This window comes from Tessaracoccus terricola (assembly GCF_054776555.1).
The window spans coordinates 564668-620878 of the sequence record NZ_BAAHBS010000005.1; the positions used below are offsets into that span (position 1 = coordinate 564668).

General features: G+C 70.0%; 53 protein-coding genes and 1 riboswitch (2 of these 54 only partly in view). Of the genes, 33 read left to right on the top strand and 20 right to left on the bottom strand.

Features of this window, described 5'->3' with window-relative positions; genetic code table 11:
* The 3 genes from ACYU7G_RS12505 to cysK all read right to left on the bottom strand — a co-directional run.
* Window positions 1-117, bottom strand: partial view of a hypothetical protein gene (locus ACYU7G_RS12505; protein WP_461108292.1) — the beginning only. 1851 nt of this gene lie to the left of the window's left edge; only the first 117 of its 1968 coding nucleotides appear in the window; its start codon is at window positions 115-117; its stop codon lies off the left edge, out of view.
* Between the two features lie 103 nt (window positions 118-220).
* Window positions 221-350: riboswitch (cobalamin riboswitch) on the bottom strand.
* Window positions 351-472: 122 nt separating this feature from the next.
* The gene (gene cysE, locus ACYU7G_RS12510) at window positions 473-991 is read right to left on the bottom strand and encodes a serine O-acetyltransferase (protein WP_461109583.1); all 519 of its coding nucleotides are present in this window, start codon (window positions 989-991) and stop codon (window positions 473-475) included.
* 38 nt (window positions 992-1029) lie between these two features.
* Window positions 1030-1956, bottom strand: coding sequence for a cysteine synthase A (gene cysK, locus ACYU7G_RS12515; protein ID WP_461108294.1), 927 nt, complete (start codon window positions 1954-1956; stop codon window positions 1030-1032).
* 96 nt (window positions 1957-2052) lie between these two features.
* Here cysK and guaA point away from each other — a divergent pair, with 96 nt between their 5' ends.
* Complete coding sequence (gene guaA / locus ACYU7G_RS12520) at window positions 2053-3606, top strand: glutamine-hydrolyzing GMP synthase (protein WP_461108296.1); 1554 nt, start codon at window positions 2053-2055, stop codon at window positions 3604-3606.
* 45 nt (window positions 3607-3651) lie between these two features.
* Here the strand turns inward: guaA and ACYU7G_RS12525 are convergent, their stop codons facing one another.
* The 3 genes from ACYU7G_RS12525 to ACYU7G_RS12535 are packed head-to-tail and all read right to left on the bottom strand — an operon-like array spanning window position 3652 to window position 5377.
* Window positions 3652-3948, bottom strand: coding sequence for a PspC domain-containing protein (locus ACYU7G_RS12525; protein WP_461108298.1), 297 nt, complete (start codon window positions 3946-3948; stop codon window positions 3652-3654).
* A gap of 32 nt (window positions 3949-3980) precedes the next feature.
* A complete protein-coding gene (locus tag ACYU7G_RS12530) occupies window positions 3981-4181 on the bottom strand; it encodes a hypothetical protein (RefSeq protein ID WP_461108300.1) in 201 nt (66 codons plus the stop codon).
* Window positions 4178-5377, bottom strand: a complete 1200-nt coding sequence (locus tag ACYU7G_RS12535; protein ID WP_461108302.1) for a PspC domain-containing protein — start codon at window positions 5375-5377, stop codon at window positions 4178-4180. Before ACYU7G_RS12535 ends, ACYU7G_RS12530 begins: the two co-directional genes overlap by 4 nt.
* Before the next feature lie 141 nt (window positions 5378-5518).
* Between ACYU7G_RS12535 and ACYU7G_RS12540 the strand changes: the two genes are divergently transcribed.
* Window positions 5519-6790 (top strand): ATP-binding protein, encoded by a 1272-nt coding sequence (locus tag ACYU7G_RS12540; RefSeq protein ID WP_461108304.1) that lies wholly within the window; start codon window positions 5519-5521, stop codon window positions 6788-6790.
* Window positions 6787-7470 carry a response regulator gene (locus ACYU7G_RS12545; RefSeq protein WP_461108306.1) on the top strand — a complete coding sequence of 228 codons (684 nt, stop codon included), beginning with the start codon at window positions 6787-6789 and terminating at the stop codon, window positions 7468-7470. The genes ACYU7G_RS12540 and ACYU7G_RS12545 overlap by 4 nt, the downstream gene beginning before the upstream one ends.
* Before the next feature lie 76 nt (window positions 7471-7546).
* Here the strand turns inward: ACYU7G_RS12545 and ACYU7G_RS12550 are convergent, their stop codons facing one another.
* Entirely contained in the window at window positions 7547-7816 is a 270-nt protein-coding gene (locus ACYU7G_RS12550; RefSeq protein WP_461108308.1) for a GlsB/YeaQ/YmgE family stress response membrane protein, read from the bottom strand.
* A 125-nt stretch (window positions 7817-7941) separates the two neighbouring features.
* Between ACYU7G_RS12550 and ACYU7G_RS12555 the strand changes: the two genes are divergently transcribed.
* Window positions 7942-8283: a hypothetical protein gene (locus ACYU7G_RS12555; protein ID WP_461108310.1), complete on the top strand. Its 342-nt coding sequence runs from the start codon at window positions 7942-7944 to the stop codon at window positions 8281-8283.
* Here the strand turns inward: ACYU7G_RS12555 and ACYU7G_RS12560 are convergent, their stop codons facing one another.
* Entirely contained in the window at window positions 8284-9516 is a 1233-nt protein-coding gene (locus ACYU7G_RS12560; protein ID WP_461108312.1) for a phospholipase D-like domain-containing protein, read from the bottom strand.
* 42 nt (window positions 9517-9558) lie between these two features.
* On the opposite strand from ACYU7G_RS12560, the gene pcrA reads away from it, so the two are divergent.
* Window positions 9559-11979, top strand: a complete 2421-nt coding sequence (gene pcrA / locus ACYU7G_RS12565; protein WP_461108314.1) for a DNA helicase PcrA — start codon at window positions 9559-9561, stop codon at window positions 11977-11979.
* A 59-nt stretch (window positions 11980-12038) separates the two neighbouring features.
* Here the strand turns inward: pcrA and ACYU7G_RS12570 are convergent, their stop codons facing one another.
* Window positions 12039-12986, bottom strand: a complete 948-nt coding sequence (locus tag ACYU7G_RS12570) for a M23 family metallopeptidase (RefSeq protein WP_461108316.1) — start codon at window positions 12984-12986, stop codon at window positions 12039-12041.
* 288 nt (window positions 12987-13274) lie between these two features.
* On the opposite strand from ACYU7G_RS12570, the gene sucC reads away from it, so the two are divergent.
* Window positions 13275-14450 carry an ADP-forming succinate--CoA ligase subunit beta gene (gene sucC, locus ACYU7G_RS12575; RefSeq protein WP_461108318.1) on the top strand — a complete coding sequence of 392 codons (1176 nt, stop codon included), beginning with the start codon at window positions 13275-13277 and terminating at the stop codon, window positions 14448-14450.
* A 4-nt stretch (window positions 14451-14454) separates the two neighbouring features.
* Window positions 14455-15354, top strand: a complete 900-nt coding sequence (sucD, locus tag ACYU7G_RS12580) for a succinate--CoA ligase subunit alpha (RefSeq protein ID WP_461108320.1) — start codon at window positions 14455-14457, stop codon at window positions 15352-15354.
* Window positions 15355-15537: 183 nt separating this feature from the next.
* On the opposite strand, the gene ACYU7G_RS12585 is transcribed toward sucD, so the two are convergent.
* A complete protein-coding gene (locus ACYU7G_RS12585) occupies window positions 15538-17376 on the bottom strand; it encodes a hypothetical protein (protein ID WP_461108322.1) in 1839 nt (612 codons plus the stop codon).
* Window positions 17377-17474: 98 nt separating this feature from the next.
* On the opposite strand from ACYU7G_RS12585, the gene ACYU7G_RS12590 reads away from it, so the two are divergent.
* The 17 genes from ACYU7G_RS12590 (at window position 17475) to ACYU7G_RS12670 (ending at window position 36353) form a co-directional block, all read left to right on the top strand.
* Complete coding sequence (locus ACYU7G_RS12590; protein WP_461108324.1) at window positions 17475-18719, top strand: cell division protein PerM; 1245 nt, start codon at window positions 17475-17477, stop codon at window positions 18717-18719.
* 1 nt (window position 18720) lies between these two features.
* Window positions 18721-19311, top strand: coding sequence for a phosphoribosylglycinamide formyltransferase (purN, locus tag ACYU7G_RS12595; RefSeq protein ID WP_461108326.1), 591 nt, complete (start codon window positions 18721-18723; stop codon window positions 19309-19311).
* An 18-nt stretch (window positions 19312-19329) separates the two neighbouring features.
* Window positions 19330-20886, top strand: a complete 1557-nt coding sequence (gene purH / locus ACYU7G_RS12600) for a bifunctional phosphoribosylaminoimidazolecarboxamide formyltransferase/IMP cyclohydrolase (protein WP_461108328.1) — start codon at window positions 19330-19332, stop codon at window positions 20884-20886.
* An 11-nt stretch (window positions 20887-20897) separates the two neighbouring features.
* A complete protein-coding gene (locus ACYU7G_RS12605) occupies window positions 20898-21758 on the top strand; it encodes a bifunctional methylenetetrahydrofolate dehydrogenase/methenyltetrahydrofolate cyclohydrolase (RefSeq protein ID WP_461108330.1) in 861 nt (286 codons plus the stop codon).
* Entirely contained in the window at window positions 21742-22035 is a 294-nt protein-coding gene (locus ACYU7G_RS12610) for a DUF3017 domain-containing protein (RefSeq protein ID WP_461108332.1), read from the top strand. The genes ACYU7G_RS12605 and ACYU7G_RS12610 overlap by 17 nt, the downstream gene beginning before the upstream one ends.
* 59 nt (window positions 22036-22094) lie before the next feature.
* Window positions 22095-23084: a malate dehydrogenase gene (locus ACYU7G_RS12615; protein WP_461108334.1), complete on the top strand. Its 990-nt coding sequence runs from the start codon at window positions 22095-22097 to the stop codon at window positions 23082-23084.
* Between the two features lie 83 nt (window positions 23085-23167).
* The gene (gene purU / locus ACYU7G_RS12620) at window positions 23168-24007 is read left to right on the top strand and encodes a formyltetrahydrofolate deformylase (protein WP_461108336.1); all 840 of its coding nucleotides are present in this window, start codon (window positions 23168-23170) and stop codon (window positions 24005-24007) included.
* Window positions 24008-24026: 19 nt separating this feature from the next.
* Window positions 24027-25364, top strand: coding sequence for a hemolysin family protein (locus ACYU7G_RS12625; protein WP_461108338.1), 1338 nt, complete (start codon window positions 24027-24029; stop codon window positions 25362-25364).
* Complete coding sequence (locus ACYU7G_RS12630) at window positions 25357-26565, top strand: phosphotransferase (protein WP_461108340.1); 1209 nt, start codon at window positions 25357-25359, stop codon at window positions 26563-26565. Before ACYU7G_RS12625 ends, ACYU7G_RS12630 begins: the two co-directional genes overlap by 8 nt.
* Before the next feature lie 94 nt (window positions 26566-26659).
* On the top strand, window positions 26660-27811 hold the full coding sequence (locus tag ACYU7G_RS12635; RefSeq protein WP_461108342.1) for a BMP family lipoprotein: 1152 nt from the start codon (window positions 26660-26662) through the stop codon (window positions 27809-27811).
* Between the two features lie 114 nt (window positions 27812-27925).
* Window positions 27926-29467, top strand: coding sequence for an ABC transporter ATP-binding protein (locus ACYU7G_RS12640; protein WP_461108344.1), 1542 nt, complete (start codon window positions 27926-27928; stop codon window positions 29465-29467).
* On the top strand, window positions 29460-30683 hold the full coding sequence (locus tag ACYU7G_RS12645; RefSeq protein WP_461108346.1) for an ABC transporter permease: 1224 nt from the start codon (window positions 29460-29462) through the stop codon (window positions 30681-30683). Before ACYU7G_RS12640 ends, ACYU7G_RS12645 begins: the two co-directional genes overlap by 8 nt.
* Window positions 30680-31975: an ABC transporter permease gene (locus ACYU7G_RS12650; protein WP_461108348.1), complete on the top strand. Its 1296-nt coding sequence runs from the start codon at window positions 30680-30682 to the stop codon at window positions 31973-31975. Before ACYU7G_RS12645 ends, ACYU7G_RS12650 begins: the two co-directional genes overlap by 4 nt.
* A gap of 13 nt (window positions 31976-31988) precedes the next feature.
* The gene (locus ACYU7G_RS12655) at window positions 31989-32381 is read left to right on the top strand and encodes a cytidine deaminase (protein ID WP_461108350.1); all 393 of its coding nucleotides are present in this window, start codon (window positions 31989-31991) and stop codon (window positions 32379-32381) included.
* Window positions 32382-32411: 30 nt separating this feature from the next.
* Window positions 32412-34373: a hypothetical protein gene (locus ACYU7G_RS12660; RefSeq protein ID WP_461108352.1), complete on the top strand. Its 1962-nt coding sequence runs from the start codon at window positions 32412-32414 to the stop codon at window positions 34371-34373.
* Window positions 34360-35448, top strand: a complete 1089-nt coding sequence (locus ACYU7G_RS12665; protein WP_461108354.1) for an adenosine deaminase — start codon at window positions 34360-34362, stop codon at window positions 35446-35448. Before ACYU7G_RS12660 ends, ACYU7G_RS12665 begins: the two co-directional genes overlap by 14 nt.
* Window positions 35445-36353: an RNase H family protein gene (locus ACYU7G_RS12670; protein ID WP_461108356.1), complete on the top strand. Its 909-nt coding sequence runs from the start codon at window positions 35445-35447 to the stop codon at window positions 36351-36353. The genes ACYU7G_RS12665 and ACYU7G_RS12670 overlap by 4 nt, the downstream gene beginning before the upstream one ends.
* On the opposite strand, the gene ACYU7G_RS12675 is transcribed toward ACYU7G_RS12670, so the two are convergent.
* Entirely contained in the window at window positions 36337-36735 is a 399-nt protein-coding gene (locus tag ACYU7G_RS12675; protein WP_461108358.1) for an ACT domain-containing protein, read from the bottom strand. The two genes, ACYU7G_RS12670 and ACYU7G_RS12675, sit on opposite strands and share 17 nt — an antisense overlap.
* A 67-nt stretch (window positions 36736-36802) precedes the next feature.
* On the opposite strand from ACYU7G_RS12675, the gene ACYU7G_RS12680 reads away from it, so the two are divergent.
* The 4 genes from ACYU7G_RS12680 (at window position 36803) to metG (ending at window position 41085) form a co-directional block, all read left to right on the top strand.
* Window positions 36803-37666: an ATP-binding cassette domain-containing protein gene (locus ACYU7G_RS12680; RefSeq protein ID WP_461108360.1), complete on the top strand. Its 864-nt coding sequence runs from the start codon at window positions 36803-36805 to the stop codon at window positions 37664-37666.
* Window positions 37667-37785: 119 nt separating this feature from the next.
* Complete coding sequence (locus ACYU7G_RS12685) at window positions 37786-38364, top strand: hypothetical protein (protein WP_461108362.1); 579 nt, start codon at window positions 37786-37788, stop codon at window positions 38362-38364.
* Window positions 38365-38449: 85 nt separating this feature from the next.
* A complete protein-coding gene (locus ACYU7G_RS12690; protein WP_461108364.1) occupies window positions 38450-39019 on the top strand; it encodes an NADPH-dependent FMN reductase in 570 nt (189 codons plus the stop codon).
* Between the two features lie 272 nt (window positions 39020-39291).
* Window positions 39292-41085 carry a methionine--tRNA ligase gene (gene metG, locus ACYU7G_RS12695; protein WP_461108366.1) on the top strand — a complete coding sequence of 598 codons (1794 nt, stop codon included), beginning with the start codon at window positions 39292-39294 and terminating at the stop codon, window positions 41083-41085.
* A 9-nt stretch (window positions 41086-41094) separates the two neighbouring features.
* On the opposite strand, the gene ACYU7G_RS12700 is transcribed toward metG, so the two are convergent.
* From ACYU7G_RS12700 to ACYU7G_RS12715, 4 genes are all read right to left on the bottom strand, one after another.
* Window positions 41095-41559: a VOC family protein gene (locus ACYU7G_RS12700; protein WP_461108368.1), complete on the bottom strand. Its 465-nt coding sequence runs from the start codon at window positions 41557-41559 to the stop codon at window positions 41095-41097.
* Between the two features lie 181 nt (window positions 41560-41740).
* Complete coding sequence (locus tag ACYU7G_RS12705; protein WP_461108370.1) at window positions 41741-43573, bottom strand: DUF2207 domain-containing protein; 1833 nt, start codon at window positions 43571-43573, stop codon at window positions 41741-41743.
* Between the two features lie 39 nt (window positions 43574-43612).
* Window positions 43613-45262: a phospho-sugar mutase gene (locus tag ACYU7G_RS12710; protein ID WP_461108372.1), complete on the bottom strand. Its 1650-nt coding sequence runs from the start codon at window positions 45260-45262 to the stop codon at window positions 43613-43615.
* Between the two features lie 12 nt (window positions 45263-45274).
* Entirely contained in the window at window positions 45275-46093 is an 819-nt protein-coding gene (locus ACYU7G_RS12715; protein WP_461108374.1) for a purine-nucleoside phosphorylase, read from the bottom strand.
* A gap of 53 nt (window positions 46094-46146) precedes the next feature.
* Here ACYU7G_RS12715 and ACYU7G_RS12720 point away from each other — a divergent pair, with 53 nt between their 5' ends.
* Window positions 46147-47553 (top strand): NAD(P)H-quinone dehydrogenase, encoded by a 1407-nt coding sequence (locus ACYU7G_RS12720; RefSeq protein WP_461108376.1) that lies wholly within the window; start codon window positions 46147-46149, stop codon window positions 47551-47553.
* On the opposite strand, the gene ACYU7G_RS12725 is transcribed toward ACYU7G_RS12720, so the two are convergent.
* Both ACYU7G_RS12725 and ACYU7G_RS12730 read right to left on the bottom strand, forming a co-directional pair.
* Window positions 47550-48368 carry a hypothetical protein gene (locus ACYU7G_RS12725; protein WP_461108378.1) on the bottom strand — a complete coding sequence of 273 codons (819 nt, stop codon included), beginning with the start codon at window positions 48366-48368 and terminating at the stop codon, window positions 47550-47552. The genes ACYU7G_RS12720 and ACYU7G_RS12725 overlap by 4 nt on opposite strands.
* 71 nt (window positions 48369-48439) lie before the next feature.
* The gene (locus tag ACYU7G_RS12730) at window positions 48440-50203 is read right to left on the bottom strand and encodes an acetyl/propionyl/methylcrotonyl-CoA carboxylase subunit alpha (protein ID WP_461108380.1); all 1764 of its coding nucleotides are present in this window, start codon (window positions 50201-50203) and stop codon (window positions 48440-48442) included.
* A 45-nt stretch (window positions 50204-50248) separates the two neighbouring features.
* Between ACYU7G_RS12730 and ACYU7G_RS12735 the strand changes: the two genes are divergently transcribed.
* The gene (locus tag ACYU7G_RS12735) at window positions 50249-50731 is read left to right on the top strand and encodes an NUDIX hydrolase (RefSeq protein WP_461108382.1); all 483 of its coding nucleotides are present in this window, start codon (window positions 50249-50251) and stop codon (window positions 50729-50731) included.
* A gap of 19 nt (window positions 50732-50750) precedes the next feature.
* Window positions 50751-51170 carry a hypothetical protein gene (locus tag ACYU7G_RS12740; protein WP_461108384.1) on the top strand — a complete coding sequence of 140 codons (420 nt, stop codon included), beginning with the start codon at window positions 50751-50753 and terminating at the stop codon, window positions 51168-51170.
* Here ACYU7G_RS12740 and ACYU7G_RS12745 read toward each other — a convergent pair.
* A complete protein-coding gene (locus ACYU7G_RS12745; protein ID WP_461108386.1) occupies window positions 51078-52142 on the bottom strand; it encodes a DivIVA domain-containing protein in 1065 nt (354 codons plus the stop codon). The two genes, ACYU7G_RS12740 and ACYU7G_RS12745, sit on opposite strands and share 93 nt — an antisense overlap.
* Before the next feature lie 2 nt (window positions 52143-52144).
* On the bottom strand, window positions 52145-53611 hold the full coding sequence (locus tag ACYU7G_RS12750; RefSeq protein ID WP_461108388.1) for a coiled-coil domain-containing protein: 1467 nt from the start codon (window positions 53609-53611) through the stop codon (window positions 52145-52147).
* Here ACYU7G_RS12750 and cobT point away from each other — a divergent pair.
* Window positions 53610-55301 carry a nicotinate-nucleotide--dimethylbenzimidazole phosphoribosyltransferase gene (gene cobT / locus ACYU7G_RS12755; RefSeq protein ID WP_461108390.1) on the top strand — a complete coding sequence of 564 codons (1692 nt, stop codon included), beginning with the start codon at window positions 53610-53612 and terminating at the stop codon, window positions 55299-55301. The genes ACYU7G_RS12750 and cobT overlap by 2 nt on opposite strands.
* Window positions 55301-56074, top strand: coding sequence for an adenosylcobinamide-GDP ribazoletransferase (gene cobS / locus ACYU7G_RS12760; protein WP_461108392.1), 774 nt, complete (start codon window positions 55301-55303; stop codon window positions 56072-56074). Before cobT ends, cobS begins: the two co-directional genes overlap by 1 nt.
* Here cobS and ACYU7G_RS12765 read toward each other — a convergent pair.
* A protein-coding gene (locus ACYU7G_RS12765; RefSeq protein WP_461108393.1) for a 2'-5' RNA ligase family protein crosses the window boundary here: on the bottom strand, window positions 56043-56211 show its final stretch. The gene runs 518 nt beyond the window's last position; the window shows 169 of its 687 coding nt (coding positions 519-687); the start codon falls outside the window, past its right edge; it ends in the stop codon at window positions 56043-56045. The two genes, cobS and ACYU7G_RS12765, sit on opposite strands and share 32 nt — an antisense overlap.

A 56211-nucleotide genomic window follows, 5' to 3' on the forward strand; every position in this document is an offset into this window, starting at 1 on the left:
GACGCTCTCCTCGACGGGGGTGGGCTCGTCGGCGCGCGCTGTTCCCAGCGCTAGCGCAGAGGTGACCGCCAGTACGAGAGCCACCAGGGCGGCGACCAGGGGTTTCCGGAAGGACACGTGAAGGGCCTTTCGCGATGGAGGCCCACGTGTGGGGATCAGGGCAGCGGTGAGAGTGAAACCAGGAACTGCCTGTGACCCTCCCGCAGACCTCGACGGGAGTTTTGAACGGTCTGTCGCGGCAGGCGATCCGGCTTCGGGGTCGGAACCCCTTCACGGTTGCGGGACAGCACTGGATTCGAACCAGTTTCTCCTGCGCAGCGGACGTGGGAACCATAGCACCCCCGAAACTGGACCACGCAAGGGGGCGGTTGTTACCGGATGGGCTCCCACAACGGGCGTGAGGTGGGACGTCGAGGGCCCGGTCCGAATCGGACCGGGCCCCGCTGTTGGTGTTGTTGGTCGGTGTGGCGCCTCAGGCGATGACGTCGCCGTCATGCAGCTGGCTGGGAACCCCGACGACGACGCCGCCGGGCTTCACGTCCTTGACCACAAGGGCGTTGGCGCCGATCTTGGCGTCGTCGCCGACGTGGATGTTGCCGATGATCTTGGCCCCGGCTCCCAGCAGCACGCGGTCGCCGATGGTGGGGTGCCGCTTGAAGCGGCCCCGCGCCCGGCCACCGAGGGTCACCTGGTGGTACATCAGCACGTCGTCACCGAGGACGGCGGTCTCACCGATCACGACACCCATGCCGTGGTCGATGAAGAACCGCCGCCCGATGACAGCACCCGGGTGGATCTCGATCCCGGTCAACGTGCGGGCGATCTGGCTGATGATCCGCGCCAGCGGCTGGAGTGCCGTCGAACGGCTCCACAGCGCGTGCGCGATGCGGTGTATCCAGATGGCGTGCACCCCGGGGTACGCCACAGCCACCTCGAACTTGCTGCGGGCGGCCGGGTCCTCACGCATGGCTGCGTCGAGGTCCTCCGACATCCTGGCGGTGACAAGCTTGAGGCGGCTGAGGAACGTCACTAGTCGAGGAGTCCTTCGAAGAGAATGGTGGACAGGTAGCGATCGCCGGAGTCGGGCAGGACGACGACGATGTTCTTGCCGGCGTTCTCGGGACGGCTGGCGACCTCGGCAGCTGCGGCCAGCGCGGCCCCGGACGAGATGCCCACGAACAGGCCCTCCTCCTTGGCGGAACGACGCGAGAAGTCTAGCGCCTGGTCGATGTTGCGGGGCAGCACCTCGTCGATGATGGAACGGTCCAGGATCTCGGGGATGAAGTTGGCGCCCAGCCCCTGGATCTTGTGCGGGCCGGCCGGGTTGCCGGACAGGATGGCCGACTCCTCGGGCTCGACCGCCACGATCTTGACCTCGGGCTTGCGCTCCTTGAGGACCTGGCCGACACCGGAGATGGTGCCGCCGGTGCCGATGCCGGCGACGACGATGTCGACGTTGCCGTCGGTGTCGTTCCAGATCTCCTCGGCGGTGGTGCGGCGGTGGATGTCGACGTTGGCGGGGTTGGCGAACTGGCTGGCGACGATGCCGCCGCGCTCCTGGGCAACCTCGGCGGCCTTCTCCACGGCGCCCTTCATGCCCAGGGGGCCGGGGGTGAGGATGAGCTCGGCGCCGAACGCGCGCAGCACGGCGCGGCGCTCCTTGGACATGGTCTCGGGCATCACGAGGACGACCTTGTAGCCCTTGGCCGCGCCGACCATCGCGAGCGCGATGCCGGTGTTGCCGCTGGTGCCTTCGACGATGGTGCCGCCGGGCTGCAGTGCGCCGGCCTTCTCCGCAGCTTCCACGATGGCCACGCCGATGCGGTCCTTCACGGAGCTTGCAGGGTTGTAGAACTCGAGCTTCGCCACGACGTTCGCGTTGTCGCCGGCGAGATGGTTGATCTTAACGAGGGGAGTGCGGCCAATGAGGGCCGTGGCATCGGAGTAGATGGTCATGACCGCAAAACATAGTGCGTCCCTGAATTATTCCGAGATTCGCTTCCATCTTCGATGAATTTCTGGGCCCCGCCCGCAACCCCTAGAATCACTGGCATGATCCCCACCCATGACCTGGTCCTCGTCGTCGACTACGGGGCCCAGTACGCGCAGCTGATCGCGCGCCGCGTCCGCGAGGCATCCGTCTTCTCCGAGATCGTGGACTCCAGCGTCTCCACCGAGGAGATCCTCGCCCGCAAGCCCTCGGCAATCATCCTGTCCGGCGGGCCGGCGTCGGTCTACGCGGAGGGTGCCCCCCAGCTGGACCCGGCGCTGCTGGAGGCCGGGGTGCCGGTGCTGGGCATCTGCTACGGCTTCCAGTCCATGGCCAAGGCCCTCGGCGGCACCGTCGCCAAGACCGGGCAGCGCGAGTACGGCCGCACGTCACTGTCCATCCAGGACAACGGTTGCTTGCTCGCCAGCCTGCCCAACACCCTCAACGTGTGGATGAGCCACGGGGACTCCGTGTCCCGCGCGCCCGAGGGTTTCGAGGTCCTGGCGCGCACCGCCGGTGCGCCCGTGGCCGCCTTCGAGGACCGGGAGCGCAAGCTCGCCGGGGTGCAGTGGCACCCGGAGGTGATCCACTCGCAGTGGGGCCAGCAGGTGCTGGAGCGCTTCCTGTTCGACCTGGCCGGCCTGCGGGCGGACTGGACCTCGGCCAACATCGTGGCCGAGTCCATCGAGCAGATCCGGGCCACCGTCGGCGACCGCCGCGTGCTGTGCGCGCTCTCGGGTGGCGTGGACTCGGCCGTCGCGGCGGCGCTTGTGCAGGAGGCCATCGGCTCCCAGCTCACCTGCGTCTTCGTGGACCACGGCCTGCTGCGCGAGGGCGAGGCCGAGCAGGTGAAGGAGGACTTCGTCCACGTCACCGGCGTGGACCTGGTGGTGGCCGACGAGAAGGACCGCTTCCTCGGCGCGCTCGCCGGAGTGACCGACCCGGAGGAGAAGCGAAAGATCATCGGGCGCGAGTTCATCCGCACCTTCGAGGCCACGGCGGCCCAGCTGGCCGGTGAGCGGGGGATCGACTTCCTCGTCCAGGGCACGCTCTACCCCGACGTCGTCGAGTCCGGCGGCGGCTCCGGCACCGCCAACATCAAGAGCCACCACAACGTCGGCGGCCTGCCCGACGACCTGCAGTTCACCCTGATCGAGCCACTGCGGACCATGTTCAAGGACGAGGTCCGCGCGGTGGGCACCCAGCTCGGCCTGCCCGAGGCGATGGTGTGGCGTCACCCGTTCCCCGGCCCGGGGCTCGGCATCCGCATCATCGGCGAGGTGACCGCCGAGCGTCTGGAGATCCTGCGCCAGGCCGATGCGATCGCCAGGCACGAGCTCAGCGCGGCCCGCCTGGACCGCGACATCTGGCAGTTCCCCGTGGTGCTGCTGGCCGACGTCCGCTCCGTCGGGGTGCAGGGCGACGGCCGCACCTACGGCCACCCGATCGTGCTGCGGCCGGTGGTCTCCGACGACGCCATGACCGCGGACTGGGCCAAGCTGCCCTACGAGGTGCTGGAGAAGATCTCCACGCGCATCACCAACGAGTGCTCCGAGGTGAACCGCGTGGTGGTGGACATCACCAGCAAGCCCCCGGGCACCATCGAGTGGGAGTGATCCCACCCGGCAGGTCCGAGGGCTTGCGGTGAGCGGCGGAGGCTACTAGATGTCGTAGCCGCCGCCGTTCTTGTTCTGCTTGTTCTCCTTGTACCAGCGCTGCGCCTTGGAGATGCCCTCCTCGGCGATGGTGCCACCGGCGGGGCGGGGCATGATGATCCACAGCAGGACGTAGAGGGCGATGCCACCTCCCCAGAACACGGAGATGGCCGCGAACGCGATGCGCACGATGGTCACGTCGATTCCCAGCTTGGCGGACAGGCCGCTGGCCACGCCGGCGATCCACTTGCCTTCGTCAACTCGTTGGAGCTTCATGCTCGGGTCCCTTCTGTCGAGGTTCATTGTCTTCCTTCTTCCTGGGTGGGGTGGTCGGTTCAGCGGCGGTCGTCGCGTCTGGGCAGGGCAACCGCCAGACCGATGGCGCCGGAGGCCAGCAGCACGAGTGCGAACCACATGGATGCCGGGCGGATCAGGGTGTGGCCCCAGGCGACGAGTCCGCACAGGATGGCGAACCCGACCAGGGTGAGGCCGGTCACGAGCGTGGCGACGTCGATGCGACGGGGTGTCTTGTTCATGCCAGGTACTCCACGACGACGTTGCTCATCGCTGCGTTGAGCACCAGCGTCGCGCTGCTGCGCGGGCGTTCCGCATCGGGATCCCGGGACTCGGGGCCGACGATCTGGACCTGCGACATCTCGGCGCTCTGCGTGAACCGGATGGGTTCGGCGGGCAGGATGATCCGGACGTTGGACAGGTTCGCCTCGACGGTGATGGTGGCGTCGTCGTCGATGGTCAGGGAGGACAGGTCCACCACGGCGTTGCCGTCAGCGATGAATTCGTAGGTGAGGTCCTGCTCGCCGGCCTCGGCGGCCACCAACTCGACGGGCTCCGAACGCTCGGTCACCATCCAGCTGGCGGTGGCGCCGACGCCGAGGGCGAGCACCAGCAGCACCACCGGCAGGCGTCGGGAGCGCACCAGCAGGGCGTGGCCCAGCATCGTGACACCCGCCACGCCGGTGCCGAGGACGCATGCCCACAGCCAGGTGGGGGACAGGCCGAGGACGAACGCCGTCGCGGCGGCGCCCCCGCTCAGGAGGACGACGAGGCTGGCGCCCAGCCAGGAGACGGGCGTCTGGGTCTGGGATGGTGCCGCCTGCGGCTCCTGTTCCTGCTCGGTGCCGGGACCGTAGAGGTCGACGACGGGCAGCGGGTCGGCTGGGCCGGTACGGACGGTGGCGTAGCCGGCCAGGCGCGCGCGCCACTCCTCGATGCTCGCGGCGGTCGACGGCGGGGGAGGAGCCGATGTGCCCTGGCCGGGTGCCGCCGCGTGCGGAGCCTGTGGGCCCCAGTGCCGCGCGGTGCCGGTGCGGACCGCGCGTCGGCGCATCAGCAGGAAGACGCCCACGACCACGACGGCGGGGAAGAGCCACACGTTGCCCTGGGCCGCGGAGCCGATCACGACGACGAGGCTGGAGATGAGGATCACGAGGCCCTGGGTGCTCCGCGACCAGCGCTCGAACGCCGGCACGAAGCGTCGGATGGGGGCCACCCCGCCCTCACGCGGAGTCAGGAGCGTGCCCCAGGCGTAGAGCACCAGCCCGAGGCCGGCCGCGAAGGTCAGCGCCGCCACTGCGAGCCTGACCAACAGGGGATCGATTCCCACGCGTGCCGCGACGGCCCGGCACAGCCCGCTGGTCAGCGTGGTGCCGTTGGGGCGCTGGAGACCCACCAGGCGGTGGTCCAGCGTGCCGAGGTCGACGACGGAGTTCATGGTTACCAGTCTGGGGCACGCAGGCGGCCGGAACCATCGGGACCGACCCTGAGCCGTACCCTGATCTCTGCTGCGAACAGCCCTGAACTGCGCCCGGCGCACTGTCTTTGCGCGCGTGCGCGTGCCACTGTGGGGACTGCCATGGAAACACAGACCCCTGCCCGCCTGCCTGCGCCGCGAACCCCGGTACTGCGCCGGGACCCGTCCCGCAAGGCCATCGCGGGCGTCGCCGCCGGTCTGGCGGCCCACCTGGGCGTCCGCACCGGGTGGGTGCGGGCGGCCTTCATCCTGCTCGCGGTCATCGACGGCATCGGCGTGCTGCTGTACGCACTGATGTGGCTCCTCGTGCCCTCCGGGACAGTCGTGGCGGAGGCTGCCGGGCTAGAGACCGCCACCCGCCGCGGGATGCGGCCGGAGCGGCACCAGCGCCAGTCCACCCCGATCGACGTCGGTCTGGTGATGTCCATCGGTTTCGTCATCGCCGGTATCGGTTGGATGCTCGTCAGCGGCGGGCTGTTCATCCCGGCCGGCTACTTCTGGCCGCTGCTGCTCGCCGGCATCGGGGTGGTGATCCTGTGGCTGCAGGCCGACCGCGCGAGCTTCGCCGGCGGCGGCGCCGCCGAGGGCAACCTCTGGCGTCGGCTCACCCGCGGCTCGGGGACGGCCAGCATCGCCCGGCTGGTGGGCGGCCTCCTCCTCGTGGGCCTGGGCAGCAGCTGGATCCTGGCCTCCCAGATCGGCCTGTCGGAGCTGCCGACGGTGCTCGGCGCCGCCGCGGCCCTCGTCGGCGGCCTGCTGATCGTCGCCGCACCCTGGCTGCACCGGATGCGGCAGCGGGTCCGGATCGAGGAGCAGAAGCGCATGCGCGCCGAGGCCCGCTCGGACATGGCCGCCCACCTGCACGACTCCGTGCTGCAAACCCTCGCCCTGATCCAGCGCCAGGCCGACGACTCGGCCACCGTCGCGTCGCTGGCCCGCAGACAGGAGCGGGAACTGCGGACCTGGCTCTACGGCGAGCCGACCCGCTCCGAGACGCTGAAGGGCTCGCTGGAGAAGATCCGCGTCGACGCCGAGGAACTGTTCCCGGAGATCGCCGTCGAGGTGGTCTGCGTCGGGGACACCGATGTCGACGACGTACTGGAGCCGCTCGTCCACGCCACCCGAGAGGCCGTCACCAACGCGGGCAAGCACTCGGGCGCGGCCCGCATCGACGTGTACGCGGAGGTGGAGCCGGACCGGGTGGAGGTGTTCGTACGCGACCGTGGCAAGGGATTCGATCCGGAGACCATTGGCCCGGACCGGCAGGGCGTGAAAGAATCGATCCGTGCCCGCATGGAACGCAGCGGGGGCAGCGCCCGGATCCGGACTGCCCCGGGCGAGGGCACAGAGGTCAAACTGGAGATGATTCGATGAGCAACGAGCCGCAGGAGGCCGAGGCCCAGCCCATCCCCCTGAGTGAGCTGCGGGTGGTCCTCGTGGATGACCACGCCATGTTCCGCGCCGGGGTCCGGCACGAGATCGGCGGCCTGTGCCAGATCGTCGGCGAGGGCGAGGACGTCGCCACGGCAGTCAAGGCCATCGTGGAGTCCAAGCCCGACGTCGTCCTCCTCGACGTCCACCTGCCCGGTGGGGGCGGTGCCGAAGTCATCAAGCAGGTGTCCAAGACCGAGCCCGACGTGAAGTTCCTCGCGCTGTCGGTCTCCGACGCCGCCGAGGACGTGATCGGTGTCATCCGCGCCGGCGCGCGTGGCTACGTCACCAAGTCCATCTCGTCGGAGGAACTCGTCGAGGGGATGCAGCGCGTCGCCTCCGGGGACGCGGTGTTCTCGCCGCGGCTGGCCGGCTTCGTGCTGGACGCCTTCTCCGGCGCCGTGGACATCTCCTCCATCGACGAGGAACTGGACCGGCTCAGCGCCCGGGAACGGGAGGTGCTCAAGCTGATCGCGCGCGGCTACTCATACAAGGAGGTGGCCCGCGAACTGTTCATCTCCATCAAGACGGTGGAGACCCACGTCTCGAGCGTGCTGCGCAAGCTGCAGCTCAGCAACCGCCATCAACTCACCAAGTGGGCCACGGACCGCCATCTGGTCTGAGCCGCCGCCCGCGGACAAAGGAAGAGGCCCCCGACTTCGGGGGCCTCTTCTTTTTGGTTGAAGGGTTTGGGACTTGTCAGACGGTGTCCTTGCGCTTCGTCACGAAGCCGTAGATGACCAGGACCAGGATCGCGCCCACGATTGAGAACAGCAGGCCCTCGATCGAGAAGATCTCGTCGTAGCTGACGTTGAACAACAGGCCACCGAGGAAGCCTCCGAGGAGGGCGCCCACGATGCCCAGGATCATGGTGGCGAGCCAGCCGCCACCCTGCTTGCCGGGGAGGATCGCCTTGGCGATGGCTCCACCGATGAGACCGATTACGATGTATCCGATGATTGTTCCCATGTGTTCAGCATGCACCCCCGGGGGGCCAGTTCGCGATAGGTGATCGGCGTGGCGCGCCCCTGAATCGTCCCGGAGCCCACCCCTGTATTCGCCTGCAACAGCCCTTGCCGGGTAGCCTCACGGCCATGGAGATCGTCTCGAACCTGTTCCTGTTCCTTCACCTCGTGGGCTTCGCAGCCCTGTTCGGAGGGGCGTTCGTGCAGCTGAAGGGGCCCGACCGCAAGATCAACGCCGCCATGTTCCACGGCGCCCTCACCCAGCTGGTGACCGGGCTGGTCCTCGTCGGTCTGGCGGAGATGGGCGACGGCGAACCCAACCACATGAAGATCGGCATCAAGAGCCTCGTGCTGGTCGTCATCCTCGTGCTCGTGCTGGTGAACAAGAAGAAGGACAAGCTCGCCGACGGCACGTACTGGGGCATCTTCGCGCTCACCCTGCTGAACGCGGGCATCGCCGTCTTCTGGTGATCAGAACAGGGGCCGCAGCGGGCTGAGCAGCTGCTCGGTCGCCTTCTTGCCGAGCGATCGGCGGCGCCAGACGTCGAGCGTGATCTCGACGGTGTTCGACTCATCGACGGCGAAAACGTGCTCCATGTGGGCAGCGACGTCCTCGTCGATGATCTCGAGGTTCACCTCGTAGTTGCCCAGCAGGCTCAACCTGTCCAGGTTCGCAGTGCCGATGGTTGCCCAGGAGCCGTCTATGACGGCGGTCTTCGAGTGCACCATTGCGCCCTGGTACAGGAAGAGCCTGATGCCGGAGGAGAGCAGGTCGGTGTAGAACCCGCGCGAGAGCCAGTCAGCCACCACGTGGTTGGACTTGGCCGGCACGATGATGCGCACGTCCACGCCACGCTTCACGGCCTGGCGCAGCGCGGCCACCAGGTCGTCGTCGGGAATCAGGTAGGCGTGGGTGAGCCAGATGCGGTCCTGCGCCCTGTCGATGGCCTCGAGGTACATGTTGCGGATCGGGTAGACCGAGATGCGCGGGGTGTTGCGGTGCAACACCAGCGGCGTCTGCCAACTGCGCGCCATGTCGTTGGGCAGTTCCGGCTGCTTGCCGCGACGGTTGTGGTCGTTCCAGAAGTCCACGAACGCGTTCTCGAGCTCCGCCACGTCGGGACCGACGACGCGGGCGTGCGTGTCGCGCCACCCCGTCGCGTACAGCTTGCCGATGTTGTAGCCGCCGATGAAACCCACCTTGCGGTCCACCACGAGCAGCTTGCGATGGTCACGGCCCCACTGCTTCGGACTCCATGGCCTCGGGAATGCCGGGTGGCGCAGGACGCGGATGTTGGGTGGCAGCCGGAAGAAGGAGCGCGGGACAACCAGGTTCGCAAACTCGTCCCAGATGACGTTGACCTGGACGCCGCGGTCGGCCGCCTCGACCAGCGCCTGCTTGAACTCCTGCCCGGTGGAGTCACCCTTCCAGATGTAGGTCTCGAAGTGGATCACCGACTCGGCCCCGTTGATGGCCGCCAGCATGTCGGCGTACAGGTCCTCGCCGTAGGTGTAGACCGTGACCTCGTTGTCACCCACCGGGACCGGTTCGGGCGAGGTGTGGGGGAAGCGGCGCAGCTTGCGGTACTTCTTCCGCAGGGACTCGTAGGCGGTCAGCCCGATCATTGCGGAGAGTTGGGCCAGGAACAGTGACACGGCCACCCAAGGCAGCACCCGTCTGAGTGTTGTCAGTGCACGGCGCATGGAGCCAGCCTAGTGGAGGGGCGGGTAGGCTGGGCGGTCGACATGAGTGACTCCCTTTTTCCCGACCTCTTCGCCGTCTTCCAGCCGGACGCGCCCGCGAAACCCAAGCCCGAGCCGCGCGCCGAGGGCACCGCTGCGCCCAAGGGCAAGCGGATCGACGAGGAGGAGTTGCTCGCCGGTCTGAACCCGCCGCAGCGGCAGGCCGTGCTGCACGCCGGCTCCCCGGTGCTGGTGGTTGCGGGTGCCGGTTCCGGCAAGACCAGGGTGCTCACCCGTCGCATCGCACACCTCGTCAGCCAGCGGGGTGTCCACCCGGGATCGATCCTGGCCATCACGTTCACGAACAAGGCGGCCGCGGAGATGCGGCACCGGGTGATGGACCTCGTCGGGAACCGCGCGAAGTTGATGTGGGTGTCCACGTTCCACTCGGCCTGCGTGCGCATCCTGCGCACCGACATCGACCGTTTCGGGATCTCGAAGAGCTTCTCCATCTACGACGACACCGACGCCAAGCGGCTGATGTCGCTGGTGCTGCGGGACCTGGAGTTGGACCCGAAGCAGTACCCGGTGCGCGGCGTCATGAACGCCGTCAGCAACTACAAGAACGAACTGGTGGACTTCGAGACCGCCCTGGCGGAGGCCGCCGGGCCGAAGGCCCGCAAGCAGGCCGAGGCCTACCGGGAGTACCAGACCCGGCTGGCGGCGGCCAACGCCCTGGACTTCGACGACCTCATCCAGACCACCGTCAGCCTGTTCAAGGCCTTCCCAGACGTGCGGGAGAAGTACCGTCGCCGGTTCCGCCACGTGCTCGTCGACGAGTACCAGGACACCAACCACGCCCAGTACGAACTGGTGCGGCAGCTGTGCGGCGAGGAGACCGAGAGCCCCGTCGAGGGAACACCCGTGGTGGAGCCCGCGGAACTGATGGTGGTGGGTGACTCGGACCAGTCCATCTACGCGTTCCGCGGCGCCACCATCCGCAACATCCTGGACTTCGAGAGCGACTTTCCCGGCGCCACGACCGTGGTCCTGGACCAGAACTACCGCTCCACCCAGAACGTCCTCACGGCCGCCAACGCCGTCATCTCCCGCAACCAGGGCAGGCGCGAGAAGAGCCTGTGGTCCGAGCTGGGGGAGGGTGACCTCATCGTCGGTTACGTCGCCGACACCGAGCACGACGAGGCCCAGTTCGTCGCCACGGAGATCGACAAGCTGTCCGACGCGGGGCAGTCCCGCTACGGCGACACGGCCGTGTTCTACCGCACCAACTCGCAGTCGCGCGCGCTGGAGGAGGTCTTCATCCGCGTGGGCATGCCGTACAAGGTGGTGGGTGGCGTCCGCTTCTACGAGCGCAAGGAGATCCGCGACGCCATCGCCTACCTGCGCGCCATCGTGAACCCCGCCGACGACGTGTCCGTGCGCCGGATCCTGAACGTGCCCAAGCGTGGCATCGGTGACCGGGCCGAGGCGGCGATCTCGGCGCTCGCGACGGCGGAGCAGTTGACCTTCTTCGACGCCCTGCAGCGTTCCGACGAGGCGCCGGCGCTGGCCACCCGGTCGGCGAAGCAGATCCAGGGCTTCGTGGACGTGATGAACATGCACCGCGCGAAGGTCGCGGCCGGGGTGCCGGCGGACGAGGTGCTCACCTCCATCCTGATGGAGTCCGGCTACGTGCCCGAACTGCGGGCCTCCACGGACCCGCAGGATGAGACCCGCCTGGAGAACCTCGACGAGTTGGTCAGCGTGGCCGCGGAGTTCGTGGCCGCGGCCAACACCGTCGACCTCGACGAGGCCGAGACCTCGGCGCTGGTGGCGGGGATGCCGGAGCCCGACGACTCCCTCGCCGCCTTCCTGGAGCGGATCGCGCTGGTTGCCGACTCGGACCAGGTGCCCGACGCGGACGACGAACAGGGCGTGGTCACGCTGATGACACTCCACACCGCGAAGGGGTTGGAGTTCGACACCGTCTTCCTCACCGGCATGGAGGAGGGCATCTTCCCGCACCAGCGCGCCTTCTCCGACAACGACGAACTGGAGGAGGAGCGTCGCCTGGCCTACGTCGGCATCACGCGCGCGCGCAAGCGGCTCCACCTGTCCCGTTCGGCCGTGCGGACCGTGTTCGGTTCCCCGCAGTACGCGCCGGAGTCCCGCTTCATCAAGGAGATCCCGGCCCACGTCCTGGACTGGCGCCGCACCGGCGACGCCGTCACCAACTGGGCGGCGTCGTCGGCCACCCGCAACCGCCAGACCGCCACCGCGATGCAGAGCTTCGGCTCCGGCGCCGCCCCGGTGAAGAAGATCGCCTCGGTGGAGGTGGGGGACCGGGTGATGCACTCGATGTTCGGGATGGGCACCGTGGTGGGCGTCGACGGCTTCGGGGACAAGACCAAGGCCGACGTCGACTTCGGCTCTGCCGGCAAGAAGCGCCTCAGCCTGGCCCACGCCCCGATGGAGAAGCTCTAGGAGCAAGAAGAACCCCGGCCTGGTGGGCCGGGGTTCTTCTTTGCTGGTTGGGAGCCGGGTCAGCCGACGCCGAGGCTGCGCAGGAAGCTCATGGGGTTGGACGCACTGTACACGTCTCCGGGGGTGACGCCCGCCTTGTAGTATTCGAAGTGCAGGTGGGCGCCGAAGGAGCGGCCCGTGGTGCCGACGTAGCCGATCAGCTGGCCCGCCTTGACGGCCTCGCCGGGGCTGACGACCCGCTTGGACATGTGGGCGTAGAGGGTGGAGCCGCCGTTGCTGTGCTGGATGACGACGTTGATGCCTGCCCAGCCGCCCGAGGTGGGGGAGAGCACGATGCCGGAGGCGGCCGCGTAGATGGGGGTGCCGACGGGGGCCGGGAAGTCCTGGCCGGTGTGGTAGCGGGACCAGGAGCCGCGCTGGCCGAAGCTGGCGCCGACGCGGTAGTTGGACTTGACCGGCATCGAACCGCCCTCCGAGGTGGCTGCGACGAGGTCGGCGTCGGAGAGGACCAGGTCCGGGTTCATGCCGACGGCGGCCTTGCGAGCCTCCTCCAGGCGACGCTGGGCCTCCTCGGCCTCCTTCTTCAGCTTGTCGGCCTGGGCGGCGACGAGCTCCATGTCCGCGTCCATCTCGGCGTCACGCTGCTTGCGGGCCTCGTCGGTCATGACCTGCTGCGCGCCCTCGACGGAGTCCTCGAGGATCTCCTCGCGGGCCTTGGCGGCCTCGCCGGCGACGGCGTCGGTGAGACCTGAGCGGACGGCGTTGCGGGAGGCATCCTGGGTGCGGTCCGCGAAGCCCTGGGCAGCGGCTGCTGCGGCGGCCTCGGGGATGGCGACCTCGACGGTCAGGTTCTCCGAGGAGAGGTCCTCGGAGGCGCCGCGCTGGGAGAATGCGAATCCGAACAGTGAGCCCGCGGCGAGCACGCCCGCGAGGGTGGCGCCGACGACGCCGCGGCCGAGGCGGGAGGCGCGACGACGGCGCGCTGCCTTCGGGGCGTCCTCAAGCACTACCTCTACGTCGTCATGGTTTTCTGGGGTGGTTCCAACGGGGTCGACCGCTGCTGCCCGGCGAGGGTTTCGGGTGGTCTTCCTCGTGTTCAAAGCATCTCCAGGTCACTGTTCTCGGGGTGCGTCCGGAGAAACCTTAGCAATTCTCAGGATTTTCTCAAACTCGTGTCCGGAATGCGGAGGAGGCCTGCTTCTGGGTTGGTCACGCAGTTGGGACCAAGGCGCCGGCGAGCGCTAGTGTGTCCAGCGTACAGAATCGTCAACGCGTTCGCACGGATTGGAGTCAAGGTGGATCTCCTCGAGTTCCAGGCCAGGGACCTCTTCGAGTCATTCGGAGTACCTGTCCTGCCAGGCCTCGTGGCAAACACGCCACGGGAAGCACGAGAAGCCTACGAGAGGCTGGGGACCCAGGTCGCCGTCGTCAAGGCACAGGTTCGCGTCGGTGGACGCGGCAAGGCGGGTGGCGTGAAGCTGGCCCGCAGCGCCGATGAGGTGGAACAGGTGGCCTCCGAGATCCTCGGGCTGGACATCAAGGGCCACGTCGTCGAGCAGGTCATGCTCAGCCCCGGGGCGGACATCGCGGAGGAGTACTACTTCTCCATCCTCCTGGACCGGGCCAACGGCTCCTACCTCGCCATGTGCAGCACCGAGGGCGGCATGGACATCGAGCAGCTGGCGGTGGAGCGCCCCGATGATCTCGTCAAGCTCCCCCTCCACCCGGTGACGGGCGTCACCGAGGAGGTCGCCAAGGAGATCGTCACCAAGGCCGGCTTCCGCGAGGAGGACCAGGCCGCCGTCGGCGTCGTGCTGGAGAAGCTCTGGGTCGCCTTCCGCAACTCCGACGCGACGCTCGTCGAGGTCAACCCGCTGGTCAAGACCGGCTCCGGCCAGATCCTCGCCCTCGACGGCAAGGTCACCCTGGACGGCAACGCCTCGTTCCGCCACCCGGGCTGGGAGACCTACGAGGCCTCCTCCGGTGACGTGGACCTGGAGCGCCAGGCCAAGGAGCTCGACCTCAACTACGTCAAGCTCGACGGCTCCGTCGGCATCATCGGCAACGGCGCGGGTCTCGTGATGAGCACCCTCGACGTCGTGGCCGGCGCAGGCAAGGACCTGCCGGGCGCGCCCAAGCCCGCCAACTTCCTCGACATCGGCGGAGGCGCCTCGTCGACGGTCATGGCCAACGGGCTGCGCATCATCATGAGCGACCCGCAGGTCAAGAGCGTGTTCGTCAACGTCTTCGGCGGCATCACCGCCTGCAACGACGTCGCCAACGGCATCGTCACCGCGCTCGAGGTGCTGGGTGACGAGGCCAAGCTGCCGATCGTCGTCCGGCTGGACGGCAACGCCGTCGAGGTGGGCAAGGCCATCCTCGAGGAGGCGAACCACCCGCTGATCACGGTGGAGTCGACGATGGACGGCGCCGCCAGCGCCGCCGCCAAGCTTGCGAGCGAGAGGAACTGACACCATGGCCATCTTCATCAACGAGTCCTCCCGTGTGATCGTGCAGGGCATGACCGGCCGTGAGGGCCGTAAGCACACCCAGCGCATGATCATGTCCGGCGCCCGCATCGTCGGTGGCGTCACCCCCGGCAAGGGCGGCGAGTCCGTCGTGTTCGAGGAGGACCCGGTACCCGTTTTCGGGTCCGTCGGCGAGGCGATCGAGGCCACCCAGGCCAACGTCTCGGTGGTCTTCGTGCCGCCGAAGTTCGCCAAGGCCGCCGTCCTCGAGGCCGTCGAGGCCGGCATCGAGCTGTGCGTCGTCATCACCGAGGGCATCCCGGTGCGCGACTCGCTCGAGTTCCACGAGGCCGCCAAGTCCTCCAAGACCCGCATCATCGGCCCGAACTGCCCCGGCCTGATCTCGCCCGGCAAGTCCAACGTCGGCATCATCCCCGCGCACATCGCGGGCGCCGGCCGCATCGGCCTGGTGTCGAAGTCCGGCACGCTGACCTACCAGATGATGTACGAACTGCGTGACCACGGCTTCTCCACCGCCGTCGGCATCGGTGGCGACCCGGTCATCGGCACCTCCCACATCGACTGCCTGCAGGCGTTCGAGGAGGACCCGGAGACCGACGTCATCGTCATGATCGGTGAGATCGGCGGCGACGCCGAGGAGCGGGCCGCGGCCTACATCAAGGAGAACATCACCAAGCCGGTCATCGGCTACGTGGCGGGCTTCACGGCTCCCGCCGGCAAGACGATGGGCCACGCAGGCGCCATCATCACCGGCAGCCAGGGCACCGCAGCCGCGAAGAAGGAGGCCCTCGAGGCCGCCGGGGTGCGCGTCGGCGAGACCCCCAGCCAGACCGCTGAACTGGCGCGCGGCGTGATCGCCGAACTGCGCCACAAGCAGTCCGCCTGAGCGGAGCGCTGAACCAAGACCGCTGGGCGGTCGGTCCCCGGACCGGCCGCCCAGCGGTTTTTCGTGCGCCGACCCGACACGCCGAGGGAAATCGTCGCAAGGGGCACCCGCGCCCCTTCCGCCGATTCTCCGCGGCGAGTCGGGTCAGGGTGGGGCAGAGCGGCGGTGCGACGCCGTCGGCGGCTACTGGCTGAGGCGCTGGCTGGCGCGGAGGACCACGGCGGCGAACTGCTCGTCGGTGAAGCGGAAGTCCTCGGTGACGGTGGTCAGCAGGTAGCCGACGCGCTGTCCGGTGATTGTCACGGACAGCTGGTAGAGCACAGAGGTGTCGTCCGAGGTGGCCTGCTGCACCAGGAAGCTGCGGGCCGACAGGGACGCGTTGTCCGCGCCGACACCGGAGATGCCGGGCAGTTCGGTGACGGTGGCGGTCAGGACGCGGTCCTTGCAGGAGGCGATGTTGTTGCCGAGCTTGGTGACGAACTGGCTGGCCGCCTCGGGTGTGTCGAACTCGAAGACCATCTCGTCCATGCCGAAGCCGGTGGGGGCGGCTGCGTCCTGCGTGAGCAGGTAGGTGCGCTGCTGCCGGCTGCTGGGGCCGGGCTCGGTGGCCAGCGGCAGGTTCTCGCAGTTCATGCCCTGGCTGGTCAGCTCACCGGGCTCGTTGGCCGTCCACGCGCCGGTGCCGGCATTGATGCGCGGCAGGTCCGCGGTCAGGAGCCAGCCCTCGGGCGGCGAGGGCGGGGGCACCGTCTCCCCGAAGGAGGTGGTGCTGGGGCAGGCGCCGTCGGTGCGAGTGCACAGGTCCGCCACCGAGCGCTCGATCCCGGCGCTCAGCTGCTGCGCCGGCACCGGGGTGCCGTCGCGGGTGATGTCCACGATGGTCAGGGCCCGGCCGTTGCGCAGCAGCAGCACCGTGTGGAACTGCATGGGGGCGTTCTCGTAGGCGATCGTGAGCTGCTGGGACTCGTCCGCGAGCCCGTAGACGGCCGTCGAGCCGATGATGAGGGCCGGCACCTCGTCGCAGGCCGCGAGGTTGGCCACCCGTTGGGCCTGCACCTGGGCGGCGGCCTCGACCGTTGCGTAGACGTCGATCTGGTGCATCGCGGCCAGCATGTCGTCGTCGGAGGTGCCCAAGGTGCGCTGGAAGGTCTGGACCGGGTTGACGTCGTCGCGTTCGCTGCTGAGGCAGGCCGCGTTGGCGGTGGCCTCGGAGGTCTCCTCGGCGGTGTTGATCTCCACCCAGGAGGCGTCCGGGACCACGAGTTCGGCGTCGGCCACGGTCATCAGGTTCTCGACGGAGGCCTCGGGTTCCGGGGAGGGGGACTCGGACGGGGATGCGGTGTCCGACGTCAGGGTGGGGGTGGGGGAGTCGGTCGGTGTGGTGCTGCGGCGCACCAGGTAGGCACCCAGGAGGATCACGAGCGCGGCCACCAGCGCGCCGACCACCCAGACGAGCAGCGTGCGCCGGTGGTGCTCGAACCAGCTGCCGGAGCCCCCATCGGAGCCGCCGGAGCCCCCGGACCCGCCGCCGTCAGCGGGGCCGTCGAAGGTGCCCGAACCGCCCGCACCGACGGAGGCGGCCGGGGCCGGGATCATCTCGTCCTCTGGCGGGGTGATGGAGCTGACCGCGGAGCGGCGGGGCGTGGGGGTGGGCTCGCTCAGGGAGGCCGGGGTCAGGCCGCTGATGCGACGCCCCTCGGTGGGGGCGTCGAGGTCCTCGTAGTCACGGGCCGGCAGCACCGGGGCGGAGGCCGGCAGGTTGGCGCTGGCGCTGCCCGGGCGCGCGAAGGGGTTGACCGGGATGGACCGGAAGATGGGGGAGGGGGACTCGGCAGCCGAACCCACGTCGACGCCGTCCACCGGCTCGGTGGGCGAGTCGGGAGTGTCGACTTCGGCAGGTGTGCCGCGTCGGGCCGGGCTGGCGCCCGGTGCCGGTGTATCGTCGAGCGCGTTCGGTTCCTCGAAGTCCTCCGGCTCGGATGCGGCGGCCCGCCTGGGTCGGTTGCTCCCGTTCTCGGACACGTTGCACCTCCAACTTTTCGGACCTGGGACCTGCGTTCGTTGGAACAGCGTACCCGGTGGACCGGGGGACGGTCGTTATCGGATTGGGAGGAGAACGCGTGGCGGAACGCACTTCGCGGCATCGCACCATCGCGGTGGACGTGGACGAGCCGACCGGCACAGTGACCGGCCGGGAGCTCAGTTGGCCGTGGTGGCTGGTGGCCGTGGTCGGCGCGATCGCCGTGGTTGCCGCCGGATGGCTGCTGATGGCAGGTGCGTCGCTGCTGGGTTGGGTGAACGCCTCCGACGCCGGCGTCAGCTCCGCCCTGCAACTCGCCACCCAGGTGCTCCTGCTCGCCTTCGGGGCCCCTGTGACGATCGGGGGCCAACTCGTGACCCTCACTCCGCTGACCCTGACCCTCGCGCTGGTCCTGCTGGGCCAGCCCGTGGCCGCCATCGCCGCGCGCCAACTGGCGCAGGCCCAGGCCACCCCGGACGACACCGGCCAGCTCTGGGTGGACGGCCAGGCACTCGTGTTCAAGGTGGCCGGAACGTTCGCGCTGGTCCAGGCCGGCACCCTGCTGCTCGTTGGGATGGCGGTCGACGACGGCGCCCACGCCTGGCGGGCCGCGCTGGGTGCCCTGGTGGTCGGTGCGCTCGCCGGCGTCTGGGGCGCCAGCCGAGCCATCGGCCACGACCCGCGCCGCAACTGGCCGGGCTGGCTGCGCGCCGTGCCTTCGGCGATGGGCACGGCGCTGCTGGTCTGCCTCGCAGGGGGAGCGGTGGTCCTCGGCAGCACGCTGTTCCTCCACCAGGACCGCGTCGCGGCCATCCATGACGCCCTGCAGCCGGACCTCGCAGGCACCATCCTGCTGGTCCTGCTCCAGTTGCTGTACCTGCCGAACCTGGTGCTCTGGGGCGTGGCGTGGGCGCTGGGCGGCGGGATCACGCTGGGGGACGGGTCCCTGCTGAACCTGAACGTGACCGACGTCGGCTTCCTGCCTGCCATCCCGGTGCTGGGGGCCATCCCGGAACCCGGGCTCGCCCCCGAGACCACGTTCCTGTGGCTGCTCGTCGGCGTCCTCGCCGGCATCCTGGCCGCCGTGCTGGTGGTCGCCCGCCGACCGCGGGCCCGCTTCGACGAGACCGCCGCCGCCGGCGGCCTGTCCGGAGTGGCTGCAGGGCTGCTCGTGGTGGTGCTGTGCTCGATCTCCTCGGGAGGCCTCGGCGCCTCGCGCCTGTCCCATCTGGGACCGGAGGTGCTGGACCTGCTGGTGGTCGCGCCCAGCGTGCTCGGCCTCTCCGGCCTGCTGGCCGGGTTGGTGCTTGGACTGGTCAGGCAGCCGAGGAAGCCCTCTGCGTAGGATGACGCCCGTGAAGCGTGTCGTTGTGCTGTTGTCCGGGTCGGGAACCCTCTTCCAGGCGTTGCTCGACGCCATCGCCGCCGGCGACGTGGACGCCGAGGTGGTGGCCGTCGTCGCCGACCGGACCGACTGCGGTGGTCTCGAACGGGCCCGGCGGGTCGGCATACCGGCGATCTCGCACCCCTACGCCAAGGGGTCCGACCGGGCGGTCTGGGACGCCGAACTGCGCGACGTCGTCGCGGGGTTCGAGCCGGACCTGGTGGCCTCCGCCGGTTTCATGAAGCTGGTGGGGGAGGCCTTCCTGGCCGAGTTCGGTGGACGCACCATCAACACCCACCCCGCCCTGCTGCCCAGTTTCCCCGGCATGCACGGTCCCCGCGACGCGCTGCGCGCCGGAGTCAAGGTGTCCGGTGCCACGGTCTTCGTCGTGGACGCAGGTGTGGACACCGGTAGGATCCTGCTGCAGGGCGCCGTCGACGTCCTGGACGAGGACGACGTCGAGAGCCTCCACGAACGCATCAAGCAGGTGGAGCGCCGACTTCTCGTGCAAGCGGTGAGGGACTGGCCGTCCGGCACCGACGTGGCCAACTGATACGGAAAAGAGAATCTCGTGACCAACCTGATCCCGCTGCGCAGGGCACTCGTGTCCGTCTACGACAAGACCGGCCTGACCGAACTCGCAGGAGCGCTGCACGAGGCCGGGGTCGAGATCGTCTCCACCGGCTCCACCGCCGCCAAGGTGGCAGCCGCGGGCATCCCGGTCACCCCTGTCGAGGAGCTCACCGGGTTCCCCGAGTGCCTCGACGGGCGCGTCAAGACCCTCCATCCCAAGGTCCACGCCGGCATCCTCGCCGACCGCCGTCTCGACGACCACGTCCGCCAGCTGGCCGAGCTCGACGTCGCCCCCTTCGACCTCGTGGTGGTCAACCTCTACCCGTTCGCCGCCACCGTCGCCTCGGGCGCCGGTGAGGACGAGTGCGTCGAGCAGATCGACATCGGCGGCCCCACCATGGTGCGCGCCGCAGCCAAGAACCACCCGTCGGTGGCCGTGGTCACCTCCCCGGCCCAGTACGACGGCGTGCGTGCCGCCCTCACAGAGGGCGGGTTCACCCTCGCCGCGCGCAAGGAACTCGCCGCCGCCGCGTTCCGGCACACCGCCGCGTACGACGTCGCCGTCGCCAACTGGATGGCCACCACCGTCGTGGAGCAGGCCGAGGACGGGTTCCCCGAGTGGGTGGGCGGCAGTTGGGAGAAGGTCTCCGGGCTGCGCTACGGCGAGAACTCCCACCAGGGCGCCGCGCTCTACTCCTACGAGGCCGGTCCGGCGGGCATCACGCAGGCCGAACTGCTCCACGGCAAGGCGATGAGCTACAACAACTACACCGACGGCGACGCCGCATACCGCGCCGCGTACGACTTCGACGAGCCGTGCGTGGCCATCATCAAGCACGCCAACCCGTGCGGCATCGCCGTCGGCGCCGACATCGCAGAGGCCCACCGCAGGGCCCACGAGTGCGACCCGGTCTCCGCCTTCGGCGGCGTCATCGCAACCAACCGGCCCGTCTCCGTGGCGATGGCCGAGACCGTCAAGGACATCTTCACCGAGGTGATCATCGCGCCCGACTTCGAGGACGGCGCCCTGGAGATCCTCACCCGCAAGAAGAACATCCGCCTGCTCAAGGCCGCGCCCTACAGCCACCGCGAGCGCAGCCTGCACCCGATCAGCGGCGGTGCCCTGCTGCAGCAGCCCGACCGCATCGACGCCGAGGGCGACGCCGCGGCCAACTGGACGCTCGCCGCCGGGGAGGCCGTCGACAAGGCCACCCTCGCCGACCTCGAGTTCGCGTGGCGCGCCTGCCGCTCCGTGAAGTCCAACGCCATCCTGCTGGCCTCCGGCGGCGCCTCCGTGGGAGTTGGCATGGGGCAGGTCAACCGCGTCGACTCCTGCAAGCTGGCCGTCGAGCGCGCCGGCGAGCGCGCCGCAGGGTCCGTGGCCGCGTCCGACGCGTTCTTCCCCTTCAGCGACGGTCCCCAGATCCTCATCGACGGTGGCGTGAAGGCGATCGTGCAGCCCGGCGGCTCCATCCGCGACGACGAGACCATCGAGGCGTGCAAGGCTGCGGGCGTGGCGCTCTACTTCACCGGCACCCGACACTTCTTCCACTGAGAGGAACCCAGATGACTGCGAACCCCCTGGACGGCAAGGCGACGGCCGCGAAGATCAAGGAGGAGCTGAAGGAGCGGGTGGCGGCGCTCAGCGCCGAAGGTGTCATCCCAGGCCTGGCCACGGTGCTCGTCGGATCGGATCCGGCCAGCCAGAACTACGTGCGCATGAAGCACCGGGATTGCGAGCAGGTGGGCATCCACTCCATCCAGGTGGAACTGCCCGAGGACACGACCGCCCTGCAGTTGGAGCAGGCCATCGAGGGCCTCAACACGGACCCGGCCTGCACCGGCTACATCGTGCAGCTGCCCATCCCGAAGCACCTGGACGAGAACTGGGCACTGTCCCTGATCGATCCGGACAAGGACGCCGACGGGCTGCACCCGATCAACCTCGGCAAGCTCGTGCTCGGGGAGCCGGCCACGCTGCCGTGCACCCCGCGCGGCATCGTCGAACTGCTCCGCCGCCACGAGGTGGAGTGGAAGGGTGCCGAAGTGGTGGTGGTGGGCCGCGGCATCACCGTCGGACGCCCCCTGGGGCTGATCCTCACCCGCCGCAGCGAGAACGCCACCGTCACCCTTTGCCACACCGGCACCAAGGACCTCGCGGCCCACACCCGCCGCGCAGACATCGTCGTGGCCGCCGCGGGCGTGCCCGGCATGGTCACGGCGGACATGATCAAGGAGGGCGCCGTGTGCGTCGACGTGGGCGTGTCCCGCGTGGACGGCAAGACCGTCGGGGACCTGGCCCCGGACGTGTGGGACAAGGCGTCCTGGGTCACCCCGAACCCGGGCGGGGTCGGGCCCATGACCCGCGCCATGCTGCTGTCCAACGTCGTGGACCGGGCGGAAGCGCTGCATGCGGGACAGGCCTGACAAACCGGCCGAGGAGCTCCCGTCCAACCTGTGGCCGCTCCTGCTGGCCGTAGCCGTCGCAGCGGCCGGGGTGGTGCTGATCTCCATCGGCAGCTGGCGCAAGGGCCCCGTCGTGATCGCGGGTGCCCTCTGGCTGGCGGCGTTCCTGCGGCTCGTCCTGCCGGACCGGATCGCCGGGCTGCTGGTGGTGCGTCGCCGCTGGATCGACGTCCTCGGCATGGTCCTGCTGGGTGGCGCCATCGCGACGCTGGCCCTGGTGGTGCCCGGCACGCCCTAGGGCAGTATCGTCGGGGATGAACCGAACAACCAACAACCGAACCAAGGAAGAGGCCCCCTGTGAGCACTGAGGCTCCCGTCAAGATTGCCGTGACCGGCGCCGCCGGCCAGATCTGCTACAGCCTGCTGTTCCGCATCGCCAGCGGCTCGCTGCTGGGCGACCGCCCGATCGAACTGCGCCTGCTGGAGATCACGCCCGCGCTGAAGGCCCTCGAGGGCGTCGTCATGGAACTGGACGACTGCGCGTTCCCGAACCTGGCGGGCATCGAGATCGGCGACGACCCGAACAAGGTCTTCGACGGCGTCAACCTGGCCATGCTCGTGGGTGCCATGCCCCGCAAGGCCGGCATGGAGCGCAGCGACCTGCTCAGCGCCAACGGTGCCATCTTCACCGCCCAGGGCAAGGCCCTGAACGCCGTGGCCGCCGACGACGTGAAGGTGCTCGTCACCGGCAACCCGGCCAACACCAACGCGCTGATCGCCATGAAGAACGCCCCGGACATCCCGGCCGAGCAGTTCAACGCCCTCACCCGGCTGGACCACAACCGTGCGCTGAGCCAGCTCGCCGCCAAGACCGGCGTCGCCGTCTCCGACATCTCCCACATGACCATCTGGGGCAACCACTCCGCCACCCAGTACCCGGACCTGTTCAACGCCCGCATCGGCGACAAGTCCGCAGCCGAGGTCGTCAACGACCAGGCCTGGATCGAGGGCACCTTCATCCCCAAGGTGGCCAAGCGCGGCGCCGAGATCATCGAGGCCCGCGGCCTGTCCTCGGCCGCCTCGGCAGCCAACGCCACCGTCGAGCACATGCGCGACTGGGTGCTGGGCACCCCCGAGGGTGACTGGGTCTCCATGTCCGTGCCGTCCGACGGCTCCTACGGGGTCCCCGAGGGCATCGTGTCCTCCTTCCCGTGCACCGTCATCGACGGCAAGTACGAGATCGTCCAGAGCCTGGAGATCAACGACTTCAGCCGCGCCCGCATCGACGCCTCCGTCGCCGAACTGGTGGAGGAGCGCAACGCGGTCACCGAACTCGGCCTGATCTGACCCGAGGCCGGCAGGACGAGCCCCGACGGACACGCTCCGTCGGGGCTCGTCGCACTTCCGGGACACCCACTAGAGTTCTGGGCATGCTCGACCTAGTCCTGACCCTGCAGTGCCCCGACCGCCCCGGCATCGTGCACGCCATCACCGGCGCCATCGTCGAGGCGGGCGGCACCATCACGGAGCTGCAGCAGTTCTCCTCCCCGGACTCGGGTGAGTTCTTCATCCGGATCCAGCTGGACACCCCGGACGCGGACCGGCTCAGCGAGGCCGTGGCCGCCGCCACCGCGGACTTCGGCGCCACCTTCGAGGTGCACGGCGCCCGGGAGCCGGTGCGGACGCTGATCCTGGCTTCCAAGGCCGCCCACGCCGTCAACGACCTGCTGTTCCGCTGGCGCGGGGGAGAACTGCCCATCGACGTGCGCGGCATCATGGCCAACCACGACGTACTCGCGGACCTGGCCGGCTTCTACGACGTGGCCTTCACCCACCGGGTGGTCACGCCCGAGACGAAGGCCGACTTCGAGGCCGAGGTGCGTCGCGTCGTCGAGGAGCAGGACATCGAACTGGTGGTGCTGGCGCGCTACATGCAGATCCTCAGCCCCGAGTTGTGCGAGTTCCTCGCGGGCCGTGCCATCAACATCCACCATTCCTTCCTGCCCGGTTTCAAGGGCGCCAACCCCTACCGGCAGGCCCACACGCGCGGCGTGAAGCTGATCGGCGCGACGGCGCACTTCGTCACCAGCGACCTCGACGAGGGACCGATCATCGAGCAGAACGTGGTGCGGGTGGACCACACCATGTCCGTGTCCAAGCTCGTGCGAAAGGGGCAGAACCAGGAGTCCCAGACCCTCGCGGAGGCGGTGCGGTTGTTCGCCGAGCATCGCGTGCTGGCCGACGCGAACCGCACGGTGATCTTCCGATGACCCCGTCGGAGTCACCGGCATGAGTGTCCTCGCCGATGCCGGCCTGATCCTGCTTTTCATCCTGGTGGGAGGCGTGTTCGCCGCCGCCGAGATGGCCCTGGTGAGCCTGCGCGACAGCCAGGTCAAGCAACTCGCCACCCGCGGCAAGCGGGGGCGGGCCATCGAGAACCTCACCAGCAACCCCAACCTGTTCCTGTCCGCCGTGCAGATCGGCGTCACCCTCGCGGGCTTCCTGTCCGCGGCCTTCGGTGGTGCCACGCTCGCGGACCGGCTCTCGCCCGTCCTGGTGGGCTGGGGGATGCCCGAGGGCGTGGCCGGCACGGTGGCGCTGGTGGTGATCACGGTGGTGATCTCCTACTTCTCGATCGTCGTCGGTGAGCTCACCGCCAAGCGGCTCGCGATGCAGCGCGCCGAGGGGTTCGCCCTTGCGCTGGCGCCGCTGGTCTCCGGGATCGCCACCGTGATGCGACCGGTGATCTGGCTCCTCGGGGTCTCCACGGACCTCCTCGTCCGGCTGCTGGGCGGCGACCCGAAGCAGGCCCGCGACGAGGTCAGCAACGAGGAACTGCGCGCCATCGTGGCCGGCGCCAACAGCCTCGGCAGCGTGGAGCGCAGCATCGTCGACGAGGTCTTCGACGCGGGCGAGCACACGCTGCGCGAGGTGATGGTGCCGCGCACCGAGGTCACCTTCCTGCCGGCCGACATGCCCGTGCAGCGCGCCTACCGCGAGGTCCGCGGTGCACCCCACTCCCGCTACCCCGTGACCGACGGCTCGGTGGACCGGGTGATCGGCTTCCTGCACGTGCGTGACCTGATGGACCTCGAGGGAGCCGCCCGGCAGGGCGACCTGCGCTCCATCGTGCGCCCCATCCTCAGCCTGCCCGAGACCGTCCGCATCCTGCGCGCCCTCAACTCCATGCGCGCCGCGGGTGCGCACATGGCCATCGTCCGCGACGAGTACGGCGGCACCGCCGGCATCGTCACAATGGAGGACCTGATCGAGGAGATCATCGGCGACATCACCGACGAGTACGACGTCGTGGGGGAGACCATCGTCGACGAGGTGAACCGCATCGACGGCCTCACCACCATCGAGGAGTTCGCAGAAGCGAGCGGCCACGTGATCCCCGAGGGGCCCTACGACACCGTCGCCGGGTACGTGATGGCGCTGCTCGGGCGGCTGCCCGCGGTGGGGGATCGGGTCACGGTGGCGCTGCACGGGGACGGGCCGGCGCCCGAGGAGGACGCCGTCGGCATGCCGTTCACGTTCGTGGTCTCCGAACTCGACGGCCGCAGGGCCGCGCGCCTGACCGTCATCAGGGGGACGGACCCGTCCGAGGCGGTCTCCGATGGATGACGGTTCGAGGCTGCTGACCGGACCCGACGTCGAACCGCTGCTGCGGGTGGCCGTCGAGCACGCCGGGGGCCAGATGCTGTCCTGGTCCCTGGACCACGTGGACACCAACCCGGAGCACTCCACCACCGCCACGTACCTGGCGCAGGTGCGCTGGCCGTACGGCGACCGCAGCGAACTCCTCGGGGTCAGCGCCCGCTCCGGGGAGTTGCTGGAGTCCGACTCCAACGCCGAGATCTTCGCCGACGGCAACCGCGAGGTGGCGGTGTGGATCTATCCCAATGACCCGGACCTGCCCGGGCTGCCACGCGCCGCGTTCCCGGACCAGTTGGCGGCGCTGCTCAACGCAGAGCACACGCTGGGGCGTCCCGTGACAGCCGAACAGCTGAGCCTGACGATGATCGGCTACCGACCGCGTCGGCGCGCCGTGGTGAAGCTGGTGGTCAACGACCCGCGCGAGGTCTTCTACATCAAGGTGCTGCGGCCGAAGCTGTTCAACGACGTGCTGGGCAAGCACCTGATGCTGCGGCAGGCCGGGGTGCCCGCACCAGAAGTGGCGCTCCACACCTCCGACCACCTGATGATGCTGCGCGAACTCCCGGGGCGGGCGATGGCCAAGGCCATCTTCGACCCGGGCGACCCGTGCACCGCCGAACAGCTCATCGGGGTGCTCGACGCGATGCCCGCCGGCGTCGCCGAGCTGGAACGCAGACCACCGTGGTCCGACGCCGTCGCCCACTACGCGGGCATGGTCAAGGCCGCGCTGCCCGACGTCGGGCAGGACCTCGACTGGGCCAGCCGGACCATCACCGCGGGCCTGGCCGGCTACCCGCCCGGCGACGAGGCCACCCACGGCGACTTCCACGAGGGCCAGCTCCGCGTCGCCGACGGCCGCCTGGTCGGGATCCTCGACGTCGACACCATCGGACCCGGGCGTCGTGCCGACGACCTGGCCTGCCTGATCGCGCACCTGTCCACCATCCAGCGGATGAACCCGCAGCAGGCCGCGAAGGTGCGTGACCTGCTCGCGCGCTGGGTGCCGGTCTTCGACGAGCGGGTGGACCCGGTGGAGCTGCGGCTGCGCGCGGCCGCCGTTGTCATCAGCCTGGCCACCGGTCCGTACCGCGGCCAGGAACCGCACTGGCAGGAGACCACACGCCAGATGGTGCGCTCGGCACTTGCCCTTGTCAGGCAGGTCGCCTGAGGTTGCAGGTCGGTAACGATTGGCGGGTTGGTGTGCATTCGTTATACGGCTCGCTGTATCTTCAGGTAGCCCATCAGCCTCAGGAGGATCCCAAGTGAAGAAGACCCTGTTCAAGCTTGCCGCCGTCCTCGGCGCGAGCGCCCTCGCACTCACCGCATGCGCCGAGGCCCCGCCGGAGACCACCACGGAGCCCTCCGTGTCCGACACCGTCGCCGAGGAGCCCACCACGGAGGAGACCACCGCGGAGGAGCCCACCGAGACCGCCGCCGTGAGCGACTTCAAGGCGTGCATGGTCTCCGACTCGGGCGGCTTCGACGACAAGTCGTTCAACGAGACCGCCTACAACGGCCTCGTCCAGGCCCGCGACGAGCTCGGCATCGAGACCGCGGAGATCGAGTCCAACGCAGAGTCGGACTTCGCGCCCAACGTCCAGGCCATGATCGACGCCAACTGCAACATCGTGGTCACCGTCGGCTTCCTGCTCGCCACCGCCACCGAGGCCGCCGCGAAGCAGAACCCCGACGTCGACTTCGCCATCGTCGACAACTCCTCCTTCGAGGGCGTCGACAACGCCAAGGGCCTGATCTTCAACACCGCCGAGTCCTCGTTCCTGGCCGGCTACCTGGCCGCCGCGATGTCCGAGACCGGTACCGTCGGCACCTTCGGTGGCGCCAAGATCCCCACCGTGACCATCTTCATGGACGGCTTCGCGCAGGGCGTCGCCCACCACAACGAGGTCAAGGGCACCGACGTCAACGTCATCGGCTGGAACGCCGAGACGCAGGACGGCCAGTTCGTGCCGGGTGACGACCCGTTCCAGAACCAGGCCGGTGGCAAGGAGACCGCCGACACCCTGATCGCCCAGGGCGCCGACATCATCCTGCCCGTCGCCGGTCCCGCCGGCCTCGGTGGCCTCCAGGCCGCGCAGGCCTCCGGTGGCCAGGTCAAGGCCATCTGGGTGGACACCGACGGCTGCCTCTCGGCCGCCGAGTACTGCTCCTCGATCATCACCTCGGTCTACAAGGGCATGGACGTGGCCGTCTTCGAGGCCATCCAGGCCTCCATGGACGGTGCGCTCACCGCTGACCCGTTCGTCGGGACCCTCGAGAACGGTGGCACGGGCCTGTCCCCGTTCCACGAGTTCGAGGACGAGGTCTCCGACGAGCTGCGCGCCGAGCTGGACCAGCTCACCGCAGACATCATCTCCGGCGAGATCGTGATCACCTCCACGGCCCAGCCGAAGTGATCTGACAGCACCTGGAGGGCCTGATCGGGAGTCTTCTCCCGCTCAGGCCCTCCATTTGCTTGAATGTTCCCAGTTGCAAATCCGGCCATCGGCGGCCCGTTCCCAGGAGGTCATGTGACAGCCACGGTCCAAGACCAGGTGTTGCGTCTCGAAGGCATCACCAAGAGATTCGGCTCACTGACGGCCAACGACGGCATCACGGTGGACCTCGTCCCCGGCCGCATCCACTGCCTGCTGGGCGAGAACGGCGCGGGCAAGTCGACCCTGATGAACATCCTCTACGGCCTGCTCGAGGCGGACGAGGGCACCATCAGCATCGGCGCGCGTGAGCTGCACCTCACCAGCTCCAAGAAGGCCATGGCTGCCGGTATCGGCATGGTCCACCAGCACTTCATGCTGATCCCGGTGTTCACCGTCGCCGAGAACCTCGTGCTCGGACGTGAGCCCGGCAGCTTCGGGCTGCTGGACCTCGGTGCCGCCCGGAAGATGGTCCGTGAGCTCTCGGACCGCTACAAGCTCGACGTGGACCCCGACGCGCTCGTGGAGAACCTCCCGGTGGGCATCCAACAGCGGGTGGAGATCCTCAAGGCCCTCGCCAACGACGCCCACTACCTGGTCTTCGACGAGCCCACCGCGGTGCTGACCCCGCAGGAGATCGACGAGCTCATGGAGATCATGCGCACCCTCCGCGACGAGGGCCGCGCCATCTGCTTCATCACCCACAAGCTGCGCGAGGTCCGCGCCGTCGCCGACGACATCACGGTCATCCGGCGCGGCAAGGTGGTCGGCCGCGCCGAGCCGAGCGCAAGTGAGTCGGAACTGGCCGAACTCATGGTTGGCCGGGCCGTCAACCTGAAGGTGGACAAGCACCAGCCGGAACGCTCGGGCGAGCGGCTCGTGCTGGAGGACTTCACCGTGGCCGACCACGCCGGCACCATCGTCGTCGACCACCTCGACCTCACCGTCGAGGGCGGGGAGGTGCTGTGCGTCGCAGGCGTCCAGGGCAACGGCCAGAGCGAACTCGCGGCCGCGCTGCTGGGGACCCTGCCCGTGGTCTCCGGCTCCGCCACCCTCGACGGTGTCGACATCACCCACGCCTCGCCGAAACAGACCATCGCCGCCGGTCTGGGGTTCGTCCCGGAGGACCGCCAGCGCGACGGCTTCGTGGGGGACTTCTCCATCGCGGAGAACCTGGTGCTGAACCGCCCCCACGAGTTCGCGAACTCGGGCAACCTGAAACTCAAGGAGATCTCCAGCAACGCCAGGGAACGGATCGAGGAGTTCGACATCCGCACCTCCGGCGAGACCCAGCCCGTCAAGGCGCTCTCCGGCGGCAACCAGCAGAAGGTGGTGCTCGCTCGGGAACTGTCCCGGCCGCTGAGCCTGCTGATCGCCAACCAACCGACCCGTGGCGTCGACGTCGGCGCCATCGAGTTCCTGCACAAGCGCATCATCGAGGAACGGGACCGCGGCACCGCCGTGCTGATCGTGTCCACGGAACTCGACGAGGTGGAGTCGCTGGCGGACCGGATCGCGGTCATGTACCGGGGCGGGATCGTCGGTGTCGTCCCACCCAACACCCCACGCGAGGTGCTCGGCCTGATGATGGCCGGGATCAAGCAGGACGAGGGCTCCGAGGAGGCCAGCGATGACTGAGGAGAGCGCGGCGGAGAAGGTGGTCACGGCTGCACCCGGTGCACCGGCCCAGGGCCGGCGCTGGGTGGGTGTGGTCACCACGTTGATCGCCCTGGTGCTGGCGTTCGTCGTCGGTGCCGTGGTGATGGTGGTCTCGGACCCGAACGTGGTGAGCAAGTTCGCCTACTTCTTCGACCGGCCCACTGACGCGCTCGGCGCAGCCTGGGACAAGATCACCCTCGCCTTCGGCGCCCTCATCCGGGGTTCGCTCGGCTCCTGGGGTGCAATCACGGAGACCACCGCACAGGCCGCGCCCCTGATCTGCGCCGGCCTCGGCGTCGGGCTCGCGTTCCGTGCGGGCCTGTTCAACATCGGTGGGCAGGGGCAGGCCATCTGGGGCGCCATCGTCGGTGCCTGGATCGGGTTCAGCATCACCGGTCTGCCGATGGTGCTCCACATCCCGCTGGCCATCATCTGCGCCATCATCTCCGGCGCCATCTGGGGCGGCATCGCCGGCTTCCTGAAGGCCCGCACCGGGGCGCACGAGGTCATCAGCACCATCATGCTGAACCACATCGCGAGTGGCCTGCTGGGCTATCTGCTGATCACCCGGTGGTTCCAGATGCCCGGGCGGACCGACCCGATCTCACCGCAGATCGAGTGGACCGCCACCCTGCCCAGACTGGCGGGGACGCGCCTGCACCTCGGGTTCCTGCTGGCGCTGTTGGCCGCCTTCGCGGTCTGGTGGCTGCTGGAGCGCACCACGCTGGGCTTCCAGATCCGGGCCATCGGCCACAACCCGCACGCCGCCGAAACCGCGGGCATGAGCGTGGGCCGGGTCACCATGGTGGCGATGGCCTTCGCCGGTGGCCTGGCCGGACTGGCCGGTGCGCAGATGGTGATGGCGCCAACCCTCCTCACCAGTTTCCCGCCCCAGTTGTCCGCGGGCATCGTCGGCGGCGTCGGTTTCGACGCCATCACGGTGGCGTTGCTCGGCAGGTCAAGACCACTCGGCATCGTGGCCGCCGGACTGCTGTTCGGGGCCATGAAGGCTGGCGGCCTCACCATGAGCGCCGAGGCACAGACCCCCTCGGAGCTCACATCACTCATCCAGGCTCTGATCGTGCTCTTCGTGGCGGCTCCCAAGTTCGTCACCTGGCTGGTGCCGGCGCTGCGGGAGCGGCGGCCGGCGAACGCGGCCAGGTCTGACAAGTCCAAGAAGGAGGTCTCGGCATGACCGCGACGGACACCAGGGCCCTCGGCACTGAGCACGTGGCCGCGGTGGAAGCCGGCCAGGACCGGATCCAGCGACTCTCCACGGGCGGCCTGCTGCTCGTGGTCGGGCTCCTGCTGGTGTGGGCCATCTTCTCCGCCGACGGTGTGGCCAGGATCGCGCTGTCCGACGCCTTCGACGCCGTGCAACTGCCCGTCGTCCCGCTGCCCGGCACCGTCACGGTGGCGATCTGCGCGGTGGTCGTGCTGGTGGCTGCCGCCGCGTTCCTGACCAACCGGGGTGCCGGGAGGGTCCGCAGGATCCTCGGGATCCTGGCCGGGATCGCAGTGGTGCTCGGGTTCGTCACCTGGGTGGCTGCTGGCAGCGACCTGCCGTTCACCCTCACCAACCAGTTGCGCGGCACCCTCGCGGTGGCGACGCCGCTGGTGCTGGGAGCCCTGTGTGGCGTGTTCTCCGAGCGCGCCGGCGTGGTCAACGTCGCGATCGAGGGCCAGTTCCTGACCGCGGCGTTCGCAGCCGGCATCACCGCCTCCCTGACCAAGTCGCTGTTGGCCGGGCTGGTCGCCGGTGTCCTCGCCGGCGTCGCGATGGCTGCGGTGCTCGCACTGTTCAGCCTCAAGTACCTGATGGACCACGTCATCCTCGGCGTCGTGATCAACCTGCTGGCCTCCGGGCTCACCGGCTTCCTGTTCAAACAGTTGGTCAGCTCGGACCCCGGCAGGTACAACGCGGTGCCGATCATGCCCAGGGTCCCGATCCCTGTGCTGGACAAGATCCCGTTCTTCGGGCCGATCCTTTTCAACCAGACCCCGCTGGCCTACATCGCCATCCTGGCGGTCCCGTTGGCCTGGTTCCTGCTCTTCAAGACCAAGTGGGGCCTGCGGGTGCGTTCCGTGGGCGAGCACCCGCACGCGGCCGACACCGTCGGCATCAACGTGGTGTGGACCAAGTCCGCATCGGTGCTGCTTGGCGGTGTGATGGCCGGACTGGGCGGCGCCTACTTCACCATCGGGTCCACCGGCGCCTTCCGGCCGGACCTGACCGTCGGCAACGGCTTCATTGCCCTCGCCGCCCTGATCATGGGCCGCTGGCACCCCGTGCTGGCCGCACTGATGGCGCTGTTCTTCGGGTTCGTCACCCAGCTCGGCCAGACCCTGAACCCGCTGGGGAGCCCGATCGACAGCACCTTCCTGCTGATGCTGCCCTACGTGGCCACCATCATCGCCGTGGCGGGTCTCGTCGGCCGGGTTCGTGGGCCCGCCGCCGACGGCCAGCCGTTCATCAAGTCGTCCTGACCGGGAGGTCCACATGTCCGAGGAGTTCGACTGGGACGCGCTGCGTGCCACCGCCGTGGCGGCGTCGCAGCGGGCCTACGTGCCGTACTCGAAGTACCCGGTCGGAGCGGCGGCCGTGGTCGACGACGGCCGGGTCGTGTCCGGTTGCAACGTGGAGAACGCCAGCTACGGCGTGACCCTGTGCGCCGAGTGCGGGCTGGTCTCCGCGCTGGCGTTGGGCGGGGGAGGGCGGCTGGTCCGCTTCACCTGCGTGGACGGCAACGGTGACGTGCTGATGCCCTGCGGGCGCTGCCGCCAACTGCTGTACGAGTTCGGCGGCCCCGAGTTGGTGATGGAGACCCCGGAGGGGATCCGGACCCTCGACGACGTCCTGCCACAGGCCTTCGGACCCCACAACCTCCGATAGGTCGGACGCCCAAACCGGTAGCGTTGAACCATGCCCGAGTACCAGTACCCGGGGCAGGACCGTGCGTCCGGCCCTGCAGGCCCGCCCCCGCAGAGCTCGCGTGGGCCCGCCCAGAGACCGGCGCCGGCGGGGAAGTACCCGCCGCCACCTCCGGGCTGGGCCCCGCCCCCCGGGTGGGTGCCACCTCCGGGTTGGGCGCCACCGCCGGGTTGGGAGCCGCCCGCGGACTGGGTGCCTCCCGCCAACTGGCCTCGGCAGTGGCTGCCACCCGGCTGGGAGCCCGGCAAGCCGAAACCTAGGCTGACCGCCGAGCAGCGTGAGGCCCGCGGCCAGACGCTGCTGTACAGCCTCGGCGCGTCAGTGACCCTGGCCGGTCTGGTCCTGCTCATCGGGATGGCGTTCGAGCTGAGCGCCGCCGTGCTGACCTACGCCTTCGCACTCGGGCTCGGTGTGGTGACGACGGTGCTGCTCTGGCGGACACGCTCCACACAGATCGGCACACCACTGATCGTCGTCTCGGCCGGGTTGGCCACCTGGGCAGCCATGGGTGCGGAGCGGGAGGTCACTATTCCCGGCTGGCTCGCCATCGTGCTCGTCAGCGTCGCCCTCGCGCTGGCCGCCTACGTCGCCTGGCGGTGGCGGATGCCCATCGCCCTGGTCTGGATGGCTTGGCTCGTGTTCGTCGGGCAGGCCGTCTTCCTGGGCTCCCCGGCCGCCCTGATCGCGCCGGCGCTGCTGCTGGCCGCCACGATCGCCAGGCCCTGGGGCGCCCACCAGATCGTGATGGCCGTGGCGCTGATGATGGAGATGGTCCTGGGAGCTGTCACGTTCCCTTCCGGGATCCACACCTACCTGATACTCGGCACCACGCTGGCGCTGGGGATCTACCTCGTCGGTTTCCGGCTGGCCATCCCGGTCCCGGACCTGAAGAAGGCGGGCTCGCAGGCGCTGGAGTCCAGTCTCACCGGGGTGCGGGTGGGGGCCCAGCCCTGGCCGGTGCTCATCCTGCTGTTCGTCGGCGCCTGGGCCGGCTCGCTGGTGGCCCGCGGCGTCCCGGTCTGGTTCTCACTGGTCGTGGCCGGCGCGGGCTGCCTGCTGGCCGTCGCCCTGCCGGAGCCCCAGGGCGCCCGGCCGGACCCGCACGGGAGCCAGGACGTGTTCCTGGGGGTGTCGGTCTCCGCGTTGGCGCTGTCACTGGTGGTGGGGCGCGTCGACGCCCCGGTGGAGCAGTTGGTGCTGGTGGTGCTGGCGATCGTGGTCCAGATCCGGCCGCTGGCGCGCCGCAGGCTGTACTCCGGGATCATCCGCGGCATCCCCACGCTGCTGGCGTTCGTCGCCACCATCAAGACCAGCACCGGCGTCTGGGAGGCGCCGGAGACCGTGCTCGCGGAGCCCGTCCTGCTGCTCCAGGCCGCCCTGCTCAGCGTGCTCGGCGTCGCCATCATGGTCTTCCGCCATGGACCGCCGACGCCCGTCGTGGACGCCATCCGGCTGCTGGTGGGGCTGTACTTCGCCGGCTACGCCCTGGTCATCGGAGGCGCCTGGATCGGTCAGTTGCTCGGCAACATGGACGGCGGCTTCCTGACCGGACACGCCGTCGCGTCCATCTGCTGGATGCTGGCCGCCGTGTGGGTCGCCCTGCGACGCCGGACGGCGAACGCCGCGGCGGATCTCACGGTCGCGCTGATCATCGCCGTGGCAGCGGCGGCCAAGCTCATCGCCTTCGACATGCAGCTGCTCGGCGGGATCCCTCGGGTGGCGGCCTTCCTCGGCTGCGGCGTGCTCATGATGGCCATCGCCTTCCTGCGGCAGCGCCGCCGGAGCGAGCAGGCCCCGCCGCCCCCCGGCTTCCCGCCGCCATCGGCGCAACCCCCGCAACCCCAGTTCCAGCCCGGGCAACGGCCCGGGCCCCCACCCCAGCACCAGCAGCCCGGCCCACCGCCGGCGCAGCGCTGGTACGGCCCTGAAGGAGGACCAGATGCTCAGCACTGAAGACTTGCGCGGACTGCCCAAGGTGGCGCTGCACGACCACCTCGACGGCGGTCTGCGCCCGCAGACCGTCATCGAGCACTGCGCAGCCAACGGGCACGAGCTGCCCACCACGGATCCCGAGGAGCTGCGCAAGTGGTTCTTCGAGGCGGCCGACTCCGGCACGCTGGTGCGCTACCTGGAGACCTTCGACCACACCGTCGCCGCCATGCAGACCGCCGAGCAGATCAAGCGGGTGGCGCACGAGTTCGTGCTGGACCAGGCCCTCGACGGCGTCGTCTACGCCGAGGCCCGCTACGCCCCCGAGCAGCACCTCGCCCAGGGGCTGACACTGCGCGAGGTGGTGGAGGCGGTCCGCGACGGCCTGGACTCGGGCATGGCCGAGGCAGAGGCCTCCGGCCACGCCATCGTCGCCCGCCAGTTGGTGACCTCCATGCGGCACGGTGAGCCCACGCTCGCCATCGCGGAGCTCGCGGTGGAGTACCGCGACCAGGGCGTCGCCGGCTTCGACATCGCCGGGGCCGAGGACGGCTTCCCGCCGTCGCGCTTCCGGGAGGCCTTCGAGTTCCTGCGAAGGAACAACGTCTTCTACACCATCCACGCGGGTGAGGCCTCCGGGCCGGAGTCCATGTGGGAGGCCATCCAGCTGTGCAACGCCAACCGGATCGGCCACGGCGTACGGATCGTCGAGGACATCACGCGCGACGAGCAGGGCAGGGCCCGGCTGGGGCGGCTCGCCTCCTACGTGCGCGACGCGCAGGTCCCGCTGGAGGTGGCGCCCTCGTCGAACCTGCAGACCGGCATCGCGGACACCATCGCCGAGCACCCGATCTCCACGCTGTGGAAGCTGGGCTTCAACGTCACCGTGAACTGCGACAACCGCCTGCAGAGCGCCACGACGATGAGCCGCGAGTTCGAGCGCCTCGTGACCGAGCTCGGCTGGGACGTCGACGACGTGGAGCGAGCCACCATCAACGCCATGAATGCGGCCTTCCTGCCGCACGACGAGCGGGTGGCGCTCATCGAGGGCATCATCAAGCCGTCCTACACCGCCTTCCGCGCGGGCTGGGACTCGTGATCGTCGCAGCCTGCGACGGGTCCGCGCTGTCCAACCCGGGCCCCGCCGGCTGGGCCTGGTACATCAGCGACGACATCTGGGCGGCCGGCGGCTGGGACCACGGCACCAACAACATGGGCGAGCTCATGGCGGTGCTGGACCTGCTGCAGTCCACCGCCCACGTCGACGAGCCGCTGCGGATCCTCGCCGACTCGCAGTACGTCATCAACTCCCTGACCAAGTGGCTGCCCGGCTGGAAGCGGCGCGGCTGGAAGAAGGGCGACGGCAAGCCCGTCCTGAACGTGGAGCTGATGAAGCAGCTCGACGAGGCGCTGCAGGGGCGCGAGGTGACCTTCGAATGGGTGAAGGGGCACGCCGGCCACGCCATGAACGAGGCCGCCGACGAACGCGCCCGCGCAGCCGCGACGGCGTTCATGCAGGGGCGCGCGCCCGACGTCGGTCCCGGCTTCCCGTCGGCCGACGCGAAGGCGCGCTCGCAGAGCTTCGAGCCGAACGCGGTGGAGGAGACCCCTGCACTGTTCTCGCTCGACGATCCCGAGCCAGTGGCCCCGCCCGCGCCGTCGACGCCCGGCACGGCCACCGCCCGCACCAAGGCGGCCCTGCTCGGACTGACGCGGCAGCTGCTGTCCGAGCAGGTGCGAACCGATGCCGGGAAGCTGGGGGAGTTGCTGCACCCCGAGTTCGTCGCGCACAGCGCCGACGGCCAGGTGGTCGGGGCCGACCACGGTGCCTGGCTGCCCACGGAACCTGGGTTCGACGTGCTGGCCGTGGACGCCTACTCCGAGGGCATCGTCGGCGTGCGGTGGGTGCAGGGCGAGGCGGAGCGTCGCCTGCGGTTCAACCTGTGGCAGAAGACGCCGGCCGGGTGGAAGCTGCGCTTCGCCCAGGTCACCCCGCAGCGCTGAGTGCCAGTTCCCGGAGGATCCCCAGGGCCTCGTCGACGCGTTCGACCGGGACCAGGAGGTGGTCGTGGAGGCGGCCGGCGATCACGTTGCAGCTGATTCCGGCATCCGCGAGGGCGGTGCTGACCGCGGCCGTCAGGCCCACCGCCTCCAGTGCGGAGTGCACCTGCAGCGTGATCCAGCCCGCCACGTAGTCGAAGGGCAGGCCGAGGCGTTCCGCGTCGACCTGTGAGACGACGACACTCAGCCCCTCCTCCTCGACGACGCTGGCCAGGACTTCGGCGTCCTTCGGAGAGGCCGCGACCGTCGCGAACACGAACCGGCCCGGCTTGTGCACGGGATCCATGCTCGCGAGGAGCCTCATCAGGTTCGTTTCGCCGCTCACGGCCTGGAGTTTATGGCGTGGCGGCGATGTGCCCGATCTGCGACCATGCTGCGGAGGAGGTCGGGTGATGACTGAGTCGGTAGCTGCCGTCGAGGCAGAGGGGCTGGGCCTCGGATTCCGTTTTGGCACCAAGGTGGCGCTCGCCGACGTCGGTCTGCGGTTGGCCACGGGATCCGTGGTTGGGCTGATCGGGCGCAACGGTGCCGGGAAGACGAGTCTGCTGCGGGTGCTCGCCGGCCGGGAACCTCGGTTCTCAGGCCGTGCGACGGTGTTCGGGATCCCGGTGGGGGAGCTCGGATGGCATCCTGGGATGGTCCACCTCGGGGGCGTGAGCTGGACGCTCGCGGCGGACCTGCGGCTGGTGGACCTGGCCCGTCATCTCAGCAGGTTCCACCCAGACTTCGACATGGAACGCCTGCGTGAGTTGTTCGCGTGGTTCGAGATCCCCGGGACCTCCCACCTGTGGCAACTGAGCGCGGGCCGACGCACGGCCGCGAACATGTGCCTGGCACTGGCAACCCGGGCTCGTCTCACCCTGCTCGACGAACCGCACCTCGCACTCGATGCTCCGACGCGCGAACTCATGACCCGCCTCCTCGCAGAGGAACTCGCGACGGGGGAGCGGACCTGGGTGGTCTCCACCCACATGGTGAACGAGACCGCCGGCCTGTTCGGCGACGTCGTCCTGCTCGACAAGGGGCGGCTGGTCGCGCATGATGACGCCGAGCAACTCACCCGCGCCCACGTGCGCGTCCTCGGTGCACCCGACGTGGTGGGTGCCCTGCCCAGACTCGGTGGCCTGAGTCGGCTCGGGGCACGGGCCAGCGCAGTCGTGCGCCGGGAGCACGCCGACGGACTGCCCACTCAGGCCGTGACGTTGCAGGAACTGGCCGCTGTGTTGGGTCGCGAGGAGAATGGGGAGGCAGCATGACTGCGACAAGGACCGAGGTGGGCGTCCCGGCCCGGACCGGCGCCGGCGTGACCGGCATTCTCAACGCCATCGGGGGACGTTGGGGGTGGCGATGGTGATGGCTGGCAGCTGTGTGGCTGGTGGATGCAATCACGGTCGCAACCTTCCGCGCGGGCAGCAGCGGCGAACCGGCAGGGGTGATCGCGTTCGGAGGACTGTTGGCCGCCGTCCCGCTGTGGATGTGGGGCGCTCGGTACGCAGTCGCGCTGGGGCATGCGAGGAGCCGGGTGTTCCTGGTGACGGCGGCGGCGAGCCTGTTGCTGCCGTTGGTGCTGCAGGTCGTCGGCGCGCTGGCGCGCATCGCAGAGGAACGCATCGCTCCGGGCGAGGCCTACGTCTTCAACATCGCGGTTCCTGTGCCTGAGAGCAACGGGAACCTGCTGGAAGGGATCGAGCACCTGCTGGCCATCTACGGCCTTCCCGTCCTCGGGCTCGTGGTGCTCGCCTGCTGCTGGTGGCTGGGTGGTGGCATCCTCGGTGTGCTGACGTCCGTGGTGGCGTGGGTCGCATTGGGCCTGCTGTGGATGGCTCTCGGATGGAACGTGCTCTCCTTCTCCCTGGGCGTCAACCAGACCGCCGCCGGGTTGGCGGGCGGCCTCGCGATCCTCGCAGCCTGCTTCGCTGCCGCCTGGCCCGGATTCAGGAGGGTGGATGTCTGATTCCAGTCCTTCCGGAAGCTTCCCGGCGTAGAGTCGATCACCCGCCCAGATCGGGCTCGGGGGAGATCAGGAGAAGGGAACCAGCATGGCCGGTTACAAGGTTGGCTACTTCGTCGGAAGCTTGTCGTCCACCTCGATCAACAGGTTGTTGTCAAAGGCGTTGCTGAACGTGGCGCCACCGGAACTCGAGTTCACCGAGATCCCAATCAAGGACCTCCCTCTCTACTCGCCCGACTACGACTCTGACTACCCGGCAGAGGGGCGTGCTCTCAAGGACGCGATCGCCGGCGTCCAGGCCGTCCTGTTCGTCACGCCCGAGTACAACCGGTCAATCCCCGGTGCACTCAAGAACGCAATCGACTGGGCCTCACGACCGTGGGGGGAGAACTCCTTCGACCACGTCCCCGTGGGCATCATCGGCGCGTCCATCGGCAACATCGGCACCGCCGTCGCGCAGCAGAGCCTGCGTGCGGTGATGGCGTTCTGCAACGCCCGCCTGATGACCGCGCCGGAGGCCTACATCCACTTCCGCCAGGACTGCATCAGTGACTCCGGGGAGATCCTCGACGAGCAGCTCGGGGCCGTCCTCACCGCATACATGGCCGAGTTCCGGGAACACGTGCAGCGCGTACTGACCGTGCTGCCCCGATCCTGAGCGAGGCCCCATCCTCGTGGGGCGTCGACCCTCCATCCGCTGTCGGTGCTGCCGTTCGCTGTCAGTGCTGCGCTTGGCTGTCGGTGCTGCCCTTGCAGGGGCAGCGTTGAGCGAGACCTGCAGCACTGACACACAAGCGCAGCACCGAGCGGACCCGTGGACCGGACCAACCCTCGGGCATCCCGTACAAGGGAGCCCGGAGGATGGCATCCCGCCCCAGTCGAGTTGGCGGCGGTTCTTGGGGTGTGTCATGCAGCGATAGGATGTCGCGCATGTGTGCTGATGTTCTTGCTGCCGTCGCCTGGCCCTACGCCAATGGCCCCCGTCACATCGGGCACGTCTCGGGCTTCGGTGTGCCCTCCGACGTGTTCTCCCGGTTCATGCGGATGAGTGGCCACGACGTGCTCATGGTCTCCGGCACCGACGAACACGGCACCGCCATCCAGGTGAAGGCGGAGCAGGAGGGCCTGACCGCCCGCGAGTGCGCTGACAAGTACCACCGCATCATCGCCACCGACCTGCAGGGGCTGGGCCTGTCCTACGACCTGTACACACGCACCACCACCCCCAACCACTACCGCGTCGTGCAGGAGATGTTCACCGCACTCCACGACAACGGCTACGTGGTGGCGCAGACCCAGATGGGCGCCATCTCGCCGTCCACGGGCCGCACCCTGCCCGACCGTTTCATCGAGGGCACCTGTCCCATCTGCGGCTTCGACGGCGCCCGCGGCGACCAGTGCGACAACTGCGGCAACCAGCTGGACCCGGCGGACCTGCTCGAGCCCCGCTCGCGCATCAACGGCGAGACGCCCAAGTTCGTCGAGACCGAGCACTTCTTCCTCGACCTCCCCAAGACCGCGGAGAAGCTGGCCGAATGGCTCGACGGGCGCACCGACTGGCGTCCCAACGTCCTGAAGTTCAGCCACAACCTCATCAAGGACCTGCGTCCCCGCGCCATCACGCGTGACCTGGACTGGGGCGTTCCCGTCCCGCTCGACGGCTGGCGCGACGCCCCGATGAAGCGCATCTACGTCTGGTTCGACGCCGTCATCGGCTACCTGTCAGCCTCCATCGAGTGGGCCCGCCGCAGCGGAGACCCGGAGGCGTGGCGCAGGTGGTGGAACGCCGAGACCGCCGAGTCGTTCTACTTCATGGGCAAGGACAACATCGTCTTCCACTCCGTGATCTGGCCCAGCATCCTGCTCGGCGCCAACGGCCAGGGCGAGGTGGGCGGCGAAGTCCATGAGGCCCTCGGGGAACTGCAACTGCCCACCGAGGTGGTCTCGTCGGAGTTCCTCACCATGAAGGGCTCCAAGGTGGCCAGCTCCCGCGGCGCATCCATCTTCGTGGGCGACTTCCTCGCCGAGTTCGGGCCCGACGCGCTGCGCTACTACATCGCGGTCGCCGGGCCGGAGAACCAGGACACCGACTTCACCTGGGAGGAGTTCGTCCGACGGATCAACTTCGAGCTCGCCAACGAGTGGGGCAACCTCGTCAACCGCTCCATCTCCATGGCGCACAAGAACGTGGGTGCAATCCCGGAGGCCGGTGATCTCAGCTCCGAGGACGAGGCGCTGCTCGCCGAGTCGCGCAAGGCGTTCGACGTCGTGGGCGAGCACCTGGCTGCCCGCCGCTTCAAGCTCGGCATCACCGAGGCCATGCGCATCGTCGGCCTGGCCAACAAGTACCTCTCCGACATGGAGCCCTGGAAGCTGAAGGACCAGCCCGCGCGTCGCGACACCGTGCTGCACGTGGCCCTGCAGGTGGTCAGCGACTGCAACACGCTGCTGACCCCCTTCATGCCCCACGCGGCGCAGAAGATCCACGAAGCCCTCGGCAACGAGGGTGTCTGGGCGGCGCTGCCGGAGCTGGTGGAGGTTTCCGAGGAGGGCCTCGACTACCCGATCCTGCAGGGCGACTACGCCTCGGAGCAGGCCGTTTGGGCCTCGCGTCCCATCGTCGCCGGCACCCCCTTGGCCAAGCCGTCGCCGCTGTTCGCGAAGGTGGACGAGAAGCTGGCCGAGACCGGACCCAGCTGGGCGCCCATCAACACCGAGGCCTGAGGCACCGGCTCAGTCCAGGCAGAACTCGTTGCCCTCGGGGTCTGCCATGACGATCCAGCCGTTGCTGAGCGGCGGCTCCGGCTCGTGACGCCGCAGCCGGGTGGCGCCCAACTCGAGCAGCCGGGCGCACTCGGCCTCCAGTGCGGCCATCCGTGCGTCACCCGCCAGCCCCTCGGCGGCCCGTACGTCGATGTGGAGCCGGTTCTTGGCCGTCTTCGGCTCCGGAACACGCTCGAAGAACACCCGTGGGCCCACACCGTCGGGATCGATCACCGCGAAGCGTGAGTCCCACTCGGACTCCGGCACGCCGAACTCCTTGAGCGCGGTGAACCACGCCTGCAACGTCTCCTCCGGCGTCCCGATCTGCCCGCCCGGTGGCGGGTCCACGACGTAGCCGAGCACCTCGGCCCAGAACAGGCCGAGGGCCTGCGGTGAGTGTGCGTCGAACGTGAGCTGGATCTTCGCTGAAGCCATGCAAACAGGTTGCCATGAAGGCTGGCTCGGGACGAGGTATTCAGGGCGCTAATCCTTGTGGCCCTGCCAGAGCGTCACCGCCACAGGACCAGGAAGTCTCCCCAGCGCGCCCTGAAGGCCTCGTCCCGAGCCAGCCGGAGCCCTTCGAGGCTCGCTGTCGCTCGCGCCTCAGGGAAACTGGTTACCAGGAGCCGAAGCTGCCGCCACCACCGGAGAAGCCGCCGCCACCGGAGAAGCCGGAGCCGCCCGACGAACCGGACGAGGCCATCTGGGCCTGCATGTTGGCGCTCGCGGCCTGCGCCATCACCTGGTTGAAGTCATGGCTGAAGTTGTTCAGGCTCATCGAGAAGAAGGCGTAGTTGTACAGGTTCGCCCCGTGGTACCAGCCCAGGTCGGGCTCGTAGACGCCGCGGGAGCCGAGGTCGGCGAAGACCTTCGCCCAGCGGTCCGCCACGCCGAAGATCATCGCGTAGGGCAGATACCGGCTGAACACGTCGATGCCCTCCTCGAACTTGATCTGGTCCGCCTCGGCGGTGCGCAGGTACAGCTCGAAGCCCTTGGCCTGAGCCAGGACGGCAGAGCCCTTGGCGGAGCGGGTCCGGAACTTGCTGGACATCACCACCAGCCCGACACCGATGATGATCACCGGGATTCCGGCCAGACCCCAGCCGAACTGGGCCAGCAGGAGGGTGAGCAGGACGCCCGCGATCGCGAGGATGCCGCCACCGACCAGCGGGTTGAGCTGTGCGTGGTTGGGGTTCTTCTTGAACCAGCCGAGCTCGACGACGCGCTTGTAGAGCCGGTCCTTCGTCTTCGGCTGGATCGAGTGGTAGTCGGCGTCGGAGAGTTCCTTCATCCCGACGCTGTCGCCGTGGGCGAAGACGGCGTCGAGGAGCTTGGTCTCGTACTTCACGAGCCGGTCCGAGGAGTTGGGGGTGCGCCTGAGCACGTGCCCCGTGCCGCGCTCGTCGGTGGCCTGGATCTGCATGTGGCCGCGCACGGCGAGGTCGATGAGGGTGGCCGAGACGTCGATGCTGTCCGCGGTGGTGTCCATCAGCGTCCCGATCTCGCCGGGGCGGGCGCCCTTGGGCGGCTGGAACGCGACGGCGACGTTCTGCTTGCCGGCCGCCGGGCCAACCTTCCCCTTCTCGCCCTCCTTGGGGGTGAGGCCGGGGGTGAGACCGAGGTAGACCTCGTCGCGGGCGTGGCGGCGGTTGATGCCCACGAGCGCCGCGATGGCGCCGATGCCGAGGACACCCGTTGCGATGCCGGTGCCTGCGTTGACCTCGAACATGTTGCCGGGGTGAACGCGCCGGGTCTTGATCTGCTCGACGCCACCGAAGGTGCCGGCGGGGAAACCGGCGACGACCTGGACGGGGGTGCCGGCGGTCAGGGCGCCGATCTCGTAGGTGGCGGTGGTGCCGGAGGAACTGCTGGTGCACTCGGTGGTGAGGCCCGCACCCAGGAAGCAGGCGGTCCGCGAGACGTCGGCGGGGCCGTTGACGGTGAACCGGACGTCACTCATGGAACTGGCCATCGCGTCGGAGATCGGGGTCCAGTTGAACTCGTCCAGCCCGGACTCCGGGTGGTCCGAGACGATGAGGCCCTCGACGGTGTAGGTCACGACGTAGGACTGTGGCTGCCGGTAGACGGTGTCCTCCTCGCCCACGCGGATGGTGACGTGTCCACCACCCCGCTCGACGTTGGTGTCCGTGCGGGCCCCCGTGGGGGAGGTGACGTTGATGTTGGAGATGGGGAACGAGTACCACTCGTCGGGGTTCTCGCCGTCGCGCTGGCGGTCCACCAGGTCGATCAGTGGGCCGCGCCCGCTCTGGACGCTGAAGTCCAGCGTCATCTCGATGGTGACGTTGGCGAGGCCGTCCTCGGTGAGTTCGACGGTGGTGTCGAACTGCGTGTAGGGGGCGCCCTCGTCGGCGGCGGCGGGCGAGACGAGCGCCACCACCCCGAACAGGCCGATCACCAGTGAAGCCAGGACAGCACGCAACGCTCTCATGGCAACAAGCGTACCGGCGCCCCCAACCACGGCTGCGGCTCAGACCCCCAGCGCGGCCGCCATCTCCGCACGCAACTGCTCCAGTTCCCCGGCCGCGCGGGCGCGGGCCGCGGCGGCGTCGGCGGACTCCTGCGGCGTGAGCACCAACTCCAGATAGCACTTCAGCTTGGGCTCGGTGCCCGAGGGGCGGGCGACGACGTGCAGCCTGCGCCCGGTCAGTTCCACCGCGTCGGTGGCGGGCAGTGCCTCGGAGCCGGCAGCCAGGTCCACCACCGTGACGGGCTCACCCAGCAGTTCGGCGGGAGGATCGGCCCGCAGCCGCGCCATGGCGTCGGCGATCACGGAGAGCTCCTCCACCCGGACCGAGAGCTGGCTGGTGGCGTGCAGGCCGTGGTTGGCCGAGATCTCGTCGAGCCGGTCGGCCAGGGTGCGGCCTTGCGACTTCAGCTCCGCGACGAGGCGCAGCACAGTGAGCGCGGCGGTCAGGCCGTCCTTGTCCGGGACGGCCGCCGAGTCGCAGCAGTAGCCGATGGCCTCCTCGTAGCCGAAGGCGAGGTCCGGCACGCGGCCGATCCACTTGAACCCGGTGAGGGTGGTGCGGTGCTCGCGCCCGGCGGCCGTCGCCAGGTCACGCAGGAGCGTGGAGGAGACCACCGAGTTGGCGAAGCGTCCCGGGACGCCGCGGCGGATGGCGTAGTCGCCGAGGAGGCCGCCGAGCTCGTCGCCGGTCAGCATCCGCCACGAGCCGTCGACGACGGCGGCGACCGCGCAGCGGTCCGCGTCCGGGTCGTTGGCCACCACGACGTCGGCGCCCCGTTCCTCGGCGAGGGCCAGCGCCAGGTCGATGGCACCCTTCTCCTCCGGGTTGGGGAACGCGACGGTGGGGAATTCCGCATCCGGTTCGGCCTGCTGGGCGACCTCCAGGGGCGCCGGGAATCCGGCACCCTCCGCGACCGCCCGCATCGGGGCGGCCCCGACGCCGTGCATGGCGGTGTGCACCCACACCACGTCGCGCGGCGCCTCGCCGGGGACCAGCGTGGCGGCGCGGGCGACGTAGGCGGCCAGGAGTTCGTCGCCGATTTGCTCGTACCCACCCACCCGCTCCATCGCGCGCAGCAGCTGCGGCGTGACCTTGCGGATGCAGTCGGAGATCTCGCCGTCGACGGGCGGGATGATCTGGGAGCCGTCGCCCAGGTAGACCTTGTAGCCGTTGTCCGCCGGTGGGTTGTGGGAGGCGGTGACGACGATGCCGGCCACGCAGCCGAGGTGCTGGATGCCGAACGCCACCACCGGGGTGGGGGTGGGGCGGTCCGTGAGGATGGGCTCGAACCCCTGCCCGGCGAAGACCTCCGCGGTCTCGCGGGCGAACTCGTCGGACTTGCGGCGCGCGTCGTAGCCGATCAGGACCTTCCCGCCGGCCAGCCCCTGCCGGGTCAGCCAGGCGGCGAACCCGGCGGCGGCCTGGCCCACCACCACGCGGTTCATCTGCCCCGGGCCGGGGCCGATCCGGCCGCGCAGCCCTGCGGTGCCGAACTCGAGAGGCCCGGCGAACGCCACCTGCAACTCGGCCACGGCCGCCTCGTCGCCGCCCTCGGCTGCCGAGAGCAGCGCCTGCAGTTCTGCGACGGTGTCCGGGTCCGGGTCCTCGGCGAGCCAGTCGCGCGCCTGCGCCAGCACAGCGTCAGTCATTGCCACGGCCTCCTAGAGCACCCCGACGATGTCCGCCAGCAGCTTCGCCAGCCGTGGGCCGGCGTCCTTGCCGGTCTGGATCACCTCGGCGTGGTCCAGGTCCGCCTCGCCGAGGCCGGCCGCCGCATTGGTCACCAGGGAGAGTCCCAGCACCTCCAGCCCGGCCTCGCGGGCCGCGATGGTCTCGAGGGTGGTGGACATGCCGACGAGGTCGCCGCCCAGCGCGCCGGCCATCCGGACCTCGGCGGGCGTCTCGTACTGGGGGCCGCTGAACTGGACGTAGACGCCCTCGGGCAGGGAGTCGTCGACGCGGTGGGCCAGCGCTCGCAGGCGCCGGGAGTAGGCCTCGGTCATGTCGATGAACGTGGCTCCGCGCAGGGGAGTGGCGCCGGTGAGGTTGATGTGGTCCCCGATCAGGACGACGGTGCCCGGCACCCAGGCCGGATTGAGGCCGCCGCAGCCGTTGGTCAGTACCAGCGTGCGGGCACCCCAGGCGGCGGCGGTGCGGACGCCGTGCACGACGGGTTCCACGCCGCGCCCCTCGTAGTAGTGGGTGCGGCCGGTGAACACGGCCGCCACCTTGCCCGCCCCGGTGCGCACCAGCCGCAGTTCGCCGCCGTGGCCGCTGACCACGGGCTTGCTGAAGCCGGGCACGTCGCCGAGGGCGATCTGGCCCAGCGGCTCCCCGAGGCTGTCCGCGCCCGTGGACCAGCCGGAGCCGAGTACCAGTGCGATGTCGATCGACGGCACCCCGAGGGTGTCGGCGAGGAAGCCGGCGGCGTCGCCCGCGGCCTGCTTCGGGTCAGGGGTTCCAGTTGCTGCAGTGCTCACGCCGCCAGCCTAGTGTGAGGCCGCCCGTCGTGTGCTGTGAAAGGATGGAGGACGTGACGAAGGTAGTGATCATCGGTGGTGGACCCGGCGGGTACGAGGCGGCGCTGGTGGGCAGCCAGCTTGGAGGTGACGTCACCCTCATCGAACGCGACGGGCTCGGTGGCGCCGCGGTCCTCACGGACTGCGTCCCCTCGAAGACCCTGATCGCCACCGCCGAGGTGATGAGCACCATGCAGCGCGCCTCGGAGCTCGGCCTGCACTTCGAGGGCGACGACGACCTCAGCTCCGCCATCCGCGTGGACCTCGCCCAGCTCAACGCCCGCGTGCGGGACCTGGCCACCGCCCAGTCCCACGACATCCGCTCCCGGCTGGACCGCGAGGGCGTCAACATGGTCCGCGGCACGGCCCGGCTCTCCGGCCACCACAAGGTCAGTGTCACCACCGACACCGGTGACTACGAGATCGACGCCGACGTGGTGCTGGTGGCCACCGGCACCACCCCGCGCGAACTGCCGGAGGCCCGCTGCGACGGCCGCCGCATCCTGAACTGGAAGCAGCTCTACCACTTGGACGAACTCCCCGAGCGGCTCATCGTCGTCGGATCCGGCGTCACAGGGGCCGAGTTCGCCTCCGCCTACGACGCCCTCGGCGTGGACGTGGTGCTGGTCTCGTCCCGCAGCCAGGTGCTGCCCGGCGAGGACCAGGACGCCGCCAACGTCCTGCAGCGCGCGTTCAAGGACCGCGGCATGGAGATCATGAGCGAGTCCCGCGCCGAGGCGGCCCGAGTGGAGGGCGACGGCGTCGTGGTCACCCTCACCGACGGCCGGGAGGTCCGCGGCTCCCACTGCCTGATGGCCGTTGGTGCCATCCCCAACACCGCCGACATGGGGCTGGAGGAGCGAGGCGTCCAGCTCTCGAAGTCCGGCCACATCCTGGTGGACAAGGTCTCCCGCTCCAGCGTGCGTTACGTCTACGCCGCCGGCGACGTCACGGGCGTGTTCGCGCTGGCCTCGGTGGCCGCCATGCAGGGCCGGATCGCCATGTGGCACGCCCTGGGTGACGCCGTGTCCCCACTGGACCTCAGCCAGGTCTCCTCCAACGTCTTCACGGCCCCCGAGATTGCGACGGTGGGTGTCACGCAGGCGCAGGTGGACGCCGGGGACGTGCGGGTGGCGTCGGTGCTGCTGCCGCTGGGCGGCAACGCCCGGGCCAAGATGCAGGGCTTCACCGACGGCTTCGTGAAACTGTTCTGCCTGCCCACCACCGGCATCATCATGGGCGGCGTCGTCGTGGCCCCGTACGCATCGGAACTGATCCATGCGGTGTCCATCGCCGTGGGCCTGCGGATGGACGTGGACAGGTTCAGCGCCGCGTTCACCGTCTACCCGTCGATGAGCGGATCCCTGGCGGAGGCTGCTCGCCGGCTGCACCACCACCAGCCGGACGTGCTCACCAGCTAGTCGTTGAACAGGCCCATCAGCAGGCTGAAACCGCCGATCATGAGCGCGCCCTGGGTGAGCTGCCGGATTGCGGGGTCCATGCCGTAGGGCTCGTAGTAGCCGCGCGCCCAGGCGGCCTGCCGCTCGTCCTCCCAGTAGGGGACCATCTGGCCGCCCACCATGGGAACCATGCGGATGTGGGGGTTGGCACCGGACTGCACCCGGGCGGCATCCAGCGCGCAGGCGGGCACCTGGCGGCTGACGCCGCCGTCGGGGGCCCACTCGACGTCCGTGGTGGAGGGGCCGTGGGCCGGGTTGAAGAAGCATGGCGGGCGTCGGTCCGGCAGTTCACGTCCGTGGGCGCGGGCCTTGACGCACTCGATGGCGTAGCGGCCCTCCTCCAGGATCTGTGTGATGTGGGTCGCGTCCGAGTCGAACTCCGCGTTGCGCAGCGACTGCTTGGCGTTCTCGTAGGCGTCGAGCGCCTTGGTGTAGTCGGCCTGCGCCTCGGCGCTGAGCTCGATGCCGACGACGTCGAGGTCCAGGTCCCGCAACTCACCGCCGAAGCGGGTGATGTCCTGGTCCACGGAGTCCTTGGACGCGTCGCTGAGCGGCTGCTCCGGCTGCTGGTAGCCCTGCCCGAAACCCTGCGCGCCGAAGGCCGGTTGGCCGTAGCCCGCGTACGGGCTCTGGATCATCCGGGGCTGCTGCGGCCCGTACAAGGAGTTGGGCGGCGGCGCTCCATGACCGAGGTGGCGACTCCTGGCCCGCATCCCGGCCCCCGTCAAGGGGCCCAGCACGAGCGCGATCAGGATCACCACGAAGATGAAGTCCATAAACCCTGTACCCGCACTTTCCCTCTGGGACACTGGACTCCCAGATTACTCCCCGGGTCAACGGGGGTGGCTCAGGGGTCTACCAGCTCGCACACGACGGTGCCGGCGGCCAGCGGTTGACCCCCCGCGATCGCCAGCCCGGAGACCACGCCGGTGCGGTGCGCGACGAGGGGCTGTTCCATCTTCATCGCCTCCACCACGGCCACCGGCCGGCCCGCCTCGACGGCCTCGCCGTCGGCCACCAGCACCTTCACCACAGTGCCCTGCATCGGGGCGATGAGCGCGGTGCCTCCGGCCTCGGCCACCTTGGCGCCACCACGGGCCCGGCGGCCGGGGCGCGCGGTGCGGCCGGAGCTGCCGCCGCCGAAGCCGGCGGGCAGGCTGACCTCCATCCGGCGCCCGTTCACCTCCACCACGACGACCTCGCGGGCGGTGGTCTCCGCCAGCGGTGCCGGCCCGCCCGTCCAGGGCTCCAGTTCGGCGTCGAAGTCCGTCTCGATCCAGCGGGTGTGCACCCCGAAGACGCCGTCGGGGGCGGTGAAGGCGGGATCGGTCAGCACCGCGCGGTGGAACGGAGCGACGGTGGGCATGCCGGTCACCTCCAGTTCGGCCAGGGCGCGGCGGGAGCGCTCGATGGCCTGCTTGCGGTCGGCGCCGGCGACGATCACCTTGGCCAGCAGCGAGTCGAACGCGCCGGGCACCGTCATGCCGGCGAGGTAGCCCTCGTCCACCCTGACGCCGGGGCCCGACGGTGCGTGCCAGCCGGTCAGTGTCCCCGGCGCGGGCATGAAGTTGTTGCCGGGGTCCTCCGCGTTGATCCGGAACTCGATGGCGTGGCCCCGCACCGGCGGGTCGTCGTAGCCGAGCTCCTCGCCCTCGGCGATGCGGAACATCTCGCGGACCAGGTCGATGCCGGTGACCTCCTCGGTCACCGGGTGCTCCACCTGCAGGCGGGTGTTCACCTCGAGGAACGAGATGGTGCCGTCACCCCCGACGAGGAACTCGCAGGTGGCAGCCCCCACGTAGCCGGCCTCGGCGAGGATGGCCTTGCTGGAGGATCGCAGCAGCGCCTCCTGCTCGGCGCTCAGGAACGGCGCCGGGGCCTCCTCCACCAGCTTCTGGTGACGGCGCTGCAGGGAGCAGTCCCTGGTGGAGACCACCACCACGTTGCCGTGGGAGTCCGCGAGGCACTGGGTCTCAACGTGCCGGGGCCGGTCCAGGTAGCGTTCCACGAAGCACTCGCCGCGGCCGAAGGCCGCCACCGCCTCCCGAGTGGCGGAACCGAACAGTTCCGGCACCTCATCCAGCGTGCGGGCCACCTTCAGGCCGCGGCCACCACCGCCATGGGCGGCCTTGATGGCCACCGGCAGCCCGAACTCGCGGGCGAACGCCAGCACCTCGTCGGCGTCCGAGACGGGGTCAGCTGTGCCGGGCACCAGCGGGGCCCCGACGCGCTGCGCGATGTGGCGGGCCTGCACCTTGTCACCCAGCGCCTCGATGGCTGCCGGTGGCGGGCCGATCCACACCAGCCCCGCCTCCAGCACGGCGCGGGCGAACGTGGCGTTCTCGGCGAGGAAGCCGTAGCCGGGGTGCACGGCGTCGGCCCCCGAGCGGGCCGCCACGTCGAGCAGCTTCGCGATGTCCAGGTAGCTCTCGGCCGGGGTGGTCCCGCCCAGCGCGAAGGCCTCGTCGGCGAGCCCCACGAACAGGGCGTCGGCGTCGGGCTCGGCGTAGACCGCCACGGAGCTGATCCCGGCGTCGCGCGCGGCACGCACCACTCGGACCGCGATCTCGCCGCGATTGGCAACCAGGACCTTCGTGATGTGTTCTCCCACGTCGCGGAGTCTAGCCACCACGCAGCTGCCGGTAGCGTTCGGGGTATGCCGATCCCCGAATTCATCTCAGACCTCAGGCGACACATCGGAAACGCGCCGCTGTGGCTCAGCGGCGCCGCGGCCGTCATCCTCCGCGACGGTGAGACCGGCCCGGAGGTGCTCCTCATCAAGCGCTCCGACACGGGGGAGTGGGCGCTCGTCTCCGGCATCATCGACCCGGGCGAGCACCCGGTGGAGACCCTGCGGCGTGAGGCGATGGAGGAGGCGAGCGTCGAGATCGAGGTTGGGCGGATGCTGTGGCTGACCGTCGGTGCGCCCGTCACCTACCCCAACGGCGACCAATGCCAGTTCCTCGACCACGGCTACCTCTGCCGCTGGATCTCTGGGGCGGCCCGCGTCGGCGACGACGAGGCCACCGACGTGCGCTGGTTCCCCGTCGACGCACTGCCCACCCCGGGGCGGGACGAGCTGGCGGTCAGGGTGCGGGCGGCGCTGCAGCCAGGCGACGGCATCCTGCACGAGTTCTGAGACCGGGTACGCTTCAGCCGTGATCCGCCGCAAGCTCGCCGTCCTCGCCTGCCTGCTGCTCGTCGGCTGCGGCGCTGCGGACGAGCCCGAACCGTTCCCGCCGCCAACGCCGACGCCCTCGGCCACCCACGTGGTCCCCGACGGCGCCGTGGAGCTGGCCAGCTACGGCTTCCAGCACGCGCCCGAGGGGTTCATGGTGCCCGGGACCTCGATCATCGAGGACAAGGTGGACCAGACCAACACCGTCGTGGCCGTGTTCACGGCACCCTCGGGACTGGACCTGGCCGGGTTCATGCGGCAGTCACTGCCCGCCGACGGCTGGACGATCACCGCCGACGGGCAGAACTCACTTCTCTTCGAGCGAGGCGAGCTCCGCGGCGCCTTCACCGTCAGCGGCCAACTGGCCGCCCTCAGCATCCGGGGCGACGCCGGCTCCTGACTCCTCCTCGACAGCCTCGGCGGACTCGGCCACCGCGGTCTCCTCGACGGCCGCGGCCAGCGCCCCGCCGCCGAGGGTGGTGAGCATCTGCCGCACGTTGGTGAGCTGCTCGGTGATGGAGTCGCGACGCGCCGCCAGCGCCTGCAGCTCGCGCTCGGAGTCCCGCTTCACGCGCTCGGCGTGGATGCGGGCGTTGTCCAACAGCTGCTGGGCCTCGGCGGTTGCCTTCTCGCGCTCGGCCTCGGCGTCGGCCTGGGCCTCGCGCAGCAGCAGGGTGGCCTGCTCCTGGGTGTCGGCCAGCTTCTCCGAGGCAGCGGCCAGCGCCTTCTCCTGGGTGGCCATCTGGGCGGCGAACTCGCTGGCAGCCTTGTCCCGACGCGTGGCGAGGGTCTGCTCGAAGTCCGCGGCCGCGGCGGCGGAAGCGGCACGCTGCTGCTCATGGACGGCCTCGGCCTCACGGCGGCGTGCGGAGGCCTCCCGGTCCGCGTGGTCCAGCAGGTCGTCGGCCTCCCGGCGGGCCTGCTCCAACACCCGGGCGGCCTCGGAGTCCGCGCGCGAGCGGGTCTCACCGGCGTGGGTCTCCGCAGCGGTGCGGAGCCGCTCGGCCTCGGTGCGGGCGTCGGAGACCAGTTCCTCGGCCTGCGCGGCGGCCTTGCTGCGCAGTTCGTCGGCCTCCTCGTCGGCCAGCGTCAGGATCTGCGAGATCCGGGGGCCCAGGTCCGCGTAGCTGAGCGGTCCGCTGCGGGACGACTCCAGCTGCGCCACCTGCTCCTTGAGCACCGCCACCTCGTCGCGCAGCGCCGCAGCCTGCCCGGTCGTCTCCGCCAGGCCTGCCTCCAGCCGGTTGATCTCGACGGTCTTCTCCGCCGACTCCTGCAGGGCGGCCGAGTGCGTCTGCCGCATCCGGGCGACGGTGTCGTCCACCTGTGCCGGGTCGTAGCCACGACGGACGGTGTTGAAGGATTCGGTCATTGTCAGTCCTCAGTTCCTGTCTGATCACCCGGGACGGCGAGCGCCTCGATCACCCCGGAAAGCTTGCCCAACTGTGCTGTGATCTCTGCCTTGCGGCCGGAGAGCAACTCCACCTCGGTGCGAGCCTCCTCCAGCCGTTCCCGCGCCTCGCGGCGGATCTCGTCGGCCTCGGTCCGGGCGCGCGCCACCAGCGCGGTGGCCGCCTCCCGGTCCGCCTTGAGTTGCGAGTAGTGGTTGCCGTGCAACGCCTTCAGCTCCGCGAGGCTCTGCTCGCGGATGTTGCGGGCCTCCTCCCGTGCGGAGGCGAGCACCTGGTCCGCCCGGTCCCGGACGTCGGTGGCGTCGGCTGCGGCATCGGCGACGAGCCTGGCGGCCTCCTCGCGGGCGGCCTCCCGCACCCGCCGGGCCTCGGCCTCGGCGGCCGCCTGCAGCACCCGCACCCGCTCCTCCGCGTCGGCGACGTTCGCTGCGGACTCGGCCTCGCGGGTGGCCAGCTCGTGGCGGCGGGAGGCGGTGAACGCGTCCAGTTCGGCCCGCTCCCGCTCCCGGGTCCTGTGGAGCTCCTCCTCGACGGCGCGCCGCTGGGCGTCCAGCTCGGCCGCCACACCGGTGCGCAGGTCCGCCATGGTCTGTTCCGTCCAGTGCAGTTGCGCCTTCGCCTGGTCCAGCACCTCGTGGGCCTCCGCCTCGGCGCTGGCGAGCAGTTCGTCGCGTTCGGCCTGCGCGTCGGCCACGGACGCGGCAGCGCCGGCCACCTCGCTCCGCCGCCACTCGGCGGTGTCGGCACGCAACTGTTCGGCGTTCGCGCGGGCCGTCCCGAGCAGGTCGTCGGCCTCACTCCGGGCCTGTTCGCGCAGGGCCGCGACGGCCTCGTCGGTCTCGGCCCGGTCCCTCGCGATGGTTTCCGCAGCCACCCGCTCGCGCTCGGCCAGTTCCTGCTCGAAGGTCGCGAGTGCGGCGGCCATGGCATCGCGCTTGCGCTGCGCCTCCGCCTCGGACTCGGCCACCAACTCGGCGGCGCGTTCCTGGGCGCGGCGCAGGATGGTCTCGGCGTCGGCGGCGGAGTTGGTGCGCAGCTGCTCACAGGTCTGTTCCGTCTCGGCGACGAGCCTGGCCGCGGCGACGCTCGCCTCCCGCATGGCCTCCCGGGCCTCGGCGTCGGCCCGCTCGAGCCGTTCCCGGGCGACGCCGCGGGACTCGGCCAGCTCGGCACGGGCCGCCTCGTTGGCGCTCGCGAGGTCGGCGGCCTCCGCCTTCGCGGCCGCGTGCTCCTGCCTGATGCGGACAGCCTCCTCGCGGGCCTCGGAACGCAACTGGTCTGCCATGCGCTGGGCGCGGTCGAGGATCGCGGTCGCCCGGGCGCCCACCTCACCCAGTGGTGAGTGGGTTGCGCCGCTGAGGTTCTCGTCGAAGTCCTTCATCGGGTGGTGCAATGGAAACGTGACGGGACCATGGGTGAAGTCTCTCATGAACACGCTTCCCGGTCGCCCCCCGCGGTCGGCAGCCGGACACCCGCCGCGGTACGGCACAATTGCGCCCGTGAGCCTCCTGACAACCACCGTCGAAGCCATCCGCCCCACCTCCCCGGAGGCGCTGGCCGCCGCCGAGGCCACCCAGGAGCGGCTGACCAAGCCCAGCGGCAGCCTTGGCCTGGTGGAGGCCGTCGGGAACCGACTGGCAGCCATCGCCGGGCAGTGCCCGCCGCCGGTGCCCGAACCCGCCGCCGTCGGCGTCTTCGCCGGCGACCACGGGGTGGTGGCGCAGGGCGTGACGCCGTGGCCGCAGGAGGTGACGGCGCAGATGCTCACCAACATCGCGGGCGGCGGGGCGGCCGTGAACGTCCTCGCGAGGCAGCACGGCGTGGACATCCTGCTCACCGACGTCGGCGTCGCCACCGGCTACCCGGATGACGCGCGCATCCGCAACCGCAACGTCCGCCGCGGCACGCGGGACCTCACCGTCGAGGCCGCCCTCACCCGGGACGAGGCGCAGCGAGCCCTCGAAGTGGGCACCGAGGCCGCCCGGGAGGCGATCGACGCCGGGGCCCGCTGCCTGCTCACCGGGGAGATGGGCATCGGCAACACCACGCCCGCCAGTGCACTGATCTCGGTGTTCACCGGACTGGGGGCCGCGGACGTCACTGGGCGGGGAGCCGGCTCCGACGACGCGATGCTGGCCACCAAGACCATGGTCATCGAGGCCGCGCTGGCGCTGCACCGGCCGGACCCGAGCGACCCGGTGGGGGTGCTCGCCGCCGTCGGGGGACTCGAGCACGCGGCCCTTGCGGGCTTCGTCCTCGGCGGCGCCGCCGCCGGGGTGCCCGTCATCCTCGACGGCGTGATCGCCTGCTCCGCCGCCTGCGTCGCGGTGGCCCTGGCCCCCGGAGCGGTCGGCTACCTGTTCTCCGGACATGCCGGCGCTGAGCCCGGCATCCGCGCCGCCCTGGTCCACCTCGGACTCAACCCGCTGGTGGACCTCGGACTCCGGTTGGGTGAGGGCACCGGCGCCGTGCTGGCCCTGCCCACCCTGCAGGCCGGCGCCAAGATCCTGCGTGAGATGGCCACCTTCGACGACGCCGGGATAGTCGCAGGGGAGGGTGACGCAGCCGTCACCGAGCCGCGGCGACGAGGGACCGTGCTCGTCACCGGGGGTGCCCGCTCGGGCAAGTCCTCCTGGGCAGAGGCCCGCCTGGCGGGCAGGGGAGTGGTGGACTACATCGCCACCTCAGACCCGCGCAGCGACGATGAGGAGTGGCGCCGCCGCGTCCGGCTGCACCGCGAGCGCCGCCCGCAGGACTGGAACACCCTCGAGACCATGGACCTCGCCGCCGCCCTCCGCGCCCCCGGGGAAGCGCCCGTGCTGGTGGACTGCATCTCGGTCTGGCTCACCCGTGTGCTGGACGAACTCGACGCCTGGGACGCCCCCGACGAGGCGTGGCGCGAGCCGCTGCGCACACGCACCGACGAACTCCTGACGGCCCTCCGGGAGACCGGCAGGGAGGTGGTCCTGGTCACCAACGAGGTGGGCTCCGGCGTGGTCCCGGCCACCGCCTCCGGCCGGGTCTTCCGCGACGAACTGGGGCGCCTGAACGCCGAACTGGCGGCGGCCTGCGACGAGGTCTGGCACGCGGTGGCCGGGATCACCCGCAGGATCAAGTAGTGCGTGCGTTCCTCGCGGCGCTCGGCACCTTCACGGTCCTGCCCGCCCCACCCACGGAACTCGATCGCGGCCGGGCCGGTCGGGTGCTGGCGGCGCTGCCGTGGGTGGGCCTCGTCGTCGGCGCGCTGGCGGGGCTCGTCACGTTCCTGGCCGGACTCACCGGCGCCACGCTGCTGGCGGCTGCGCTGGGCGTGGCCACGCTCGCTGCGCTCACGGGGGCGCTGCACGTCGACGGGCTGGCAGACACAGCCGACGGACTGGGCTCCCGCAGGCCTGCAGAGGAGGCGCTCGAGATCATGCGCCGCTCCGACATCGGCCCCATGGGCGTGGTCGCGCTCGTGTTCGTGCTGCTGGTGGACGTCGCAGCCCTCGAATCGATTGCCGGGGGAGGGGGACTGGCCGCACCCCTCGCGCTCCTAGTGGCGGCCGTGGTGGGCAGGCTCGCCGTGGTCCTCGCCAGCCGGGGCCCCGGGGCGCGCGGCAGCGGGTTCGGGGCGCTGTTCACGGGCCTCACCTCGGCTCCGGCAGCCGTGGTCAACACCGTCGCGGTGCTGCTTCTCGCCGCCGCCGCCGGGCTGCTCGCCTCCGGCTGGCTCGGAGCCGCGGTGTTCGCCGGTGCCGCCGTCGTCGCGTTGCTCACCACGTCGCTGTGGCGCCGGCAGCTCGTGCGACGTCTTGGTGGCATGACCGGTGACACCTTCGGGTCGCTGGTGGAGGTGGGCCAAGCGGTGTTCCTGGTGGTCACCGCCTTGTCTGCAGCCACCCCGGCATGAGCGTCGTCCAGTCCCCGGTGGCCAGGTCCAGGCGGCCCACCACCTGCAGCGGCCCCGCGATCCGCGACGTGCGGAACCGGACCAGTGACACTTCCGGAACCACCCACTCGCCGGTGCTCGGGACCTCCCGCAGCAAC

Bases quoted from the DNA above. Each gene is read 5' to 3' on its own strand.
- ACYU7G_RS12605 (WP_461108330.1), top strand. From the start codon at position 20,898: ATGACTGCGAACCCCCTGGACGGCAAGGCGACGGCCGCGAAGATCAAG.
- metG (WP_461108366.1), top strand. From the start codon at position 39,292: ATGTGTGCTGATGTTCTTGCTGCCGTCGCCTGGCCCTACGCCAATGGC.
- ACYU7G_RS12525 (WP_461108298.1), bottom strand. From the start codon at position 3,948: ATGAACCTCGACAGAAGGGACCCGAGCATGAAGCTCCAACGAGTTGAC.
- cobT (WP_461108390.1), top strand. From the start codon at position 53,610: ATGAACACGCTTCCCGGTCGCCCCCCGCGGTCGGCAGCCGGACACCCG.
- ACYU7G_RS12560 (WP_461108312.1), bottom strand. From the start codon at position 9,516: ATGCGCCGTGCACTGACAACACTCAGACGGGTGCTGCCTTGGGTGGCC.
- purN (WP_461108326.1), top strand. From the start codon at position 18,721: ATGACGCCCGTGAAGCGTGTCGTTGTGCTGTTGTCCGGGTCGGGAACC.
- purU (WP_461108336.1), top strand. From the start codon at position 23,168: ATGCTCGACCTAGTCCTGACCCTGCAGTGCCCCGACCGCCCCGGCATC.
- ACYU7G_RS12645 (WP_461108346.1), top strand. From the start codon at position 29,460: ATGACTGAGGAGAGCGCGGCGGAGAAGGTGGTCACGGCTGCACCCGGT.
- ACYU7G_RS12630 (WP_461108340.1), top strand. From the start codon at position 25,357: ATGGATGACGGTTCGAGGCTGCTGACCGGACCCGACGTCGAACCGCTG.
- guaA (WP_461108296.1), top strand. From the start codon at position 2,053: ATGATCCCCACCCATGACCTGGTCCTCGTCGTCGACTACGGGGCCCAG.
- ACYU7G_RS12535 (WP_461108302.1), bottom strand. From the start codon at position 5,377: ATGAACTCCGTCGTCGACCTCGGCACGCTGGACCACCGCCTGGTGGGT.
- ACYU7G_RS12705 (WP_461108370.1), bottom strand. From the start codon at position 43,573: ATGAGAGCGTTGCGTGCTGTCCTGGCTTCACTGGTGATCGGCCTGTTC.
- cysK (WP_461108294.1), bottom strand. From the start codon at position 1,956: ATGACCATCTACTCCGATGCCACGGCCCTCATTGGCCGCACTCCCCTC.
- ACYU7G_RS12735 (WP_461108382.1), top strand. From the start codon at position 50,249: ATGCCGATCCCCGAATTCATCTCAGACCTCAGGCGACACATCGGAAAC.
- ACYU7G_RS12690 (WP_461108364.1), top strand. From the start codon at position 38,450: ATGGCCGGTTACAAGGTTGGCTACTTCGTCGGAAGCTTGTCGTCCACC.
- ACYU7G_RS12655 (WP_461108350.1), top strand. From the start codon at position 31,989: ATGTCCGAGGAGTTCGACTGGGACGCGCTGCGTGCCACCGCCGTGGCG.
- ACYU7G_RS12550 (WP_461108308.1), bottom strand. From the start codon at position 7,816: ATGGGAACAATCATCGGATACATCGTAATCGGTCTCATCGGTGGAGCC.
- ACYU7G_RS12750 (WP_461108388.1), bottom strand. From the start codon at position 53,611: ATGAGAGACTTCACCCATGGTCCCGTCACGTTTCCATTGCACCACCCG.
- ACYU7G_RS12545 (WP_461108306.1), top strand. From the start codon at position 6,787: ATGAGCAACGAGCCGCAGGAGGCCGAGGCCCAGCCCATCCCCCTGAGT.
- sucD (WP_461108320.1), top strand. From the start codon at position 14,455: ATGGCCATCTTCATCAACGAGTCCTCCCGTGTGATCGTGCAGGGCATG.
- pcrA (WP_461108314.1), top strand. From the start codon at position 9,559: ATGAGTGACTCCCTTTTTCCCGACCTCTTCGCCGTCTTCCAGCCGGAC.
- ACYU7G_RS12680 (WP_461108360.1), top strand. From the start codon at position 36,803: ATGACTGAGTCGGTAGCTGCCGTCGAGGCAGAGGGGCTGGGCCTCGGA.
- ACYU7G_RS12660 (WP_461108352.1), top strand. From the start codon at position 32,412: ATGCCCGAGTACCAGTACCCGGGGCAGGACCGTGCGTCCGGCCCTGCA.
- ACYU7G_RS12745 (WP_461108386.1), bottom strand. From the start codon at position 52,142: ATGACCGAATCCTTCAACACCGTCCGTCGTGGCTACGACCCGGCACAG.
- ACYU7G_RS12710 (WP_461108372.1), bottom strand. From the start codon at position 45,262: ATGACTGACGCTGTGCTGGCGCAGGCGCGCGACTGGCTCGCCGAGGAC.
- ACYU7G_RS12625 (WP_461108338.1), top strand. From the start codon at position 24,027: ATGAGTGTCCTCGCCGATGCCGGCCTGATCCTGCTTTTCATCCTGGTG.
- ACYU7G_RS12665 (WP_461108354.1), top strand. From the start codon at position 34,360: ATGCTCAGCACTGAAGACTTGCGCGGACTGCCCAAGGTGGCGCTGCAC.
- ACYU7G_RS12650 (WP_461108348.1), top strand. From the start codon at position 30,680: ATGACCGCGACGGACACCAGGGCCCTCGGCACTGAGCACGTGGCCGCG.
- ACYU7G_RS12725 (WP_461108378.1), bottom strand. From the start codon at position 48,368: ATGGACTTCATCTTCGTGGTGATCCTGATCGCGCTCGTGCTGGGCCCC.
- ACYU7G_RS12555 (WP_461108310.1), top strand. From the start codon at position 7,942: ATGGAGATCGTCTCGAACCTGTTCCTGTTCCTTCACCTCGTGGGCTTC.
- cysE (WP_461109583.1), bottom strand. From the start codon at position 991: ATGTCGGAGGACCTCGACGCAGCCATGCGTGAGGACCCGGCCGCCCGC.
- ACYU7G_RS12540 (WP_461108304.1), top strand. From the start codon at position 5,519: ATGGAAACACAGACCCCTGCCCGCCTGCCTGCGCCGCGAACCCCGGTA.
- ACYU7G_RS12610 (WP_461108332.1), top strand. From the start codon at position 21,742: ATGCGGGACAGGCCTGACAAACCGGCCGAGGAGCTCCCGTCCAACCTG.
- ACYU7G_RS12700 (WP_461108368.1), bottom strand. From the start codon at position 41,559: ATGGCTTCAGCGAAGATCCAGCTCACGTTCGACGCACACTCACCGCAG.
- ACYU7G_RS12530 (WP_461108300.1), bottom strand. From the start codon at position 4,181: ATGAACAAGACACCCCGTCGCATCGACGTCGCCACGCTCGTGACCGGC.